The sequence below is a fragment of the Citrobacter sp. R-1.5.2 genome (assembly GCF_035064245.1).
Lineage (GTDB): Bacteria > Pseudomonadota > Gammaproteobacteria > Enterobacterales > Enterobacteriaceae > Citrobacter.
Genome location: NZ_JASEYC010000015.1, coordinates 1 through 57,671, shown reverse-complemented (window position 1 = coordinate 57,671; position 57,671 = coordinate 1). Strand labels below are relative to the sequence as shown.

Below are 57,671 nucleotides of genomic sequence, written 5' to 3'. Positions count from 1 at the left end.
TCATCAATACGACAACTCCCTGGTTTCTAACGCCTTTGGTTTTTTGCGTCTGCCGATGAACTTCATGCCATACGACAGTGATGCCGACTGGGTAATCACCGGCGTACCATTTGATATGGCAACATCTGGTCGTGCGGGCGGGCGTCATGGTCCGGCGGCGATCCGTCAGGTTTCCACTAACCTGGCCTGGGAACACAACCGTTTCCCGTGGAATTTCGATATGCGCGAACGTTTGAACGTCGTGGACTGCGGCGATCTGGTTTACGCGTTTGGCGATGCCCGTGAAATGAGTGAAAAGCTGCAGGCGCATGCTGAGAAGCTGCTTGCTGCTGGTAAGCGCATGCTCTCTTTTGGTGGTGACCACTTCGTCACGCTACCGCTGCTGCGCGCTCACGCGAAGCACTTTGGCAAAATGGCGCTGGTGCACTTTGATGCGCATACCGACACCTACGCCAACGGCTGTGAATTTGACCATGGCACGATGTTCTACACTGCGCCAAACGAAGGTCTGATCGATCCAAATCACTCTGTGCAGATTGGCATTCGTACTGAATTCGATAAAGACAACGGCTTTACCGTACTGGATGCCTGCCAGGTGAACGATCGCAGTGTGGATGACATCATTGCGCAGGTTAAGCAGGTAGTTGGCGATATGCCGGTATACCTGACTTTTGATATCGACTGCCTGGATCCTGCGTTTGCACCAGGTACCGGTACGCCAGTAATCGGCGGTCTGACTTCCGATCGTGCAATCAAACTGGTACGTGGTATGAAAGATCTGAACATCGTCGGCATGGACGTTGTAGAAGTCGCGCCTGCTTACGATCAATCAGAGATCACCGCACTGGCAGCGGCTACGCTGGCTCTGGAAATGCTGTATATTCAGGCGGCGAAGAAAGGCGAATAATAGTCGGACTATTTTACTCGTCATTTTGGGTCCGGGCAGTGCTCGCCATCCTCACGTACTACGTGTACGCTCCGGTGGCTGTGCGCTGGCCGGGCCCAAACTGACTTCGCCAATTACGTCCGATAATGGGATGAAATCTGTAGGCCGGATAAGGCATTCACGCCGCCGTCCGGCACGATTAACGGTTATTTGATCCCGTCCGCGCTCATGCGATCGCGAATATGTTGCGCACGTTCTGCGGATGCCGGGTGATCGTCAAACATTGAGCTTTGACGTCCTGCCTCCAGTTTTGCCAGTTTCTCAAAGCTGGTGGCTAAACCCGCCGGGTTGATGCCGCGTTTGCGCAACAAATCATACGAGTAATCATCTGCTTCGGATTCCTGGCGTTGAGAGAACTGTGAATTCACCAGTTTCTCACCAAGATCGCCCAGTTGTGATTGCGACAGGCTGCCGACGATGCCGCCCGCAGATGCCGCTGCAGCACGCACGGCGTTGGTGCCTAGCGCAACCTGCATACCTTTTTTCACGTGACCCAGCGCAACGTGGCCCATTTCGTGGCCGATGACTGCTTCAACTTCGTTATCCGTCATCATATCCATCAGGCCGCTGTACACGCGGATACAGCCGTTTGCCATGGCAAAGGCATTCACATCTTTCGCCATATAGACTTTGTAGTTCACTGGCTGACCGTTAATGTTGTCGCCAAGCGCAGTGGCGATTTTGCTAAGACGCGTCGCATATTCGCTGCCAGTTGGGGCGATGGTAGCTTTGCTGTCCATATCCTTACAGGCCTGATCGCTGAGCGCTTTCACCTGAGCATCGCTCAGGCTGTAGGCCTGAAACGCCTCTGCGCCAGAAGAAAGCAGTCCATTGGAGTCCATATTCTGGCAACCGGTCAATGCCGTCGCCATGCTCATAGCAAGCAGTAAAGCGCGAATTTTCATGTTTTCTCTTCCGCACAAAGTCAGGATTATTCTAAAAATTGCGTCGTTTGCAGGTAAACCGACGCTCAGCCTAAGTATAAAGAAAAGAACAATAAGCGGGCGAGTAGATTGCGCAACATGCGCGCATGATCCAGAGATTTCTGAAGCAGTAAAAGGATGCTCCATGTACATGACACGCGGCTTGGGTTACATTGTTGGCACTTTTTTCCGGCGTAGCCCAAAACGCTCTGTCGTCAAGTCGTTAAGGGCACGGCCTTCATTATCCGATCTGGAGTCAAAATGTCCTCACGTAAAGAGCTTGCCAATGCTATTCGTGCGCTGAGCATGGACGCAGTACAGAAAGCCAAATCCGGTCACCCGGGTGCCCCGATGGGTATGGCTGACATTGCCGAAGTCCTGTGGCGTGATTTCCTGAACCACAACCCGACTAACCCGTCCTGGGCTGACCGTGACCGCTTCGTGCTGTCCAACGGCCACGGCTCCATGCTGATTTATAGTCTGCTGCACCTCACCGGCTACGATCTGCCGATGTCCGAGCTGCAGAACTTCCGTCAGCTGCACTCCAAAACTCCGGGTCACCCGGAAGTGGGTTACACCGCAGGTGTGGAAACCACGACGGGTCCTCTGGGTCAGGGTATTGCGAACGCAGTCGGTATGGCTATTGCTGAAAAAACACTGGCGGCGCAGTTTAACCGTCCAGGTCACGACATCGTTGACCACTTCACCTATGCGTTCATGGGCGACGGCTGCATGATGGAAGGTATCTCTCACGAGGTATGCTCCCTGGCTGGTACGCTGAAGCTGGGCAAACTGGTGGCGTTCTACGATGACAACGGTATCTCCATCGATGGTCACGTTGAAGGCTGGTTCACCGATGACACCGCGAAGCGTTTTGAAGCTTACGGCTGGCATGTGGTTCGTGGCGTTGATGGTCACGATGCTGACGCGATTAAGCGCGCAGTTGAAGAAGCCCGTGCGGTCACCGATAAACCGTCCCTGCTGATGTGCAAAACCATCATCGGTTTCGGTTCTCCGAACAAAGCGGGTACTCACGACTCTCACGGTGCACCGCTGGGCGATGCAGAAATCGCACTGACCCGTGAACAGCTGGGCTGGAAATACGCGCCGTTCGAAATCCCGTCTGAAATCTACGCGCAGTGGGATGCGAAAGAAGCCGGTCAGGCAAAAGAAGCGGCATGGAACGAGAAGTTCGCTGCTTATGCCAAAGCCTTCCCGCAGGAAGCCGCTGAATTCACCCGTCGTATGAAAGGCGAAATGCCGTCTGATTTCGACGCAAAAGCGAACGAATTCATTGCTAAACTGCAGGCGAACCCGTCCAAAATCGCCAGCCGTAAAGCATCCCAGAACGCGATTGAAGCGTTTGGTCCGTTGCTGCCTGAATTCCTTGGTGGCTCTGCCGACCTGGCGCCATCAAACCTGACTATCTGGTCTGGCTCTAAAGCGATTAACGAAGATGCTGCCGGTAACTACATCCATTACGGTGTACGTGAATTCGGTATGACCGCTATCGCCAACGGTATCTCTTTGCACGGTGGTTTCCTGCCGTACACCTCCACCTTCCTGATGTTCGTGGAATATGCCCGTAACGCGGTGCGTATGGCTGCGCTGATGAAACAGCGTCAGGTCATGGTCTACACCCACGACTCCATCGGTCTGGGCGAAGATGGCCCGACTCACCAGCCGGTAGAGCAGGTCGCTTCTCTGCGTGTGACCCCGAACATGAGCACATGGCGTCCGTGTGACCAGGTTGAATCCGCTGTGGCGTGGAAATACGGTGTTGAGCGTCAGGACGGCCCGACCGCGCTGATCCTCTCCCGTCAGAACCTGGCGCAGCAGGAACGTACTGCAGAACAGCTGGCGAATATCGCCCGTGGTGGTTACGTGCTGAAAGACTGTGCCGGCCAGCCGGAGCTGATCTTCATCGCGACCGGCTCAGAAGTTGAACTGGCGGTTGCCGCGTGGGACAAACTGACTGCCGAAGGCGTGAAGGCGCGTGTGGTCTCCATGCCGTCTACCGACGCGTTTGACAAGCAGGATGCCGCGTACCGTGAATCCGTACTGCCGAAAGCGGTCTCTGCGCGTGTGGCAATTGAAGCCGGTATCGCTGACTACTGGTTTAAATACGTGGGCCTGAATGGCGCAATCGTCGGGATGACCACCTTCGGTGAATCTGCTCCGGCAGAGCTGCTGTTTGAAGAGTTCGGCTTTACCGTCGACAACGTCGTCGCGAAAGCGAAAGAACTGCTGTAATTTCGATTACAGATGAAAACGGGTCGCTCAGGCGGCCCGTTTTTTTTGCTTATCAGAGCCGTTCCGGGTGCAACTGCCCGGACTCAAGCCGCACCATGCGGGAAAAGTGGCGCTGCGTAAACGCCGGATCATGACTTATCGCGACGACGCTGGTTCCTCGTGCGCGACACACCGCAAGCCAATTTTCGAATACGCCCAGCCAGCGTGCGTCAAAATCCCGGCTGGGCTCATCAAGCAGCAAAATGGCGGGTGCAATAGCCTCCAGACTGGCAACAGCGACCATGCGACGCTGCGCGGTATGCAAATCCAGTGGATGGGCATCGGCAACGTCTTCTAACTGGCAGAGTTGCAGTGCGGCTGCAGTGCGTTGCGCAATTTCTGTTGCAGGGCGCTTCTGCAATCGCAATCCGAAAGCCACTTCCTCTGCCACCTTGCTATGAAAGAGTTGATTTTCAGCTTCCTGAAACAGGACGCCGAGCGATTTAGCACGCTCCCGGTTTTTTAGTTGCGCAATCGGATGGCTCTGCAGGGTGATTGTGCCGGACGAAGGGGACAGTAGTCCGGCCATGACGCGCAGCAATGTGGATTTTCCGGCACCATTATCGCCTGTTAAGGCCAGCCATTCCCCTTCTCTAAGTTCAAGCGAGATAGTGCGCAAGCAGTCATCGGCGGCGTTCGGCCAGCGATAGCTGACCTGGTTAAGCGTTAGCATATTGGCGAGAGTGCTCCGTCATGCAGTCGCCACGCCTGCTGGCAGTAGCTGAGAAAAGGGGAATGATTGCGCTCGAACAACACAATCAATGCTTGATGTTCCTGTGCCCATTGTTGCAGTCGCTCCAGTAGCATCGTTGTTGCCTGTGCCGTCAGGCGGCTGAACGCTTCATCCAGAATCAATATCTTCGGCTGCATGGCGAGTGCACTGGCAATCACCACCCGTTGGGTTTCGCCACCGGAAAGCGATCCTGGATGGCGATGACGTAGTGGCTGACATGCTGTCAGTGTGAGGGCTGCGTCAATTCGACGCATAATTTCAGCCCCGTCCAGACAGAGGTTTTCCGGGCCAAATGCCACTTCTTCCTCAACGCTAAAAGTACAACCGGACAGTTGCAGATAAGGTGATTGTTGTACAAGTTGGATGGTGCATGATTGTTCAACAAGCGACAATTGTCCGACAGGATTGCCCAGCAGTGTTCCTTTACCTTCGATCTTCCCGGGAAGAAAATCGGGGTACCAGCCTGCTATCAGTTGCGCCAGTGTACTTTTTCCGCTGCCATTATCGCCAAAGATAGCCACCATACCGGGGTTAGCGTAGTGGAAATTGAAGAGGGCGGGCGGACGTGTGGCGTGCGCCGGAAGATAGCAAAACTGTTCTAACGTAACCATATCCAGACTCCTGTTTCGACTACCATCAGTACGACCATGGCGTAGCGTGCCAGGCGTTGGACGGTACTGTCTGGCGGTGCCCATAGTGTGGTTCGTGTACGATGCAGGCGAAACCCCCGCATATCCAACGCCGCACCACGTACAACCAGATCGTTGAGCGCATTATGGGTAAGAGGCACAATCAATGCAGGTATGGCACGAAAACGTTGATACCAGCTCTCATCCAGCGGCACGCCGCGTGCACGCTGGGCTTCATGAATAATCGCTAACTGATGTTTTAGCTGTTCGACGACCAGTAATGGCCCTGCAAACAGGTAGGCGATGCCTGGTGGCAGACGGGAAGCAAACAGGGCGCGCATAAATCGTGAGACCGGAACGTACTGCATCCATAGTTGTGACGTGGATACGATGGCCAGGATCCGTAGCCAGAGCGTAATGGCATTTGTCCAACGCTCGGGTTCGCGTGGTCGCCCACTGATCCATTCGGTAAGCCATCCGCCATGTACCAGCCACAGCCCCAGGCCGAAGGGGATCACCAGCCAGACGACATACTTCGCCCGCGGTCGTGTCGCCTTCATACACAGCAAGCAGAGAAAGGTTGCTGTGCTGTACAGGCTAAGTGGTACTCCTGCTGGTAACAGGAGTGTGGTGCAGGCGGCGAGCGCCCACAGCGCTAATGACGTAAACGGGTGCATTTAGCGCACAGCAGACATCGTTGGGAAATGGCGAGTCGTGCGTAGCGGAAGCTGACGCAGCAGTACCCAGACGATCACCGCCGTCAGAATTTTATCGACCAGATTCGCGCCGAGAACCGTGATAGCAACAGATTCAACCAGGTTCTGGCCGACAGAATGCATCCAGGCGACAAATAAATCAGCACCGCTGCCGGTGACGCCACCAAACAACGTGGTGCGGATAGGCACGGCAACAAGCGTGACGGCCAGGGTGATGATCACTCCGCTGACGACCACTTTGGGTAAGGTGCGAAACCAGCCAGCCCGCGCCAGCCAGCCAGCAACCAGGCCGATAACCATCGCTACGGGAGCGAAGGCGGCTGCAATTGGATCGGTCAGCAGTCCCCACAGCAGGTTCGTGAGCAAGCCGGTCAACATCCCCACAACCGGGCCTAATAGTACCGCGCTAATTAAGGTGCCAATGGAGTCGAGAAAAATGGGCAATTTCAACATACTGATAAGCTGCCCCCCGACCATGTTGATAGCGATAGCAATGACAATCAGTACCAGAGACTGGCTGGAAAATTGGCGACGCGCCATAGAAGACCTCTTTTAAGTGAAGCGTTAGCGGGATGAAATAACCAGTTCGTCATAACCGGAAACGGCGCAGGGTTGACGACTAAATGCCAGACTTGTTAGCTCGCCAATGACCAGTTCCAGTGTGGTTCGCACAGTACAGCCTGCCATCATGTGGCCCCCCAGCATGGCGCCTTGTGGATCGGACACCGCAAGATGGAGGTGTTCGCCAGTAAGTTCCAGTGTGCCGTTCAGGGAGATGACTTCCCAGGTACCGGTGAGTAATGTGGTTTCTTCGCGCCCGGCGTAGCGTAACGCGACGTTGGTCAGGCTTCCGGTACAACCTGCTATCCATGCCGCCTGCAACTGGTGTTGTTGGACAAAGGCATGTAGCTGAGAAAAGACTTCCTGACCGGGTAACAAACGCAGCGCATGAAAGCGAGCTTCAGATGATTGAGGATTGAATGTAGCCATTATTGAGGGACTCCGAGACTCGGACGTAGCGCTGATAATATAGACGCAGGTTAGGGAGCTTTCTGATATAAATCAGGATTTGTGACACGGCAACGAAATAATCTTGCTACGCTTATTCGCAATTCTGGAATATGGAATAAATTTAGCACTGAAGGGCTTTAAAATGTGACGCAAGTCAGATAACTGTGTTCTGTTGCTGGACAATCATTCCTTTTATTCCTTGTTTCGCTTATTCTAGCTGAAGCGTTTCAGTCGATTAAATGTTCGACAATTAATCAATTAGTCGCAGTTTGCGACAGGTAAGGTTTCCCTGAGCGGTTTGCTGCATTACTCTGTCAGCCACATCGTTTCTGAGAAATCCTTGCAGGAGACCTATGACCGTACGCGTAGCGATTAATGGTTTCGGTCGCATCGGACGTAACGTGGTTCGTGCTTTGTATGAATCCGGGCGTCGGGCGGAAATCACCGTGGTGGCTATCAACGAACTGGCGGATGCCGCAGGCATGGCGCATTTGTTGAAATATGACACCAGCCATGGGCGTTTTGCCTGGGATGTTCGTCAGGAACGTGACCAGCTCATCGTTGGCGATGACGCGATTCGCATTCTGCATGAGCGAACCCTTGATGCGCTTCCGTGGCGTGAATTGGGCGTCGACGTTGTGCTGGACTGCACAGGTGTCTTCGGCAACCGCGAACACGGCGAGGCGCACATTGCCGCTGGTGCTAAAAAAGTGCTCTTTTCACATCCTGGCAGTCACGACATCGACGCAACCGTTGTGTTTGGCGTTAACCAGGATCAACTGCGCGCTGAGCACCGGATCGTCTCCAACGCCTCCTGCACCACGAATTGTATAATTCCCGTCATTAAATTGCTGGATGATGCTTACGGCATCGAGTCTGGTACCGTCACGACGATCCACTCCGCGATGCACGATCAGCAGGTTATTGATGCTTATCATCCTGACCTGCGCCGCACGCGAGCGGCTAGCCAGTCGATCATCCCGGTTGATACCAAACTGGCGGCGGGTATCACACGAATTTTTCCGCAATTTAACGATCGTTTTGAAGCGATTGCGGTACGTGTACCGACCATTAATGTGACGGCGATCGACTTAAGCGTGACGGTGAAAAAACCGGTAAAAGCCAGTGAAGTCAACCAGTTGCTGCAAAAAGCAGCACAAGGTGCATTTCATGGTATAGTTGACTATACGGAATTACCGTTGGTCTCTGTAGATTTTAACCACGACCCGCACAGCGCCATCGTTGATGGTACGCAAACGCGCGTGAGTGGCGCTCACCTGATCAAGACCCTGGTCTGGTGCGATAATGAATGGGGCTTTGCTAACCGTATGCTCGACACAACGTTAGCGATGGCTGCTATTGGTTTCAGGTAAGGCGCGTGAGCGCTTGCAAAACTTTAAGAATCAACGAGAGGATTCACCATGTCTGTAATTAAGATGACCGATCTGGATCTTGCTGGTAAACGTGTTTTTATCCGTGCGGATCTGAACGTACCAGTTAAAGAAGGGAAAGTAACCAGCGATGCGCGTATTCGTGCCTCTCTGCCAACCATCGAGCTGGCACTGAAGCAGGGCGCAAAAGTGATGGTAACTTCCCACCTGGGTCGTCCTACCGAAGGCGAGTACAACGAAGAATTCTCTCTGCTGCCGGTTGTTAACTACCTGAAAGACAAACTGTCTGCTCCGGTTCGCCTGGTTAAAGATTACCTGGACGGCGTTGAAGTCGCTGCCGGTGAACTGGTTGTTCTGGAAAACGTTCGCTTCAACAAAGGCGAGAAGAAAGACGACGAAGCGCTGTCCAAAAAATATGCCGCACTGTGCGATGTATTCGTAATGGACGCTTTCGGCACGGCTCACCGTGCACAGGCTTCCACTCACGGTATCGGTAAATTCGCTGATGTAGCGTGTGCGGGTCCGCTGCTGGCAGCTGAGCTGGATGCACTGGGTAAAGCACTGAAAGAACCTGCTCGTCCGATGGTGGCTATTGTTGGTGGTTCTAAAGTCTCTACCAAACTGACTGTTCTGGACTCCCTGTCTAAAATCGCCGACCAGTTGATCGTAGGCGGTGGTATCGCGAACACCTTCGTTGCCGCTCAAGGCCACAACGTGGGTAAATCCCTGTACGAAGCTGACCTGGTTGATGAAGCTAAGCGTCTGCTGACCACTTGTGACATCCCGGTTCCGACTGACGTTCGCGTAGCGACTGAATTCTCTGAAACTGCACCGGCTACGCTGAAATCCGTTAGCGATGTGAAAGAAGACGAGCAAATTCTGGATATCGGCGACGCTTCTGCACAGCAACTGGCTGACATCCTGAAGAATGCGAAAACCATTCTGTGGAACGGCCCGGTTGGTGTGTTTGAATTCCCGAACTTCCGCAAAGGTACTGAAATCGTTGCTAACGCGATCGCAGACAGCGAAGCGTTCTCTATCGCAGGCGGCGGTGACACCCTGGCAGCAATCGACCTGTTCGGTATTGCTGACAAAATCTCCTACATCTCTACTGGCGGCGGCGCATTCCTCGAATTCGTGGAAGGCAAAGTCCTGCCAGCAGTAGCGATGCTCGAAGAGCGCGCTAAGAAGTAATTCAGTTCAGGCGGGGTGACCCGCCTGTTTTTCAGCGCGCTTAAACGCTCGCGAACCTTCTTCAACGGTCGAAGATACAGATACAGGACTACGTAACATGTCTAAAATTTTTGATTTCGTAAAACCGGGCGTCATCACTGGCGACGACGTTCAGAAAGTTTTCCAGGTAGCTAAAGAAAACAACTTTGCTCTGCCAGCTGTTAACTGCGTTGGTACCGACTCCATTAACGCCGTTCTGGAAACCGCTGCAAAAGTTAAAGCGCCGGTAATCGTACAGTTCTCCAACGGTGGTGCTTCTTTCATCGCGGGTAAAGGCGTGAAGTCCGACGTTCCTCAGGGCGCTGCAATCCTGGGTGCTATCTCTGGCGCACATCACGTTCACCAGATGGCTGAACACTACGGTGTTCCGGTTATCCTGCACACTGACCACTGCGCGAAGAAACTGCTGCCGTGGATCGACGGTCTGCTGGACGCGGGTGAAAAACACTTTGCTGCAACGGGCAAACCGCTGTTCTCTTCTCACATGATCGACCTGTCTGAAGAGTCTCTGGAAGAGAACATCGAAATCTGCTCCAAATATCTGGCGCGTATGTCCAAAATGGGCATGACTCTGGAAATCGAACTGGGTTGCACCGGTGGTGAAGAAGACGGCGTGGACAACAGCCACATGGACGCTTCTGCCCTGTACACCCAGCCGGAAGACGTTGATTATGCGTACACCGAGCTGAGCAAAATCAGCCCGCGTTTCACCATCGCTGCTTCCTTCGGTAACGTACACGGTGTGTACAAGCCAGGCAACGTGGTTCTGACTCCGACCATCCTGCGCGATTCTCAGGACTATGTTTCTAAGAAACATAACCTGCCGCACAACAGCCTGAACTTCGTGTTCCACGGCGGTTCCGGTTCTACTGCTCAGGAAATCAAAGACTCCGTAAGCTACGGTGTAGTGAAAATGAACATCGATACCGATACCCAATGGGCTACCTGGGAAGGCGTTCTGAACTACTACAAAGCCAACGAAGCTTACCTGCAGGGTCAGCTGGGCAACCCGAAAGGCGAAGATCAGCCGAACAAGAAATACTACGATCCGCGCGTATGGCTGCGTGCTGGTCAGGCAACCATGATCACCCGTCTGGAACAGGCTTTCAAAGAACTGAACGCGGTTGACGTTCTGTAATTTACGCCGTTCTACGTGACATGAGGCCCGCATATGCGGGCCTTTTTTATTGCCATTTCAATGTGCTGCTGACAGAGAATTCTGTGATCTGTTTGGCAAAATTCGGGTTTATTGTTTACCCTTGTCAGGTTGCCCGCCCCGGTGGGGTGGCTTTATTTCTCCCGTTTGGGTAAGCAAAAAAGGAATAGTAAATGGAAGATTTGAATGTTGTCGACAGCATAAACGGTGCGGGCACCTGGCTGGTCCGCAACCAGGAACTGCTGCTGAGCTATGCCGTCAACATCGTTGCGGCCATCGCCATTGTTATTATCGGTATGATTGTGGCGCGAATCGTTTCGAACACGGTTAACCGCCTGATGGTAGCGCGTAAGATTGATGCGACCGTAGCCGACTTCCTCTCTGCGCTGGTGCGCTACGGGATCATTGCGTTCACGCTGATTGCCGCCCTCGGACGCGTTGGGGTGCAGACGGCTTCGGTGATTGCCGTTCTCGGTGCGGCAGGTTTAGCCGTTGGTCTGGCATTACAAGGTTCGTTGTCGAACCTTGCCGCTGGCGTACTGCTGGTGATGTTCCGCCCGTTCCGTGCGAGTGAGTATGTTGACCTCGGCGGCGTAGCCGGAACCGTGCTTAACGTGCAGATATTCTCCACTACCATGCGTACCGTGGATGGCAAGATTGTTGTGATCCCAAACGGCAAAATCATCGCCGGGAATATCATCAACTTCTCTCGTGAACCGGTTCGCCGTAACGAATTTATTATCGGTGTAGCCTACGATTCCGATATCGATCAGGTGAAGAAAATCCTTACCGATATCATCCAGTCTGACGAGCGTATCCTGAAAGATCGTGAAATGACGGTGCGCCTGAATGAGCTGGGGGCTTCCTCCATTAACTTTGTGGTACGTGTCTGGAGTAACAGCGGCGACCTGCAAAGTGTTTACTGGGATGTGCTGGAGCGTATTAAACGTGAGTTCGATGCCAACGGTATCAGCTTCCCATATCCGCAGATGGATGTGAATTTTAAGCGCGTGAAAGAGCGCGCGGCCGAGTAATCTTTTCCGTACTACGGTGCCGGATGGCGCTTCGCTTATCCGGCCTACTCAGATTTCTATACTGTAGGCCGGATCAGGCACAAGCCGCCATCCGGCATTTTCCCTCCAGCTATTAATTCCTCTTATCCCTGATTAATATTATCAATTTCCGCTAATGATTTTCCCGCGCTATAGTCTGCGCTTAAGAGAAATAGCTCGGGATAAATAACGTGATATCTTATTATTTTCAAGGTCTTGCGCTTGGCGCGGCCATGATCCTTCCACTTGGACCGCAGAACGCTTTTGTGATGAATCAGGGTATTCGTCGCCAGTATCACATCATGATTGCCTTACTTTGCGCCATCAGTGACTTAGTGCTTATCTGTGCCGGTATCTTTGGTGGTAGTGCCTTGTTGATGCAGTCGCTGTGGTTGATGGCGCTGGTGACCTGGGGCGGGGTGGCGTTTTTACTCTGGTATGGCTTTGGTGCGTTAAAAACGGCGATGAGCAGCAACCTGGAGCTGGCCAGTGCCGAGGTGATGAAGCAGGGCCGCTGGAAAATCATCGCCACCATGCTAGCGGTAACCTGGCTAAACCCACATGTCTATTTGGATACTTTTGTCGTGCTGGGCAGCCTTGGCGGCCAACTGGATGTGGAACCTAAGCGCTGGTTTGCACTGGGAACCGTCAGCGCGTCGTTCCTGTGGTTCTTTGGTCTGGCACTGCTGGCGGCCTGGCTGGCCCCGCGTCTGCGTACTGCTAAAGCCCAGCGCATTATCAACACGCTGGTAGGATTAGTGATGTGGTTTATCGCTTTTCAGCTGGCAAAAGAAGGTGTTGCGCACGTTCATGCGCTGTTCAACTAAGTGTTGTCTGATGGACAATGCGGCGAGATCGGCTAAGCTTGCCTGCATGCGCCCTGAGTTTAGGGGTATATGTAACATGGAGGAACGACAGTGAAGTTCAAAGTCATCGCCCTGGCGGCATTAGTCGGATTCAGCGCACTATCGGTACAGGCAAACGAATTGCCCAATGGACCACACATCGTGACTTCCGGAACGGCAAGCGTCGATGCGACACCTGATATTGCCACTCTGGCAATTGAAGTGAACGTAGCGGCGAAGGATGCAGCATCTGCGAAAAAGCAAGCCGACGAGCGTGTGGCGCAGTATCTTTCCTTCCTTGAGCAAAACCAGATAGCGAAGAAAGATATTAGCTCCGCCAATCTGCGTACACAGCCGGACTACGACTACCAGAATGGTAAAAGCGTACTGAAAGGCTACCGTGCGGTACGTACTGTTGAGGTTACGCTGCGTCAGTTGGATAAGCTGAACGCCCTGCTGGATGGCGCGCTGAAAGCGGGTCTGAATGAGATCCGCTCGGTATCGCTGGGTGTGGCTCAGCCAGATGCCTACAAAGACAAGGCGCGTAAAGCCGCAATTGATGATGCCATTCATCAGGCTGAACAGCTGGCGGCGGGCTTCAATAGCAAACTTGGCCCGGTGTACAGTGTGCGCTACCACGTTTCCAATTATCAGCCGAGCCCGATGGTACGGATGATGAAGGCAGACGCGGCACCTGCTGCATCGGCTCAGGAAACCTACGAACAGCCGGTCATTCAGTTTGACGATCAGGTTGATGTGGTCTTCCAGATCGAACCCGCGGCGGGTCAGCCAGCAGCAGCGCCTGCCAAAACGCAGTAATCTTTTCAGACCCGGCTTATCCGCCGGGTTTTTTCTGTGAACAACTGTAAAAATGCGACTGCATCGCGAGTCTTTTTTTTGTCTTGATGAGGATATGCCGTAGTGATTTTATGAGGTGACTATGGATATTTTTATCTCGAAAAAGATGCGTAATTTCATTCTGCTGGCGCAAACGAATAACATCGCCAGAGCGGCAGAAAAAATACACATGACCGCATCGCCGTTTGGCAAAAGCATTGCTGCACTGGAAGATCAAATCGGCTATACGCTGTTTACCCGTAAAGATAACAACATCAGTCTGAACAAAGCCGGTCAGGAGCTGTATCAGAAATTATTTCCCGTCTATCAGCGGCTATCTGCTATTGATAACGAAATCCATAATGCCTCTCGTCGCTCGCGGGAAATCGTCATCGGCATCGACAACACCTACCCAACCATTATTTTTGACCAGCTGATTAGCCTTGGCGATAAGTACGATGGTATCAGCGCCCAGGCTGTCGAGTTCAGTGAAAATGGGGTGATTGATAATCTGTTCGACCGACAACTTGATTTTATTATCTCGCCGCAACATGTGTCTCCCCGGGTGCAAGAGCTGGATAATCTGGCAGTAAGTGAATTACCGCCGTTACGCCTGGGGTTTCTGGTATCCCGGCGTTACGAAGAAAAACAGCCACAGGATTTGCTGCGTGAGCTGCCCTGGTTGCAGATGCGCTTCCAGAATCGCGCCAACTTTGAGGCGATGCTGGATGCTTACATGCGTCCCTGTGGGATCAACCCGACGATAATCTATCGTCCGTACAGCTTTATGGCCAAGATTAGCGCGGTGGAGCGCGGGCAGTTTTTGACAGTGATCCCTCACTTCGCCTGGCGGCTGGTGAACCCGTCGACGCTGAAATATTTCGATGCGCCCGGCAGTCCCATGTATATGCAGGAGTTTCTGTATTCGCTGAAAAACCATCGCTACACCGCCACAATGCTGCAGCATATTGCTGAGGATCGTGACGGTACGGCAACTTAACCCAGCATGGAACCGGTCTCGATCAAATTTCTATGCAGATCAAAGGCATGACTGAGATCGTGATGAATATGCCCGCCGGGCGCTTTTTCCAGATAGTGGTGCAGGTAGTCCTGGTACAGGGGATGAGCACAGTTGTCGATGATGGTATGTGCCCGTTGCAGAGGAGATAACCCGCGCAGATCGGCAATACCCTGTTCAGTGATGATCACTTTCACACTATGCTCGCTGTGATCGACATGGCTGCACATCGGCACAATAGTGGATATTTTCCCGCCTTTGGCGATCGACGGAGCCATAAAGATCGACAGATAGGCGTTACGTTCGAAATCGCCGCTGCCGCCAATACCGTTCATCAGATTGACCCCCGCGACATGCGTGGAGTTAGCATGACCATAAATATCAAACTCCAGGCCGACATTAAGCGCAATAACCCCCAGACGACGGATGATCTCCGGATTGTTGGAGATCTCCTGCGGGCGTAACACTATCCTGCTGGTGAAGAAATCCATGTTGTCGTAGATCTTCTGCAGCGATGGGGCGGAAATCGTCAGGCTTGAGGCGCTGGCACCGGTTACCTTCCCTGTTTCCAGCAGATACACCACCGATTCCTGCAACACCTCTGAATACATCATAAAGGGCGGGATATCCGGGTTCTCACCCAGTCGCGCCATCACTGCGTTATTGATATTGCCAACGCCACTCTGAAGGGGCAAAAACTCAGGTGGAATTCGCTTGTGCGCCATTTCTGCCAGCAGAAAGGTGACCACGTTATCGGCTATTTGTTGGCTGACCGGGTTGGTTTTATCTGACGCATTACCGGCATCTGGCAGTTCGGTATCCACTATCGCAACGACCTTTTTCGGGTCTATCTGCACGCACTGTGTCCCGACACGATCCATGGTATGAAAAATGGGCACGCTGTTCCGCCGTGGTGGTGCGCCTGGAATAACAATGTCGGCAAGCTCTGCTACGCGCGGGTTATGGTAGTGGTTCAGTTCGATTACCACTTTTTTTGCCCGCAGCAGCCAGGTTGGCGCATTGCCTATCCCGCTTGTGAGCCAAATCCGTCCATCTGGCGCGATGGCTGAAGCTTCAATAACGGCAATATCGATCTCGCCAAAAAAGCCGTAATTGACCATCTGCGCAACCTCACTCAGATGGAGATCGACAAACCTCACCTGGCCCTGGTTAATTTTCTCGCGCAGGCCGGAGGAGGTTTGATAAGGCGCACGCCAGGAAACGGCATCTGCCTCTGATAATGCATCGTCAGCGGCAGCGCCGATTGACGCCCCAGTCAGCAAGCGAATCTGAAAGGGTTGCCCGGCCTGATGCTGTTCGCAGGCGCGTCGGGCAAGCGCTGTCGGCAATGCTTTTGGTGAGCCTGCTGGTGTGAATCCGCTAAATGCCACCATATCATCGTGTTGGATAATTTCTGCCGCTTCTTCAGCGCTCATCCGTTTCATGGCTCTCTCCTTTCTCTGACCGCAATTAGTGGCCGACAAAATTCGGTTTACGTTTTTCCATAAACGCATTCATCCCTTCCTGATAGTCCTCGCTGTCGTACACCGCGCGACGCATACCCTGAATACGCTCGAACTCGTCGGAATTCATGGTGTGTGCTTCACCCAGCACGCGTAGCTCTTCTTTGATAACGGCGATCGCCAGTGGCGCTTTTTCTGAGATGTGGTGCGCCATTTGCAAAGTGAAATCTTCCAGTTCGTCGACGGGGACGACATGGTTAAGGATCCCGACGGCCATGGCGCGTTGTGCTGTAATGGGCGAGGCGGTAAAAATCAGCTCTTTCACGATGTGAAAGCCTGCATCACGGGTCAGGTTGTGGATGCCCACCAGGTTATAGGGCACACCAAGGTTGACTGGCGTCATCGAAAAGGTGGACGTTTCAGCGGAGATAATCAGATCGGAGCTCATGATCATTTCAAATGCACCACCCCAGACGCTGCCTTCAACCATGGAAATCACGGGTTTCGGGTATTTTTGGATCATGCGGGTTATCTGACGCAGCGGATCGTCATAGGAGAGGGGATCGCGACGTCCGGTTGGGAGTTCATGAATGTCATGCCCGGCAGAGAACACTTTTGCCCCGCTTGGTGCGCGCAGAATAATGCAGCGAATTTCCGGACGATTGAGATCGCTCAGCGCCTGTATCAGATCGTCGATAAATACTTTGCTCAGGGCATTGAGCTTGCGGGCATAGTTGAATTCAATGACCGCGACTTTCTGGATGATGACAACGTTGACGTATTGATAAGACATAATGTTCTCTTTATTCAAAGTAATGATGCTGGATAAATTCGCTGATGTGTCGCAGCCCGGTGCGCGGCGAAAGATCATTGTTTTTCACGGACTGTAGCGTTTGCTGGAAGTAGTGGTCGAAGTCCGCACAGGCAAACAGCAGATGCAGCGCTTCTTCTTCAGCTTGTTTCTGTATCCACTCAACTGCCTGTTTTTGACGCACTTTTTCCAGCCGACCGCTGGTGGTAAGACGCGTTTTGAAGTCGGTTATCGTCTGCCAGATTTCCTCGATGCCTCGCTTTTCGAGCGCACTACAGGTCAGAACCTGCGGCTGCCACTCGTCATACTTGCGGCGCAGAATATGCAGGGCGGATTCGTACATATGGCGTGCGATGGCAACCTGGTTACGGTTATCACCGTCGTCCTTGTTGATGACGATCAGATCCGCCACCTCCATCAGGCCTTTTTTGATGCCCTGCAAATCGTCACCGCCACCGGCAATCTGCAACGAGATAAAACAATCAACCATCCGGGCCACTTCGGTTTCGGACTGCCCGACGCCGACGGTTTCCACAATCACCACGTCAAAGCCCGCCGCTTCGCACAGCAGCATTAACTCACGCGCGCGCTGGCTGGCGCCGCCTAAATGCCCGCCGGAAGGCACCGGGCGAATGAACGCCGATTCTGCGCGTGCCAGCTCGGTCATCCTGGTTTTATCGCCAAGAATGCTGCCGCCGCTAACCGGGCTGCTGGGATCGACTGCAATAACTGCCACCCGTAATCCGTGGCGGATGAGCAGCATACCGAACGCTTCCAGAAAGGTACTTTTGCCCGCGCCTGGCGTACCGGTAATCCCCAGACGCAGGGCATGACCGGTGAACGGCATGATGGCGTCCAGTAATTGCGTACTCAGGGACTGGTGGCGCGGGTGGCTACTTTCGACCAGCGTCATCGCCTGCGCGAGCGTGGCGCGCTCACCCAGGCGCAGGCGCCGGACGGTATCCTCAAGCGTGGCGGCGTTAATCATGATGTTGGCTAATGCGGGTTAACACATCGCGGACGCTGTCGAGCATCGGCGTACCTGGGCCATAAATGGCAGCGACGCCACGCTCATGCAGGAAGGCGTAATCCTGCGGCGGGATAACCCCTCCCGCGACCACGCAAATATCTTCGCGCCCCCAGTTTTTGAGCGCGGTTACCAGTTCCGGGATTAGCGTTTTATGACCTGCTGCCAGTGATGATGCACCAATCACATGCACATCGTTTTCTACGGCCAGGCGGGCGATCTCTTCCGGTGTGGAGAACATCGGGCTGAGATCAACATCGAATCCGAGATCGGAGTAGGCGCTGGCGATCACCTTCGCGCCGCGATCGTGGCCGTCCTGGCCCATCTTGGCGATTAGAATGCGCGGGCGACGGCCATGCTCAGCCAGAAATTGCTCAGTTTGCGCAACGATAGCGTCAAACTCATCGGCGGATTTATCAGACTGGTGATAGCTTTGCGCAATCACGCCGGTAACGCACTGGCTGGGAACCAGATAGCGGTCAAAGGCAACCTCCAGTGCGTCGGAGATTTCGCCCAGCGTGGCGCGAACACGGGCGGCGTTAATCGCTGCGGCCAACAGGTTTTCATTGTGCTGTGCGGCGTGGGTCAGCGCTGACAGTGCAGTTTTGACGGCATCATTGTCACGCGTTGCGCGGATATGCTGCAACGAAGCAATCTGCTCGTTACGCACCTTCACGTTGTCGATCTCCAGCACCGACGTCTCGTCTTCTTTATCCAGCTTGTACTTGTTCACGCCAACGATGACGCGCTTGCCCTGGTCGATCAGCGATTGTTCACGTGCCGAGGCTTCTTCGATCATCCGTTTCGGCAACCCGGCTTCGATCGCTTTCGCCATGCCGCCGACTTCATCGATCTGTTTGATGATCGTGCGTGCCTGCTTAACGATGTGATCGGTGAGCGACTCGACGTAATACGATCCGGCCAGCGGATCGACGGTGCGGCAGATCTCCGATTCTTCCTGAATGATGATCTGCGTATTACGCGCAATGCGCGCGGAGAAATCTGTCGGCAGACCGAGCGCTTCATCAAAGGCGTTGGTATGCAAAGACTGTGTACCGCCGAGTGTGGCGCCGAGTGCTTCGATGGTGGTGCGAATGACGTTGTTGTACGGATCCTGCTCGGTCAGGCTCCAGCCGGATGTCTGACAGTGGGTGCGCAGGGCTAAGGATTTCGGGTTGGTCGCGCCAAAACTGCTGACCGCTTCGCTCCACAAATAACGCGCTGCGCGCAACATGGCGACGTTCATGAACAGATCCATGCCGATACCGAAGAAGAATGACAGGCGCGGGGCAAAGTCATCAATTTTCAATCCTGCAGAGAGTGCGGCTTTGATGTATTCAATACCGTCAGCCAGCGTAAATGCCACCTGCTGCACGCAGTTCGCGCCAGCTTCGCCCATGTGGTAGCCGCTGATGCTGATGGTATTAAAGCGTGGCATGTTGCCAGAACACCAGGCGATGATGTCGGCGATAATGCGCATCGAAGGTTTTGGCGGATAAATGTAGGTGTTGCGACACAGGTATTCTTTCAGAATATCGTTCTGAATGGTCCCGGTGAGCTGTTCCGGTGTTACGCCTTGTTCTTCTGCAGCGACGATATAAAACGCCAGTACCGGCAGCACTGCGCCGTTCATGGTCATTGATACCGACATCTTATCCAGCGGAATCTGGTCGAATAGTATCTTCATATCTTCGACGGTATCGATCGCTACGCCCGCTTTGCCGACGTCACCCGCCACGCGCGGGTTGTCAGAGTCATAGCCACGATGAGTGGCAAGATCAAACGCGACGGAGAGCCCCTTTTGTCCGGCAGCGAGGTTGCGGCGATAAAACGCATTCGACTCTTTAGCAGTTGAGAAACCGGCGTACTGGCGAATGGTCCACGGCTGCGCGGTATACATGGTGGCGCGTGGGCCGCGCACGTAAGGCGGCAGGCCGGGGAGAGTACCTGTTACTTCCAGATTATCGAGATCGGCCTCGGTATACAGCGGCTTGATGGCAATCCCTTCCGCCGTTTGTCTTTCCAGAGATTCGACGGTTTTTTCCCGGCGACTGAGTTCTTTATTGGCGAGTGTTTGCCACTCCTGTACGTTTGCCATTTTTTGCTCCGTATTACGCAATAAGTTGAATCTTTACGAATACGGTGAGCTTTTTCCGTCAGCTTGTCGCCAGCAAAAAATAGCCAACAGGGCGTCGTTTTTTGCCGCATGGTGTGTTTGATTTTGTGATGTATTTCAAAGACGTGGCATGAATAACATGAAAAAGCGGTAAGAGGAGGGGAGGCCGGATAAGGCGTTACGCCGCCATCCGGCACTCAGAGGCTATAAACAGTTTAATCCTGGCGCAGCACGTTGTGACCGTAAGCCAGCAGAGCGTCGGTGACGTTGCGCATCATGCGGCTTTCCGGTGCAAAGCGATGCCAGTAGAGCATCCGGCGCTGGAACAGTCCTGGCGTTAAGTCGATAAGCTCACCGCTTTCTAGCTCTTTTTCAATTTGCAGGTGAGGGATCATACAACAGGTCGTGCCCTGACGCGCCAGCTGAACGAAGGCTTCGGATGAGTTAACGATGTGGCATGGCACACTACCCGGCGGCAAATCGAAGTTCTGCTGCAGGAAGGCCTGGTGCATATCATCAAGATGGTCGAACGCTACCGCCGGGGCTTTCAGTAGGGCAGAGCGAGTGACGCCGTTCGGGAAATAGCGCTCGGCAAACGCTTTGGAGCCAACAAAAAGATAGTCGAGCGCACCGAGCTTATCCACCAGGCAGCTTGGCAGCGCCTGATGCTGAATACTCACTGCACCCACTACTTCACCCCGGCGCAGACGTTCCTGGGTCCGGGTTTCATCTTCAACCTGCAGGTTCAGACGAATCGGTGAATTGGCCAGTACCGGCGCCAGCGCCGGAAGTAACCAGGTTGCCAGGCTGTCGGCGTTCACTGCCAGAGAGAGCAGCAGTGGCGTGGATCCGGTTTGTTCATCACCCAGCCACTCATCTTCCAGCAGTTCAACCTGGCGCAACAGGGCCAGAAGTTTTTGTCCTTGTTCGGTAGGGCGCGGGGGGACGGTACGCACCAGCAGCGGTTGTCCGAACATATTCTCAAGCTGTTTTATGCGCTGTGAAACCGCGGATTGCGTGATGCACAGCTTTTGCGCTGCGCGCTCAAATCCTCGTTCACGAATAACCGCATCCAGTGCTTGTAGTGTTCTGTAGTCCGGACGTTTCATTGCTCTGACGCACTCCTGAAATTTTTGCTTGTTCTGCACTATGACACAATTTTAGGTTGGGTAAAGACGAAATCCGCCGCCAGCTTGCGGGTGTGGGAACATTTTTCTGCACAATGTTCTATAATGCGCGTGAATTTTCCCACCATATTCACACCACAGGCGAAACGATCATGACGCAGGATGAACTGAAAAAAGCAGTAGGATGGGCGGCACTTCAGTATGTACAGCCCGGCACCATTGTGGGCGTAGGTACCGGTTCAACAGCCGCACACTTTATTGATGCGCTGGGCACAATGAAAGGTCAGATTGAAGGCGCAGTGTCCAGCTCGGACGCCTCGACTGAAAAACTGAAAAGCCTTGGTATCCACGTATTCGATCTTAACGAAGTGGACAGCCTCGGCGTATACGTTGATGGCGCGGATGAAATCAACGGCCATATGCAGATGATCAAAGGCGGCGGCGCAGCGCTGACGCGTGAAAAAATCATTGCTTCCGTGGCGAAGAAATTTATCTGCATCGCGGACGCGTCCAAAGAAGTCGATATTCTTGGCAACTTCCCGCTGCCGGTGGAAGTGATCCCAATGGCGCGTAGCGCAGTCGCACGTCAGCTGGTGAAGTTGGGCGGTCGTCCTGAATATCGTCAGGGCGTGGTCACTGACAATGGTAACGTTATCCTTGATGTGCACGGCCTGGAGATCCTTGACGCCGTGGCCATGGAAAACGCCATCAATGCGATTCCGGGCGTTGTAACCGTGGGTCTGTTCGCCAATCGTGGTGCCGATGTGGCGCTGATTGGCACACCGGACGGCGTGAAAACTATCGTAAAATGATCTGACGGGAGAGTCTTCTCCTGTTAAAAAAATTTTGGCAGGGCAAATTTGGTGACTTGTGTCACGTTTATAATATTGTCCTGCCGATCCCTCCAAAGAAAAAGTTATCGCCAGTATTTTCCTCTGACAATTCCCGCTGAATGACATTTCCTCAGCATGACGACGCAAACGTTCATATTGCCGCAATATTATTTTTTGATATGTTGAAGAGGAGGATGAAAATCCCACACACAACACATCAGTTTGAACAAAAAAAGACAGGGTCGGGAAATGGCAAAGGTATCACTGGAGAAAGATAAGATTAAATTTCTGCTGGTTGAAGGTGTGCACCAAAAAGCACTCGAAAACCTTCGTGCAGCAGGTTATACCAACATTGAGTTTCATAAAGGCGCTCTGGACACTGAACAGCTGAAAGAGTCCATCCGTGATGCCCACTTCATTGGCCTGCGATCCCGAACCCATCTGACTGAAGATGTGATTGACGCCGCAGAGAAACTGGTCGCGATTGGCTGCTTCTGCATTGGCACCAATCAGGTTGATCTGAGCGCGGCGGCAAAACGCGGGATCCCCGTGTTTAACGCGCCATTCTCTAACACGCGTTCCGTTGCCGAACTGGTGATTGGCGAACTTCTGCTACTGCTACGCGGCGTGCCGGAAGCGAACGCCAAAGCGCACCGCGGCGTGTGGAATAAACTGGCTACCGGCTCTTTTGAAGCGCGTGGCAAAAAACTGGGGATTATCGGCTACGGCCACATTGGTACTCAGCTGGGCATTCTGGCGGAATCGCTGGGGATGCACGTTTATTTCTATGATATTGAAAATAAACTGCCGCTGGGCAACGCCACGCAGGTACAGCATCTTTCCGACCTGCTGAATATGAGCGATGTGGTCAGCCTCCACGTGCCGGAAAACGCCTCCACCAAAAATCTGATGGGCGCGCATGAGATTGCGCTGATGAAACCAGGCGCACTGCTGATCAACGCTGCACGTGGAACGGTTGTCGATATTCCTGCGCTGTGTGATGCGCTGGCAACGAAACATCTGGCGGGAGCGGCCATCGACGTCTTCCCAACGGAGCCTGCATCTAACAGCGATCCGTTCACCTCGCCACTGTGTGATTTCGATAACGTGATCCTGACGCCGCATATCGGTGGTTCCACGCTGGAAGCGCAGGAAAACATCGGCCTGGAAGTGGCGGGTAAACTGACGAAGTATTCCGACAATGGCTCTACGCTGTCTGCCGTTAACTTCCCGGAAGTTTCGCTGCCGCTGCACGGTGGTCGTCGTCTGATGCACATTCACGAAAACCGCCCAGGCGTACTGACCGCGCTAAACCAGATTTTTGCCGAGCAGGGTGTCAACATTGCCGCGCAGTATCTGCAGACGTCCGCGCAGGTAGGTTACGTGGTTATCGATATTGAAGCGGATGAAGATGTAGCGGAGAAAGCGCTGCTGGCGATGAAAGCCCTGCCGGGAACCATTCGTGCTCGTCTGCTGTACTGATTTCCTCTATATGGGCAGGCGGTTGACCTGCCCATCATTCCTCTGATTTCCCTGCCTCAAAATTTCTTTCTGTAACGCATACATTCTGTTTTCGAGCCTTGCCGCAATTGGCAACTAAAGGCAGTGCTGCGTGTTGTACAGCACTAAAAGGAATTTACGATAGAGGCTCAGCATCGCGCTGAAACGGGAAAGCCCCTACCGAAGCAGGGGCTCTAAAAAGGAAAGGGACGATGATGAGATACGTCATCATGCTGCTGATCCTGTTAATCATCGCTTGCCCAGCATATTAACAGAGAGTATGCAGGAGGGAGGTTCGCCTCCCTCACCCTTCACCGAGGAATTTAGGTCAAAAAAGCGACGCTGTCAATCGGCAAAAAACGGCTACCACTCCCAGATTTTGGACGGCGTCACCACGGCAGGCAGCGGGATATCCCACTCTTCGACAGGCAATTTTTTCACTCGCTGACAATCGTGCGCGTAGCCTACGGGCTGGATCTGATGCTGCTGCCAGTTTTGTAGCGTCCGATCGTAAAATCCGCCCCCCATGCCCAGGCGTTGCCCGTCTTCATCAAACGCGACTAGCGGCGTAATCAGCACATCCAGCTGCGACAGCGGCAATACGTCGCGTACATCAAGGCGTGGTTCCTGGATTTTTAAGCGATTGGTGACCAGCTCACTCTGAGGATGATAGTGCAGGAACAGTAAATTACCGGGGCTGAAGGGATGAAGAACCGGGAGATAGACGCGCTTGCCCGCTCGCCAAAGCTGATCTATTAGCGGCTGGGTATCGAGTTCGCCATCGAACGAGAGGAATACCGCCACGGTATGAGCGAGTACAACAGGGGGAAAACTCAGCATTCTGGTCGCGGCTTGCTGGCCGAAATGTCTTTGTTGATCAGGCGTTAATGCACGGCGGCGTTGCCGAATGAGTTGACGTATTTCTTGTCGGGATAAAGGAAGTTCAGAAAGTAGTGTCATGGCTGTTGCCAGGTAGAAGGGAATCTCCGAGATGCCGCCGCAGGCTGTAACCCTTGAACCCTTGGTTCAAGGTGAATGCGTCGTCACAGTTTTAAGGCTTCTCGGACGGGCCGAGCATGCTCACCAACCGTGGAGCGCCACATTCTTGTGGTATGAAATATCGGCTCAGGGGACTGGCCCGCTTGCAAACATCTCAGAGAAATTTTGTCTTCACGGTCACTCTACCACAGTAAACCGAAAAGTGTTATTCAAAGTTTTGGCCCGTTTTTTCGGTTATGCGACCCTGATCAAGCAACGCTTGTTCGATGGTCTGTTGTAGCATCCGAATACGTTGTTCCATGCTCGCCGCGTAATCACGCGTCTTCGCTTTTTCCTGAGTTAATTCATAGCTGATGTTCAACGCGGCGATGAAAACCAGCTGCTCAGTATTTGTGACTCTAGTGCGAACTTTCAGATCTTGCAATCGCTGATTCAGATCGTCCGCAGCCTGATTCAACGCATCCCTTTGTTCAGGCGGGCAATTCACTCGCAGTGAACGGCCAAATATTTGGATATCGACGGGTTGTGCAGACATGCCACCTTCCTGCTGATTGACTGCGCTGCCTTCGTCTCCAGACCGTGGGTCCGCGAAGGGGCGACACTATAGCTACCCTGGTATCAAGATACAAGCCCTTTTCTGGTCCACCAGGGTCCAAAGTGGTAGCATATCATGAATATCCTCCCTTTGATGACGAATGCTTATGTCTATACAGAACGAAATGCCTGGTTACAACGAAGTTAGCCAGTTTTTGAACCAACAAGGGGCCGGATTGACCCCCGCTGAAATGCACGGTTTGATCAGCGGGATGATTTGCGGTGGCAACAACGACAGCTCATGGCAGCCGCTGTTGCACGACCTGACGAACGAAGGTCTGGCTTTCGGTCACGAGCTGGCTCAGGCTCTGCTGAAAATGCACTCTGCCACCAGCGATGCGCTGGAAGATGATGGCTTCCTTTTTCAGCTTTATCTGCCTGAAGGCGATGACGTTAGCGTGTTCGATCGCGCCGATGCACTGGCTGGCTGGGTAAACCACTTTTTGCTGGGCCTCGGTGTGACACAACCGAAGCTCGATAAAGTGACAGGTGAAACCGGCGAAGCGATCGATGATCTGCGTAATATCGCCCAGTTGGGCTATGACGAAGACGAAGATCAGGAAGAGCTGGAAATGTCACTCGAAGAGATCATCGAATACGTGCGTGTTGCCGCGTTGCTGTGCCATGACACATTCACGCGTCAGCAACCGACCGCACCGGAAGTCCGTAAACCGACTCTGCACTAAGAACGAAACGCAAAGGAGAGTGTGATGAGCGAGATATCTCAGCAAGAATTCCAGCGTCGTCGCCAGGCATTATTGGCGCAAATGCAGCCTGGCAGCGCCGCGCTAATTTTCGCGGCACCCGAAGCGACACGCAGCGCGGACAGTGAATACCCGTACCGCCAAAGCAGTGATTTCTGGTACTTCACCGGTTTTAACGAACCTGAAGCCGTGCTGGTGCTGATTAAAAGTGATGACACTCATAACCACAGCGTTTTGTTCAACCGGGTTCGCGACCTGACTGCAGAGATCTGGTTTGGCCGCCGTCTGGGCCAGGATGCAGCCCCGGCAAAACTGGGCGTTGACCGGGCGCTGGCCTTCAGTGAAATCAACCAACAGCTGCACCTGTTGCTCAATGGCCTGGACGCGGTGTATCACGCGCAGGGTGAATATGCCTGGGCCGACGAGATAGTCAGTACGGCGCTGGATAAGCTGCGTAAAGGTTCCCGGCAAAATCTGCACGCGCCTGCAGCAATTATCGACTGGCGTCCGATGGTGCATGAGATGCGCCTGTTTAAATCGGCAGAAGAGATTGCTGTTATGCGCCGGGCTGGGGAAATTACCGCACTGGCGCATACCCGGGCGATGGAAAAATGCCGTCCGGGGATGTTTGAGTACCACCTGGAAGGGGAAATTCATCACGAATTCACCCGTCATGGTGCTCGTTACCCATCCTATAACACCATCGTTGGCAGCGGCGCAAACGGCTGTATCCTGCATTACACCGAAAACGAAAGTGAAATGCGTGATGGTGACCTGGTGCTGATTGACGCTGGATGTGAATACAAAGGCTACGCGGGTGATATCACGCGTACCTTCCCGGTTAACGGCAAATTTACACCTGCCCAGCGTGAGGTCTACGACATCGTACTGGAGTCGTTAGAAACCAGCCTGCGTCTGTATCGCCCGGGGACTTCCATTCAGGAGGTGACTGGCGAAGTGGTGCGCATCATGATTACCGGCCTGGTGAAGCTTGGTATCCTGCACGGTGAAGTCGATCAGTTGATTACCGAGAATGCGCACCGACCTTTCTTTATGCATGGTCTCAGCCACTGGCTGGGTCTGGATGTCCATGACGTCGGTGTTTATGGTCAGGACCGTTCGCGTGTCCTGGAGCCGGGAATGGTACTCACGGTTGAGCCAGGGTTGTATATCGCTCCGGATGCCGATGTCCCTCCTGCTTACCGCGGTATCGGCATTCGTATTGAAGATGACATCCTTATTACCGAAGACGGTAATGAAAATCTGACCGCCGGAGTGGTCAAGAATGCGGATGACATTGAAGCCCTGATGGCTGCGGCGCGACTGCAATGAGCGTGATTATCGTCGGTGGCGGCATGGTCGGCGCGACGCTGGCGCTGGCCATTTCAGCGCTGAGCCATGGGACGCTGCCTGTTCATCTGATAGAAGCGAGCGAACCTGAAACCGATCGCCACCCGGGATTTGACGCCCGGGCAATTGCGCTGGCGGCAGGAACCTGCCAACAGCTGGCGCGAATTGGCGTGTGGCAGGCAATTGCTGATTGCGCAACGGCAATCAAAACGGTACACGTCAGTGACCGTGGGCATGCCGGATTCGTAACACTGGATGCACAGGAATACCATATTTCAGCGCTCGGTCAGGTGGTAGAACTGCACGATGTGGGGCTACGTCTGTTTGCGCTGCTGCGTAAAGCGCCGGGTGTCACATTGCACTGTCCCGCTCGTGTTGCCAGCGTGTCGCGCACGCAAGAACGTGTTGATGTTACACTGGAAAATGGCGAAATGATTACGGGGCATCTGCTGGTGGCTGCAGATGGCACGCGCTCTGCGTTGGCGACAGCCTGTGGGGTTGACTGGCAGCAACAGCCGTATGAACAACTGGCCGTCATTGCTAACGTCACGACTTCCGTTCCTCACGACGGACGTGCCTACGAGCGTTTCACGCCGCATGGTCCGCTGGCCATGCTGCCAATGGCGGAGGGGCGATGCTCGCTGGTGTGGTGCCATCCGCTGGAGAAGCGTGAAGAGATCATGTCCTGGTCAGATGAACAGTTTTGCCGCGAACTGCAACGCGCATTTGGCTGGCGGCTGGGGCGTATTACTCAGGCAGGTAAACGCAACGCTTACCCGCTGTCTTTAACAACCGCGCTGAAAGCGATTACCCATCGTACGGTGCTGGTGGGTAATGCGGCACAGACGCTGCATCCTATTGCCGGACAAGGTTTTAACCTTGGACTTCGTGATGCCATGAGTCTTGCCGAAACGTTGACTCAGGCCCAGGATGACGCAGAAGATGTGGGCGATTATGCGGTGCTGTCGCGTTATCAACAGCGCCGTCAGCGCGATCGCGAGGTAACGATTGGTGTCACCAACAGTCTGGTGTATCTGTTTGCCAATCGCTGGGCTCCGTTGGTCGTTGGGCGTAATGCCGGACTGATAGCAATGGAATTATTTACACCCGCGCGCGATGCGTTGGCGGAGCGGACCCTCGGTTGGGTTGCGCGATAAATATGACCTGTAGGCCGAATTAAAGAAGTAGGCCTGATAAGCGCAGCGCCATCAGGCAATGTCGCGGAATTGATGCCGGATGGCGGCTTTGCCTTATCCGGCCTACGGTTTTTGATTGTCCTATTTTCAGGAGCAAACAGTGCAAAGTGTTGATGTAGCAATTGTTGGTGGCGGCATGGTGGGACTGGCGGTTGCCTGCGGCCTGCAGGGCAGCGGATTACGCGTTGCTGTGTTAGAACAACATGTTCCACAGCCTTTGGCGGCGGATGCACCCCCTCAGCTTCGCGTGTCGGCAATTAACGCGGCCAGTGAAAAACTGCTGACGCGCCTTGGCGTATGGTCGGATATTGTTGCCCGTCGCGCTTGCTGCTACCACGGCATGGAAGTCTGGGATAAAGACAGCTTTGGACGCATTGAATTTGATGACCAGAGTATGGGTTACAGCCATTTGGGGCATATCGTTGAAAACTCGGTGATTCACTACGCACTGTGGCAAAAAGCACAGCGTTCAGCAGATATCTCGCTGATGGCACCGGCTGAGTTACAGCAGGTGGCCTGGGGAGAGAATGAGGCGTTCCTGACGCTGAAAGATGGCTCCATGCTGACCGCCCGTCTGGTGATTGGTGCTGACGGTGCAAACTCGTGGCTGCGCAACAAAGCGGATATTCCGCTGACGTTCTGGGATTACCGTCATCATGCGCTGGTGGCGACGATCCGCACGCAAGAAGCCCATGGCGCGGTTGCGCGTCAGGCGTTTCATGGCGAAGGTATCCTGGCGTTCCTGCCGCTTAGCGACCCACATTTGTGCTCTATTGTCTGGTCTCTCTCGCCGCAGGACGCTGAACGTATGCAGCAGGCAAGCGCAGAGGATTTCAATCAGGCTCTGAATATCGCTTTCGATAATCGTCTGGGGTTATGCCAGCTTGAAAGCGAACGCCAGACGTTTCCGCTGACGGGACGCTATGCCCGCCAGTTTGCCGCCCATCGTATGGCCCTGGTAGGGGATGCGGCGCATACCATCCATCCGCTGGCAGGGCAGGGGGTGAACCTCGGTTTTATGGATGCAGCGGAGTTGATTGATGAACTTAAGCGCCTGCAACGTCAGGGGAAAGACATCGGCCAGTACCTCTATCTGCGCCGTTATGAGCGTAGCCGCAAGCACAGTGCTGCGCTGATGCTGGCTGGAATGCAGGGGTTCCGTGAACTGTTTGCCGGGGAAAATCCGGCGAAGAAATTACTGCGTGATATTGGTCTGAAACTGGCCGATACCCTCCCGGGCGTAAAACCACAACTCATCCGCCAGGCGATGGGTCTGAACGATCTTCCTGAGTGGCTACGCGAGTGTCCGTAAGGACAATCTTAAGAGTTTGAAACCCGTCACACTTTCCTCTCCCGGCGTACGCGCCGGGATGACTCTCTCATTTGAAATAATCTAATTCCACGCCTTTTTTCGCATTAGTTTTTTTAATATTACGTTTTTTTCATAACGCCATTTTTGACATTTTTTCCACATTTAATATGGAATGATGCGGCTCAGCTTCACTTATCTTCGCCTGTTGTTCTGACATAATGGCATTTAAATGGTTTTTTATGCTGTCGGCGATCTGGTCGTTTTTAGTCATAAGCTAATGTGATGGTTAATTTTGCCTTATGGTTTAGCGTCTGTTTCGGTGGTAAGTTCAGGACAAAGAGAACGTTTGCGTCGCAGCCCCTGGAGCGGCTGTGGTGCTGGGTTTCGTGGCGAAGATTTCACCACGAAAGAGTTGATAGCCCCGCTTATTCAACGAGGAAAAGATGGCTCAACAGACTCCTTTGTACGAACAACACACGCTATGTGGCGCGCGCATGGTTGATTTCCATGGCTGGATGATGCCACTGCATTACGGTTCTCAGCTCGATGAGCACCATGCTGTCCGCACCGATGCCGGTATGTTTGATGTGTCGCACATGACCATCGTCGACCTGCGCGGCAGCCGCACCCGGGAGTTCTTGCGTTATCTGCTGGCAAACGACGTCGCGAAGCTAACGAAGACAGGTAAAGCCCTTTACTCCGGTATGCTCAATGCGTCGGGCGGCGTGATAGATGACCTGATTGTCTACTACTTCACTGAAGATTTCTTCCGCCTCGTTGTAAACTCCGCCACCCGCGAAAAAGACCTCTCCTGGATTACCCAACACGCTGAACCTTACGCCATCGACATCACTGTTCGTGATGACCTGTCGCTGATCGCGGTGCAGGGACCAAACGCGCAGGCAAAAGCTGCCACGTTGTTTACTGACGAACAACGCCATGCTGTTGAAGGTATGAAACCGTTCTTCGGCGTGCAGGCGGGTGATTTGTTTATCGCGACCACGGGTTATACCGGTGAAGCGGGATATGAAATTGCCATGCCGAATGAAAAGGCTGCGGATTTCTGGCGTGCGCTGGTCGAAGCCGGTGTTCAGCCTTGCGGTCTGGGCGCGCGTGATACGCTTCGTTTAGAAGCCGGTATGAACCTGTATGGTCAGGAGATGGATGAGGGTATCTCCCCGCTGGCAGCCAATATGGGCTGGACTATCGCGTGGGAACCGACCGATCGCGACTTTATTGGTCGTGAAGCGCTGGAAATGCAGCGCGAAAAAGGCCACGAGCAACTGGTCGGCCTGGTCATGACGGAGAAAGGTGTGCTGCGCAATGAACTGCCAGTGCGTTTTACTGATGCGTCGGGCAACCAGCATGAAGGCATCATCACCAGCGGAACCTTCTCCCCAACGTTGGGCTACAGCATCGCGCTGGCACGCGTTCCGGCAGGTATCGGCGAAACGGCGATTGTGCAAATTCGTAACCGCGAAATGCCAGTTAAAGTCACTAAACCTATTTTTGTGCGTAACGGCAAAGCCGTCGCGTAATTCATCCTTTTTTGGAGATTGATTGATGAGCAACGTACCTGCAGAACTGAAATACAGCAAAGAACACGAATGGCTGCGCAAAGAAGCTGACGGTTCTTACACCGTTGGTATCACCGAACACGCTCAGGAGCTGCTGGGCGACATGGTTTTCGTTGATCTGCCCGACGTTGGCACGACCGTTAGCGCGGGTGATGACTGCGCCGTTGCGGAATCCGTAAAAGCGGCATCTGATATTTATGCGCCAGTCGGCGGTGAGATTGTTGCGGTTAATGATGCACTCAGCGACTCTCCGGAGCTGGTTAACAGCGAGCCGTATACCGGCGGCTGGATCTTCAAAATCAAAGCCAGCGATGAAAGTGAGATTGAATCACTGCTGGATGCGACCGCATATGAAGCTTTGTTAGAAGACGAGTAAATACGCTTTTGCCGGATGGCGCTGCGCTTATCCGGCCTACAAAGCATGCGTAGGCCCGGTAAGCGCTAGCGCCACCGGGCACGTAGACAGAGACAATCACGATTCACTGCACGTTTCAGGAACCATCGCCCATGACACAGACGTTAAGCCAGCTTGAAAACAGCGGCGCTTTCATTGAACGCCACATCGGACCGGACGCCGCGCAGCAGCAAGAGATGCTGAATGCGGTAGGCGCCGAGTCGTTAAACGCGCTGATCGGCCAGATTGTGCCGAAAGACATTCAGCTCGCAACCCCGCCGCAGGTAGGCGAGGCGGCGACCGAATACGCTGCGCTGGCTGAATTAAAAGCCATCGCCGGGCGTAACAAGCGCTTCACGTCCTACATTGGCATGGGCTACACCGCCGTGCAGTTGCCGCCGGTTATCCTGCGCAACATGCTGGAAAACCCGGGCTGGTACACCGCGTACACGCCGTATCAGCCAGAAGTTTCTCAGGGCCGTCTGGAAGCGCTGCTGAACTTCCAGCAGGTGACGCTGGACCTGACGGGGCTGGACATGGCATCCGCATCTCTGCTGGATGAAGCCACCGCTGCAGCTGAAGCTATGGCGATGGCAAAACGCATCAGTAAGCTGAAAAACGCCAACCGTTTCTTTGTCGCTGCTGATGTTCATCCGCAAACCCTGGATGTCGTGCGTACCCGTGCACAAACCTTCGGTTTTGACGTTATCGTCGATGATGCGGAAAAAGCACTGGATCACCAGGATGTGTTCGGCGTGCTGTTACAGCAGGTTGGTACTACCGGTGAAGTGCACGACTACAGCAAACTGATTGCTGAGTTGAAATCCCGTAAGGTCGTGGTCAGCGTTGCTGCCGATTTTATGGCGCTGGTTCTGCTGACCGCCCCGGGTAAACAGGGCGCAGACATTGTGTTCGGCTCTGCACAGCGTTTCGGCGTACCGATGGGATACGGTGGTCCGCACGCAGCGTTCTTTGCTGCTAAAGACGAATTCAAACGCTCCATGCCAGGCCGTATTATCGGCGTATCGAAAGATGCGGCGGGTAATACCGCACTGCGTATGGCGATGCAGACTCGTGAACAGCATATCCGTCGCGAGAAAGCGAACTCCAACATTTGTACCTCGCAGGTACTGCTGGCCAACATCGCCAGCTTGTATGCCGTTTATCATGGTCCGGTAGGCCTGAAACGCATCGCAAACCGCATCCACCGCCTGGCCGATATTCTGGCGGCAGGTCTGCAACAGAAAGGACTGAAGCTGCGGCATGCGCATTACTTCGACACCTTGTGTGTAGAAGTGGCTGATAAAGCGGCCGTACTGGCGCGTGCTGAAGCGGCTGAAATCAACCTGCGCAGCGATATTCATAACGCAGTAGGTATCACGCTCGATGAAACCACCACCCGTGAAAACGTGGTGCAGCTGTTCAATGTTCTGCTGGGCGACAGCCACGGCCTGAACATCGACACCCTGGATAAAGACGTGGCGCTCGACAGCCGTTCTATTCAGGACAGCATGCTGCGTGATGACGCAATCCTCAGCCATCCGGTATTTAATCGCTACCATAGCGAAACCGAAATGATGCGCTACATGCACTCGCTGGAGCGTAAAGATCTGGCGCTGAACCAGGCGATGATTCCGCTGGGTTCCTGCACCATGAAGCTAAATGCGGCAGCTGAGATGATTCCAATCACCTGGCCGGAATTTGCCGAACTGCACCCGTTCTGTCCGCCAGAACAGGCAGAAGGTTATCACCAGATGATAGGTCAACTGTCTGACTGGCTGGTTAAACTGACCGGTTATGATGCCGTTTGCATGCAGCCGAACTCCGGCGCACAGGGTGAATATGCTGGCCTGCTGGCAATTCGTCATTATCACGAAAGCCGTAATGAAGGTCATCGTGATATCTGCCTGATCCCGGCTTCTGCGCATGGTACCAACCCGGCCTCTGCTCAAATGGCAGGTATGCAGGTCGTCGTTGTTGCGTGTGATAAGAACGGTAACATCGATCTTGGCGATCTGCGCGAAAAAGCGGCACAGGCGGGTGAAAACCTCTCTTGCATCATGGTCACCTATCCGTCTACGCACGGCGTATATGAAGAAACCATCCGTGAAGTATGCGAAATTGTGCATCAGTTTGGCGGTCAGGTTTACCTTGATGGTGCGAACATGAACGCCCAGGTTGGTATCACTTCGCCAGGCTTTATCGGCGCAGATGTATCGCACCTCAACCTGCATAAAACGTTCTGCATTCCGCACGGCGGCGGTGGCCCAGGTATGGGACCGATCGGCGTTAAATCGCATCTGGCACCGTTCGTGCCGGGCCACAGTGTGGTACAGATTGAAGGGATGCTCACCCGTCAGGGCGCAGTTTCTGCTGCGCCGTTCGGTAGCGCATCTATTCTGCCAATCAGCTGGATGTACATCCGCATGATGGGTGCTGAAGGACTGAAGCAGGCAAGCCAGGTGGCTATTCTTAATGCCAACTACATTGCCAGCCGTCTGAAGGATGCATATCCGGTGCTGTATACCGGTCGTGATGGCCGTGTGGCTCATGAATGTATTCTCGATATTCGCCCACTGAAAGAAGAGACCGGCATCAGCGAACTGGATATTGCCAAGCGCCTGATCGACTACGGTTTCCATGCGCCGACCATGTCATTCCCGGTTGCGGGTACGCTGATGGTCGAACCAACGGAATCCGAAAGCAAAGTAGAATTGGATCGCTTTATCAATGCGATGCTGGCTATCCGCGCTGAGATCGAGCGCGTGAAAGTCGGTGAGTGGCCGCTGGAAGATAATCCGCTGGTTAACTCTCCGCATACCCAGAATGAACTGGTGTCTGAGTGGACTCACGGTTATAGCCGCGAAATCGCTGTCTTCCCGGCGGGTGTCGCGAACAAATACTGGCCGACCGTGAAGCGTCTCGATGACGTTTACGGTGACCGTAACCTGTTCTGCTCTTGCGTACCGATGAGTGAATATCAGTAACTTTTTCGCGTAGTAAAGCCGTTTCCTGGCCGGGTAAGGCGAAGCCGCCTCCCGGCCTTTTCATATCTGGAGGAAAGCATGGGAATCGCACTGGTTACTGGCGGCAGTCGTGGTATTGGACGGGCAACAGCGTTGCAGTTGGCAGAAGAGGGCTACACGGTTGCGGTTAACTTTCATCATAATATTCGCGCAGCAACGGAGGTGGTCAATCGCATCATCGCTGCTGGAGGGCGCGCGTTTATTCTGCGTGCGGATATCAGTGATGAGAGCCAGGTGGTGGCGATGTTCGATGCTATTGACCGCGAAGGCGAACCATTGGCTGCACTGGTCAATAATGCTAGGATCTTGTTTGAGCAGAGCACGGTGGAGAATCTAACGGCTGAGCGAATCAATCGTGTCCTGGCAACCAATGTGACTGGCTATTTTCTGTGTTGTCGGGAAGCGGTAAAACGGATGTCGTTAAAACACGGTGGTCAGGGTGGGGCGATTGTGAATGTTTCTTCAGCAGCATCAAGACTTGGTGCGCCTTTCGAATATGTTGATTATGCCGCATCGAAAGGCGCTGTGGATTCGTTAACGACCGGACTGGCGCTGGAAGTGGCGGCACAGGGGATTCGTGTAAACTGCGTACGACCGGGTCTTATCTACACTGAGATGCATGCGTCAGGTGGAGAGCCAGGAAGGGTTGAACGCGTGAAATCCATGTTGCCGATGCAGCGAGGCGGACAGCCGGAAGAGGTCGCGCAGGCGATAGTTTGGTTGTTGAGCGAAAAGGCCTCTTACGTGACGGGCAGTTTTCTGGAGCTGGCGGGCGGGAAGTAGGCATTTAATTGCCGGATGGCGCTGCGCTTATCCGGCCTACGGGAGCATAACCTGTAGGCCGGATAAGATGTTTACGCCGCCATCCGGCAAAAATCAACGTTTCTCGCCGTTGCTGGCAATCACTTCTTTGTACCAGTTAAAACTTTTCTTGCGCGAACGCGACATATCGCCGGTGCCATCGTCGTGTTTATTCACATAGATAAAGCCATATCGTTTGCTGTACTGGCCGGTGGTGAATGATACGCAGTCGATGCAGCCCCACGGTGTGTAACCCATCAGATCCACGCCATCATACGTTACTGCTTTCATCATCTCTTCGACATGAGCACGCAGATAGTCGATACGATAGTCATCGTTGATGCTACCGTCTTCTTCTACTTTATCGTAGGCGCCAAAACCGTTTTCGACGATAAACAGCGGTTTCTGATAACGCTCGTACAGTTCGCATAATGCATAGCGCAGCCCAACTGGATCTACCTGCCAGCCCCAGTCGGAGGCCTTTACGTGTGGGTTTGGCACACTGCCTTCAAAACCCGAGATTGCATCGCCGCTACCACCTTCTGCTTTTACTGCGTTAGTCATGTAATAGCTAAAGCCGAGATAATCGCAGGTCCCTTCACGCAGGATTTGCTCATCTCCTGCTTCCATTCGGATGTTGAATTCGCGGCGTTCCCACTCGTTCAGTACATATGATGGATAGTAGCCGCGCAGTTGAACGTCGGTGAAAACATAGCGCTCACGCATAGATTCCTGCGCGAACATGACATCCTCAGGCTTACAGGAGAACGGATACAGCGGTACCATCGCCAGCATGCAACCGACCTTCATTTCAGGGTTGATGCGACGTGCTGCCTTTACCGCCAACGCACTGGCAATAAACTGGTGATGCAGCACCTGGTACATGGTTTCTTCCGGGTTTTCATGTTCGGTATACACTACACCGGAACAGCAATAACCAAACAGCGGTGCACGCCAGTTGCGCTGGTTGTTGATCTCATTGAAGGTCATCCAATATTTGACCTTGTGCTTGTAGCGCTCAAAGACAACTTCAGCAAAACGAACAAAGAAATCGACGACTTTGCGATTGGTCCAGCTTCCGTACTGTTGAACCAGATGCAGCGGCATTTCGAAGTGGGAAAGCGTGATAACCGGCTCGATGTTGTATTTGAGCAATTCATCGAACATATCATCGTAGAACTTCAGACCTTCTTCGTTCGGTTGTGATTCGTCACCTTGCGGGAAGATACGAGTCCATGCGATAGAGGTACGGAAGCACTTGAATCCCATTTCAGCAAACAGCTTGATGTCTTCTTTGTAATGACTGTAAAAATCGACAGCTTCATGGTTGGGATAGTACTTGCCGGGCACAATGTCTTGAGTGATCTCACGGGGAACACCATGTGCGCCTCCGGTCAGTACGTCGCAAATACTGGGACCTTTGCCACCTTTGTTCCAGCCGCCTTCAACCTGATGCGCCGCTACTGCGCCGCCCCATAAAAAATCTTTTGGTAAGGTAAGTTTTTTCATCTGCGCTCAGTCTCAAATTAATACAATCTGATTTTGAGTCTAACAAAGGAAAGATAAATGTCACGATATAACAAAATAGCGGAAATGTGATTTGTTACATCAAAAAAACATATTGTTTTTTTACGCTAATCTTTTCGCCAGCTTGCGGCCGAGTGATTCCAGAATATAAATAACAGGAATTTGCGTGGTAATATCATAGACCCCCGCAATGCGGGTTTGCGGTACGTGCCAGGAGAGGTTAAAGTCGGCGAGTTTCGCCAGTCGTGAGTGCTCATGGCAGGTAATCGACAGGACTTTACAGTTATGTAGGCTGAACTGGCTGGCGAAACGCAGGATTTCCTCTGTTTCGCCAGAGACGGACAGGACAATCGCCAGCGCGTTTCTGGCCATATCATTGGTTACCGGAAAATAAGGATCGTCGATATGGTTACTGAATTTACCCACATTGGAGAAAAAACGTGCGCCATATTTTGCAAGCGCCCCTGATGTTCCCGCACCGACGAATATGATACGCTCGGAAGATAATATAATATCAACAGCCTGTTCGAGCAGTTTATCAAACTCGTCATTGTTTACGCCTTTAAAAAAGCTAATTATCTCGCTGGCGCCAAAATTAGCCTGTTGCGGTTCATTCTGCTCTAAATATAATTTAAAGCGTACGCGAAATTCTGAGTAGCCCTCACATTTAAGCTTGCGGCAAAAGCGCAACACGGTAGTTGTGGATACGCCCACGGCATCGGCCAGTTCGCGAATGGTCATGTACATGACTTTGTCACGGTTTTTGATGACATAGTTATAGACCAGCATCTCAAGATTGTTGAGACTGGCGATGGCAGCGTGGGAGAACATACTCACAATGGCAAAACTCACTCATCAGACTTCATCTACAGGGAATAATAACATGCAGCCAAATGACATCACTTTTTTTCATCGCTTCCAGGATGACATTCTGGCCGGACGTAAGACCATCACCATTCGTGATGAGTCTGAATCACACTTCAAAGCCGGCGATATTCTGCGCGTTGGGCGCTTCGAGGATGATGGTTACTTCTGCACGATTGAAGTTGTCGGCACTTCAACCGTTACACTGGATACGCTAACGGAAAAACATGCCCAGCAGGAAAACATGACGCTTGAAGAACTTAAACAGGTGATTGCCGAGATTTACCCGGATCAAACGCAATTTTATGTGATTGATTTTAAATGTCTTTAACTTAACTGGTACAGTTGTTAGCTGAAATATAAAATATAATTATATGATTTTTATTGATTATTTATTATTTGATAAATATTTTAGCTAACAGGTGTTCACTGGAACTATTCTCAGTTACGCTAGAGACGCAATCACGAAAGTGTTCGTTTTACCGGAGTAACGTATGGTTCAGAAGCCATTAATCGCGCAGGGATATTCGCTGGCTGAGGAAATAGCCAATAGCATCAGTCACGGTATCGGGCTGGTGTTTGGGATTGTCGGACTGGTGCTGTTGCTGGTTCAGGCAGTGGATACCAATGCCAGTGCTATGGCGATTACCAGCTATAGCCTGTATGGCGGCAGCATGATCCTGCTATTCCTTGCTTCAACCTTGTATCACGCCATCCCTCATCAGAAAGCGAAAATCTGGCTGAAAAAATTCGACCACTGCGCTATTTATCTGCTGATTGCCGGGACTTACACGCCGTTTCTGTTGGTGGGACTGGATTCGCCACTGGCGCGTGGATTGATGATCGTTATCTGGAGTCTGGCGCTGCTTGGTATTTTATTCAAACTGACTATTGCTCACCGCTTTAAGGTCTTGTCGCTGGTGACCTATCTGACGATGGGGTGGTTATCGCTGATTGTGGTGTATCAACTGGCGATTAAGCTGGCGGCGGGCGGTGTGACGTTGTTGGCTGTGGGTGGCGTGGTCTATTCGTTGGGCGTGATTTTCTACGTCTGCAAACGTATTCCTTACAACCATGCTATCTGGCATGGGTTTGTGCTGGGTGGCAGTGTTTGTCACTTTCTGGCGATTTATTTGTATGTTGGGTAACACGCATAGATCCAGTGCAACCCCAGGGGCGGCGTAAACGCCTCGCCCTGGATATGTTTTGTAGGCCGGATAAGGCAACGCCGCCATCCGGCGGCATGCCCTGAATTGCCTGATGGCGCTGCGCTTATCAGGCCTACTAATTACTCTTCGTTTAACGAATACGGCAGCGGCACAATATGCAGCGTTTTCGCATCATCACGCACGCGGAACACGCTGTCTGCTTCCATATCGTTATTCATCACGACCTGTACTAACACCTGACCATCGGCCAGTTGCACGGCAGCAAGAACGGTACCGGTACGACGCCAGTTCTCACCCATTTTTAGCTCCAGATCTTCACCCGCTTCTGGTACCCGGCTGGCAGTACCCGCCAGGGTCCACATTGCGCGCTTATTGGCGCCGCGGAATTTTGCGCGGGCAACCATTTCCTGGCCGGTGTAACAGCCTTTTTTGAAGCTAATACCACCCAGAGCCTGAAGGTTAGTGGCCTGTGGAATAAACTGACCGCTGTTGGCGGTGTCGATCACCGGGATACCCGCTTCGATATCCAGCGCCAGCCATTGCTGGCTGTTATTCAATTCTGCTTCGCCGCGCAGTTTCTCTGCAATCATCTCAGCGGTTGCGACATCAACGATCAGCAGGAAGCGTTCAGACGGATGCTCGAACCACAGCAGGGTGGAAGCGCCGTGGGTAACGACCTGCTTATCGCTGGTTGGCAGTTCGCTAAAGAGATTGGCCAGCGCTGCACGCGCCTGGAAGCCCGCTACACCCAGCAGGACGCGCTCATCATCCGGGGCAATCACGACCTTCGAGAAGACGGCGTATTTTTTCAGTTCGGTTAATTGGGCATCACGCAGGCTACGGCGTTCAAGCCAGGCAAAGCCATCAGCCTGACGGAAGAGACGCAGGTTGCTCCACATTTTGCCTTTGGCGTCGCAGTGAGCTGCCAGCAGGTGTTGCTGTTCGGTCATCTGGCTGACATCTGCGGTGACCTGACCCTGGATGTATTTTTCACTGTCGACACCGGTAATGGTGGCGAGAGCCCAATCGTCGAGCGTCATTAGCGTCAGAGGCAAACGTGCCGACGCAAACGGCTGGCGAGGAGGAAACGATGTAAAAGCCATAATAATGTCCTGATTTGCTTAACGCGGTAATAATGACTAATGGTAAAAGAGCTATGGGCTATTGCAAGCGGTTTAAACATCCTGTTTGTGCCTTATATTAAGCTTTGCGAGGAGACATCCAAAAAAAGTGAACCCTTTGACTTAATGTGGTTTTATTTAGCGATCGCGCTTCCGTTTACTGATATTCCCGTAAAAGAGCGTGAAAAACACGTTACAATAGCCGGATACTTCGTTTTCGCGAGACAGGGAAAAGAACATGGATATTAACAACAAAGCACGTATTCATTGGGCATGCCGCCGCGGTATGCGTGAACTGGACATCTCTATCATGCCGTTTTTCGAACATGAGTATGACAACTTAAGTGACGAAGAAAAACGCATCTTTATCCGTCTGCTGGAATGCGATGATCCAGACTTATTTAACTGGTTGATGAATCATGGGAAACCGGCTGATGAGCAGTTGGAGCAGATGGTGCGACTCATCCAGACACGGAATCGGGAACGTGGTCCAGTGGCAATCTGATTTACGCGTTTCATGGCGCGCACAGTGGCTCTCTCTGCTCATTCATGGGCTGGTTGCGGTATTCATTTTATTGATGCCCTGGCCTTTGAGTTACACCCCATTATGGTTGGTTCTGCTCTCTCTGGTGGTGTTTGATAGCGTACGCAGTCAGCGTCGCATTAACGCTTGTCAGGGAGAGATTAGACTGTTAATGGACGGTCGCCTGCGCTGGCAGGGGCAGGAGTGGTCTATCGTTTGTGCACCCTGGATGATTAAAACGGGCATGATGCTGCGTTTGCGTTCAGATGCAGGAAAACGTCAGCATTTGTGGCTGGCAGCGGACAGCATGGATGACGCAGAGTGGCGGGATTTGCGACGGTTAATGCTGCAACAGGCGAAGCAGGGTTAACGCCGGCGAATGACCGATGGCGAGCAGCTACAGTTTAGTGCGCTATGTAGGCCGGAGAAGGCATTCACGCCGTCATCCGGCAACATGGTTATCAGGACCAGTGTTCGGCCATTTCACCGAGAATTTGCTCACACCAGGTCTGGATACGTTCATCGCTGAGGTCGTATTGGTTAGTTTCATCCAGAGCTAAACCGACAAACAGCTGCCCATCGGCAATCACGGGTTTATCGCTGGTGAATTCATAACCTTCTGTTGGCCAGTAACCGACAAACTTAACACCTTTGGTGACCAGTTTATCATGCAGCATACCCAGAGCATCAAGGAACCACTCACCGTACCCCAGTTGATCACCCATGCCGTAAAGCGCGACAATCTTGCCTTCCAGGTTGAGGTTGTCCAGTTGCTCCCAGACCGCTTCCCAGTCTTCCTGAATTTCACCGAAATCCCAGGTTGGAATACCCAAAATGAGCACGTCATACTGCTCCATTAGGGCGGGGGAATCATCCTTGAGATTGTGCAGTGTCACCAGTTCGGGACCAAGGATATCGCGGATTTTTTCTGCTGCCATTTCGGTGTAGCACGTGCTGGAACCGTAAAAAAGACCCATGTTCATGACGTAAACATCTCAATTCTGCTGTAGCGTTGCGGCTAGTGTAACAGAATCGCCGCAATCTCGGCACAATGAGGCATAATGCATCAAAAATGAGAGTGAATTAAGGGGCGCGAGTGGAACAAGATCTGGCACGCATTGAGCAATTTCTTGATGCCCTGTGGCTGGAGCGAAATCTGGCGGAGAACACGTTAAGTGCGTATCGTCGCGATCTGACAATGCTTGTTGAATGGTTGCACCATCGTGGCATTTCACTGGCGACCGCGCAGAGCGATGATTTGCAGGCATTGCTGGCTGAGCGAATGGATGGCGGGTATAAAGCCACCAGTTCAGCACGTTTGCTCAGTGCCATGCGGCGTTTTTTTCAGCATCTTTATGGCGAAAAATTTCGCGAAGACGATCCAAGCGCCTCGCTTGCTTCACCTAAACTTCCGCAGCGTTTGCCAAAAGATCTTAGCGAAGCGCAGGTAGAACGGCTGCTACAGGCCCCGCTTATCGACCAACCGCTTGAGCTACGCGACAAAGCGATGCTGGAGGTTTTGTACGCCACGGGGCTGCGCGTATCAGAGTTGGTGGGGCTGACGATGAGCGATATTAGTCTGCGGCAGGGCGTTGTGCGGGTGATTGGTAAAGGCAACAAAGAGCGGCTCGTGCCGCTGGGCGAAGAAGCCGTGTACTGGCTGGAAACATACCTGGAACACGGTCGTCCGTGGTTGCTCAACGGCGTATCGATTGACGTACTGTTTCCCAGCCAGCGTGCGCAGCAGATGACCCGTCAGACTTTCTGGCATCGTATTAAACACTATGCTGTGTTAGCAGGGATCGACAGCGAGAAACTGTCGCCGCACGTATTGCGGCACGCTTTTGCCACGCATCTGCTCAATCACGGCGCTGACCTGCGCGTGGTGCAGATGCTGCTGGGGCATAGCGATCTCTCGACTACACAGATTTATACACATGTCGCAACGGAGCGCTTGCGTCAACTACATCAACAGCATCACCCACGAGCGTGAGTGCTGACAGTAAAGGATAGGTTATGAAGAAACGTTTTATGATGCTCACCCTGCTGGCTACTGCGTTTTCAGGCATGGTGCATGCAGACGATGCGGCTATTCGCCAGTCATTAGCGAAGCTGGGCGTGCAGAGCACCGAAATTCAACCTGCTCCGGTTGCGGGCATGAAAACCGTACTGACCAATAGCGGTGTGCTGTACGTTACTGAAGACGGCAAGCATATTATTCAGGGGCCGATGTATGACGTAAGTGGCGCAAGCCCGGTGAATGTCACTAACCAACTGCTGATGAAGCATCTGAATGCGCTGGAAAAAGAGATGATCGTCTACAAGGCGCCGCAAGAAAAACATGTCATCACCGTTTTCACCGACATCACTTGTGGCTACTGCCACAAGTTGCATGAAGAAATGAAAGACTACAACGCGCTGGGCATCACAGTCCGTTATCTGGCCTTCCCTCGACAGGGGCTGGAAAGCCAGGCCGAGCAGGACATGAAGTCAATCTGGTGTGCAAAAGACAAAAACAAAGCCTTTGACGATGCGATGGCGGGTAAGGGCGTGAAAGCGGCGACCTGTGATGTAGATATCGCGAATCACTACGCACTGGGCGTGCAGTTTGGCGTCAGTGGCACACCGGCGATTGTCCTGAGCAACGGCTATGTTGTTCCGGGCTATCAGGGGCCGAAAGAGATGAAAGAATTCCTCGACGCACACGAAAAACAGACCAGCGGTAAATAATTCGCGTGAAACAACAGATACAACTCCGTCGGCGTGAGGCCGACGAGACTGCCGAACTGCCTGCGGATTTACCTCCCTTGTTGCGTCGTTTGTACGCCAGTCGTGGCGTGCGTAGTGCGCAGGAGCTTGAACGCAGCGTGAAAGGGATGTTGCCGTGGCAGCATTTGAACGGCGTCGAAAAAGCGGTTGAGATCCTCTATAACGCCTTTCGCGAAGGAACCCGCATCATTGTGGTGGGGGATTTCGATGCCGATGGTGCGACCAGCACGGCACTGAGCATCCTGGCGATGCGTGCGTTGGGTTGTAGTAATGTTGACTACCTGGTGCCCAACCGTTTTGAAGACGGATATGGCTTAAGCCCGGAAGTCGTGGATCAGGCGCATGCCCGGGGCGCTCAACTGATCGTTACTGTGGATAACGGCATCTCTTCTCATGCGGGGGTTGAGCATGCCAGAACGCTGAATATTCCGGTGGTGGTGACCGATCACCACCTACCCGGTGATACGCTGCCGGGCGCGGAAGCAATCATCAATCCTAACCTGCACGACTGTGAATTCCCGTCGAAATCGCTGGCAGGCGTGGGGGTAGCCTTCTACCTGATGTTGGCGCTGCGCACCTTCCTGCGTGACAAAGGCTGGTTTGATGAACGTGGTATCGCACCGCCTAATCTGGCCGATTTGCTCGATCTGGTTGCTTTGGGCACGGTAGCAGACGTGGTGCCGCTGGATGCCAATAACCGTATCCTGACGTGGCAAGGTTTAAGCAGAATTCGTGCGGGAAAGTGCCGCCCTGGCATTAAGGCGCTACTGGAGATTTCCAATCGCGACCCGCTTAAACTGGCCGCCAGTGATTTAGGTTTTGCGCTTGGCCCTCGGCTGAACGCGGCAGGTCGTCTGGATGATATGTCCGTCGGCGTTGCGCTGTTGCTGTGCGACAACATTGGTGAGGCGCGTATGCTGGCCAATGAGCTGGATGCACTCAACCAGACGCGAAAAGAGATTGAACAGGGTATGCAGGCAGAAGCTCTGACCCTGTGTGAAAAACTGGAGCGCAGTAGTGACACTCTCCCGGGGGGCCTGGCGATGTATCATCCCGAATGGCACCAGGGGGTGGTCGGCATTCTGGCATCGCGTATTAAAGAGCGTTTCCATCGTCCGGTAATCGCTTTTGCTCCTGCGGGGGATGGCACCTTAAAAGGTTCCGGACGTTCGATCCAGGGACTGCATATGCGTGATGTGCTGGAGCGTCTGGATACGCTTTATCCCGGCATGATCATCAAGTTTGGCGGACATGCGATGGCAGCAGGCCTGTCGCTGGAAGAAGCGCAGTTCGAGCATTTCCAGCAGCGTTTTGGCGAGCTGGTAACAGAATGGCTAGACCCTGCTTTATTACAGGGTGAGGTAGTCTCTGATGGTCCGCTGAGTGCGGCAGAGATGACCATGGAAGTCGCGCAAATGCTGCGTGATGCCGGTCCGTGGGGGCAAATGTTCCCGGAGCCGCTGTTTGATGGACATTTTCGCCTGCTCCAGCAACGCCTGGTTGGTGAGCGTCACCTGAAAGTGATGGTGGAACCGGTTGGCGGCGGGCCGCTGCTGGACGGTATTGCGTTTAACGTCGACACCCGTTGCTGGCCGGATAACGGTGTTCGCGAAGTTCAGCTTGCCTACAAACTGGATATTAATGAGTTTCGCGGCAACCGCTCATTGCAAATTATTATCGATAATATCTGGCCACTTTAGCGTCACTATATCTATAAAAAAGAGCGTGAATTGGTTACAATCCCGCTCTTATAACCGCATTTTGACTCGTTCAATAAAAGAAATCAGACCATGTTTGAAATTAATCCGGTAAATAACCGCATTCAGGACCTCACGGAACGCTCTGACGTTCTTAGGGGGTATCTTTGACTATGATGCTAAGAAAGAGCGTCTGGAAGAAGTAAACGCCGAGCTTGAACAGCCTGACGTCTGGAATGAACCCGAACGCGCGCAGGCGCTGGGTAAAGAGCGTTCATCCCTTGAGGCCATTGTCGACACGCTCGACCAGATGAGCCAGGGCCTGGAAGATGTTTCCGGCCTGCTGGAACTGGCTGTAGAAGCCGACGACGAAGAAACCTTTAACGAAGCCGTAGCAGAACTCGATACGCTGGAAGATAAACTGGCACAGCTGGAATTCCGTCGTATGTTCTCCGGTGAATATGACAGCGCAGATTGCTATCTTGATATTCAGGCCGGCTCCGGCGGTACCGAAGCGCAGGATTGGGCCAGCATGCTGATGCGTATGTATCTGCGTTGGGCTGAAGCTCGCGGCTTTAAGACGGAAATTATTGAAGAGTCTGAAGGCGAAGTGGCGGGTATTAAATCCGTGACCATCAGAATCGCTGGAGAATATGCTTACGGTTGGCTGCGCACGGAAACTGGTGTACATCGTCTGGTACGTAAGAGCCCGTTCGATTCCGGTGGCCGTCGCCATACGTCGTTTAGTTCTGCGTTTGTTTATCCGGAAGTTGACGATGATATTGATATCGATATCAACCCGGCAGACCTGCGTATCGATGTTTACCGCGCCTCGGGTGCGGGCGGTCAGCACGTTAACCGTACGGAATCTGCGGTGCGTATCACTCACATCCCGACCGGGATTGTAACGCAGTGCCAGAACGACCGTTCCCAGCACAAGAACAAAGACCAGGCCATGAAGCAGATGAAAGCAAAGCTTTATGAACTGGAAATGCAGAAGAAGAATGCCGAGAAACAGGCGATGGAAGACACCAAGTCCGACATCGGCTGGGGTAGCCAGATTCGTTCTTATGTCCTTGATGACTCCCGCATTAAAGATCTGCGTACCGGGGTTGAAACCCGCAACACGCAGGCAGTGCTGGATGGCAGCCTGGATCAATTTATCGAAGCAAGTTTGAAAGCAGGGTTATGAGGAACCAACATGTCTGAACAACACGCACAGGGCGCTGACGCGGTAGCCGACCTTAACAATGAACTGAAAACGCGTCGTGAGAAGCTGGCTAGCCTGCGTGAGCAGGGGATCCCGTTCCCGAACGATTTCCGTCGCGATCATACCTCAGACCAACTGCACGCTGACTTCGACGCGAAAGAAAACGAAGAGCTGGAAGCGCTGAACATTGAGGTATCCGTTGCTGGCCGCATGATGACCCGTCGTATTATGGGTAAAGCATCATTCGTTACGCTGCAGGATGTTGGCGGCCGTATTCAGCTGTACGTTGCGCGCGACGATCTGCCGGAAGGCGTCTACAACGAGCAGTTCAAAAAATGGGATCTGGGCGATATCCTCGGCGCGAAAGGTAAGTTGTTTAAGACCAAAACCGGCGAACTGTCCATCCATTGCACCGAGCTGCGTCTGCTGACCAAAGCCCTGCGTCCACTGCCGGATAAATTCCATGGTCTGCAGGATCAGGAAGCGCGTTACCGCCAGCGTTACCTGGATCTCATCTCTAACGATGAATCCCGCAACACCTTTAAAGTGCGTTCACAGATCATGGCGGGTATTCGTCAGTTCATGGTGGGCCGCGGCTTTATGGAAGTTGAAACCCCAATGATGCAGGTGATCCCCGGCGGTGCGGCAGCACGTCCGTTCATCACCCACCATAACGCGCTGGATCTGGACATGTACCTGCGTATTGCGCCGGAACTGTACCTCAAGCGTCTGGTGGTTGGTGGTTTCGAACGCGTATTCGAAATTAACCGTAACTTCCGTAATGAAGGCATCTCTGTTCGCCATAACCCTGAGTTCACCATGATGGAACTCTACATGGCTTATGCGGACTACAAAGATCTGATCGAACTGACCGAATCGTTGTTCCGTACTCTGGCACAGAACGTTCTTGGAACGACCGAAGTGCCCTACGGTGAAGAAGTCTTCGACTTTGGCAAACCGTTCGAAAAACTGACCATGCGCGAAGCGATTCAGAAATACCGTCCGGAAACCAATATGGCGGATCTGGACAACTTCGACTCAGCGAAAGCGATTGCTGAATCTATCGGCATCAAAGTTGAGAAGAGCTGGGGTCTGGGCCGTATCGTGACGGAGATCTTTGAAGAAGTGGCGGAAGCGCACCTGATTCAGCCGACCTTCATCACCGAATATCCGGCAGAGGTTTCTCCGTTGGCGCGTCGTAATGATGAAAACCCGGAAATCACCGACCGCTTTGAATTCTTTATTGGCGGTCGCGAAATCGGTAACGGTTTCAGCGAGTTGAACGATGCTGAAGATCAGGCACAGCGTTTCCAGGATCAGGTTAACGCTAAAGATGCAGGCGATGACGAAGCGATGTTCTACGACGAAGACTACGTCACCGCTCTGGAACATGGTCTGCCGCCGACTGCTGGTTTGGGTATTGGTATCGACCGTATGGTTATGCTGTTCACTAACAGTCACACCATCCGCGACGTGATCCTGTTCCCGGCAATGCGCCCGGTTAAGTAAGATGTGAACTGCCGGATGGCGGCTGATGCCTTATCCGGCCTACGCGAGACGATTCGTAGGCCGGATAAAACGCTTTTGCGTTGTCATCCGGCAATTAATGACCGTTGGAAAATGCGCGCAATAATTTACGCGCCTTATCGTCTGAAACCTGCATTACCATCCACGGGCTGAAGGCCCACGGTGTAGCGTCAATCCCGCATAACACATCCTCAAGATTGCTCCACCGAGAATCCATCACTTCCTCTGCATTAGGCTGTAGCGTGCTGATTAGCTGTGCGGCATATACCGGGCAAACTTCATTTTCCACAATTCCACTGGGATCTGCGGCACAATAGCGAAAATCAGTGTATACGGGCGTGAGTGCGCGAATGTCAGCTCCCAACTCGAAGCGGGCGCGACGGATAATGGCGTCTTCAGTTGTTTCCCCTGATTGTGGATGACCGCACACCGAATTTGTCCAGACACCCGGCCAGGCTTTTTTGTGCAGTGAACGACGGGTAACTAACAGTTGTCCCTGGTCGTTAAAAATCCAACAGGAAAACGCGAGATGTAGAGGGGTATTGTGGGTGTGGGCGGCATACTTCTCGAGTATACCTGAAGGTATATCTTGCTCATCCAGCAAAACGACATGTTCCCCGGCCATGACAACTCCTGAAAAGAAAAAATAACCCGGCACAAACCCGCCGGGTCATGTACTCAGGCCACTAGGGTAGCCCATAAATGGGACAAAGGCATTACCAAAACAAGCCCTGGAAGCATGTTGGCGACCGGAAATAGTTTAATGTTGCAGATGCGCAATCCGGTCGCGACCATTAGCAATCCGCCAGCACAGGAAAAATCCGCCATCATGTCCGGGGTGATCATCGGCAGAATAACCACTGCCAGCATCGCCAGCGCGACCTGGATAATGATTTGTGGGATAGCAATGGTCATCACCGCGTAACCTAACAGCGTCGCGAAGATCCCAGCGGTAAATAGATCCAGAATCGTTTTGATGTACAGAATCGACGGATCGCCACTCATACCTTCGGTCATCGCACCGAAAATGCCGGTGCCACTGGCGCAAAAGAGCACCAGAATCGCGACGAATTTCTCGGTGAATTCATCATGGCCAAGCCCGTTGACCGGCGGCAGAACTTTATTGATCAATCCACGCGTGGAGCCAGCGGCTTTGCCAATGCCCTTTTCCAGATGCAGTAGCTCACCAAGAATTGCACCAATCACCATGGCGAGGACCACGGCGGGCATATATTTTACTTTTAGCACCAGGGTGATGCCTAAACCAACGGAGCACAGACCGAAGGTCATTGGCAGCGCTGTTTTGACGCGTTCGGGGAGCTTACCGCCCGCCATTGCGCCAACTAGTCCACCAATTATGACGGCGGAGCCATTTACATATGGGCCGATTAGCATTGCAGAATATCCTGTTAATTAAAACGTAGTTCGCCTTCACCCCAGCGAGGGATGTTGTTGATCTCAAGGTCAAACAAATCGAGCGCGCGATTAACGCTATGAGTAATGATGTCGTCTGCCGTTTGCGGACGCTGGTAAAGCGCCGGCACTGGCGGAAAGATAATTCCACCCATCTCGGTGACGGCGGCCATGTTGCGAATATGACCGAGGTTCAGCGGCGTTTCTCTGGCTAGCAGCACCAGACGACGTCGCTCTTTCAGTACCACGTCCGCTGCCCGGGTGAGCAAGTTGTCCGTCAGGCTGTGGGCGATTGCGCCCAGTGAGCGCATTGAACAAGGCGCAATCAGCATACCCAGCGTTTTAAATGAACCGCTGGAGATAGCTGCCCCAAGATTAGCGATGGGATGCACCACGTCAGCCAGTGCCATAACTTCATCCAGGCGGTAATCCGTCTCCAGTTCGCAGGTTTTTTCTGCGCCTTTCGAGACAACCAGATGGACCTCAACGGGAAGCGGGCGAAGCAGCTCCAGCGCTTTTACACCGTACTGAAATCCGGATGCTCCGCTGATACCTATGATGATGCGTGCTGTCATGGTGCGATCCTTTATTCGAAATCCGGCAGGAAGCGCTTCACATCCACATCTTTAAATGCAGAACGCTGGAAGTTGTGCTTTAGGTGGAATGGCACCGTACAGTCGAAAATCGTTTTACAGGACATCCCTTGTTGCAGAATGCTCGGGCTGTATTCTGGTACTTGTGACGGATCGAGAGGGTGGCAGCGGACACCGGGGATCGTAATCGTATCGACATCGCCCTGATAGCGGGTCTGCATAGCCCATAGCACGTCGTCGCTGTCGAAAATATCAACATCTTCATCTACCAGGATGACATGTTTCAGTTCCGGGAACGCAGAGAAAGCCAGCAAAGCCGCCTGACGTTGACGGCCTTCATCCGCCGGGGATGATTTTTTAAACTGCAGAACTGCCAGCAGCTTACCGCCGCCTGCAGAGTGGGCGAAAACGTTGAGCAGTTTTCCCGGCATGGCACGTTCAACCATATCCAGAATGCTGGCTTCGGTAGGGATCCCGGCCATATTGACGTGTTCTTCGCCTGGACCTACGGTGGTGCGCCAGATAGGGTTGATGCGGTGTGTCACGGCTTTCACTTTGATGACTGGGATAGACTCTTTGGCTTCGCCGGTATAGCCGGGAAACTCGGGCATAGCACGACCGGTATTGGTGTTCTGGTCTTCCCGTACACGTGCGTTTGGCAGCAGCTCGCCTTCAATCACGATCTCGGCATGCGCGATGGCTTTTTCGTTGATGGTTTTACACTGAACCATCTCAACCGCCTTCCCGCGCAGTGCGCCTGCGATGCTCAGTTCGTTAAAGCCCAGTGGGGTAGTGGGGGGTTCAAAACAGGCGGCAATTTCAATCGCGGGGTCCACCCCGATGCTGATAGAGATCGGTAGTGGCCGTCCGGCAGCCTCTGCTTTCATACGAAACGCATCAATATGGCGGCCCGGTGTCAGCCACATCGAGAGCTCGTCACGGCTCTGTACGCACAGACGGTGAATGGTGATGTCGGATTCGTGGGTTTCCGGGTCCGAGGCATAGCACAGGCCCATAGTGATATAGGGACCAGCGTCCTCTTCGGTATTAGTTGGTGCAGGCAGTAATTTACGCAGGTCAAAATCGGCATCGCTCGCCAGATGCACGACGTCCTGGCATACGGCACTCCCCTGGGCTATTACCGGTGCGATTGCGTTTTCCACAGAATCCTTCAGCAGATGCCCCAGTTTTTCAGGTTCACACTGAAGAAAATGACTGACACGTTGACGTGAGCCGTTCAGGCCAATTGCTACGCTGATATCTGCAAATCCTTTGATTTTATTGAAGACCATTACTGGACCGTTCTTGCGTGTTGGACGCTGGCAGGTGCCGCCTGCGCCAACATAGCGATAAACACCGGAGAGTTCAGCGTGTGGGTCAACTTCGGTATTGGTCTCAACGTATTCGCCGGGCAGTGTTTTAAGAAGTTCGAGTGCGGAGCGTAAATCATGCACCGTTGAGGGTGTTTTGTAATCAGCATTTGCCATGGGATGTTCCTTTGGAAAAGAAGTTTCGCTGCCGGCACAATATTTCCCATGGCGCTTTTAAACAAATACCGTTTACCGGATGGTCAGTAGATCAAAAAAGTTTATTTTAATGACGTGTTAAATAGTGATTAACCAATATGATGTGTAATGGGCTGGCTTTTTATTTTCCCAGGTAAGTGTGATACTGGAGATAAATGAAACTACAGGTGATCATGATGGATTTGAAGCGCTTACGGTATTTTTGTCGGGTGGTGGAGCAAGGTTCCGTCAGCCAGGCGGCGAAATCGCTGAACATGGCGCAACCGCCACTCAGTAAACGAATTCAGGAACTGGAGGAAGAACTTCAGGTATCGCTTTTTATGCGCCGCGGAAACCGTATTGAACCCACGGAAGCCGGATTTTTCCTCTATCGAAAAGGCTGTGAAATATTACGTCAGGTTGAGGACACGGCTCGCGAAACGGCAGACATTGCGCAGAAAAACCGAACTGAATTAAGAATTGGATTAACGCATCTCTATCAGAATTATTTTAAAGCGTTATTGATGGAGGTTCATCGACGTAATCCAGAAACCACGATAAATATTTCAGTTACTGACTCTAGCCATCTTGAAACGTTATTAACGGAAGGTGGAATTGACCTGGCGCTAATACAACGGCCCTATCGTAGTGAAGGTTTTGATTATGTTTCTTTTGACCCGATTAAGCTGGTGGCGGTTATCAATAAAAAATGTCTGTCGGGTCCACCATCGAATCCCTATAACTACACATCACTGGCGGCACTGCCGTTGGTGTTGTTGCACAGAGCGAAGGATTCAGGGACTTACGAAATGCTCATGGATTTGTTTCGTAAATCTGGTGTGAACGCCAGGGTGATCATGCATATCACACAGCCGGGAGTGATCCTCGACTGGCTGGAGTCCGGCCTTGAAGCCGCGACATTGCTACCCTCTTCAGAAGTCGACGCGGAGAAACTCAGCCAGTGCTACGTGGTGGATGTATTCCCCTCGCCACAAATATTTTATCCGGCGCTGGTGAAATTACCGTCCATGCCTTACTTGCCCGCGCTGATGGATATTATTGCACAGGGATATCCGTTTAATACATCAGGTTGAGCCGAAGCGATTGGGGATCGTCCGGCTGGCTGGTATGATAATTACCTCTGGTTTGGAGGTGAACGTTCGTGTTTAGTGCAGAATGTCTGATGAGTAAACGCTTTTATATCTTGATAATGTTGGTAGGCAGCCTGATCGTTGCAGGATGTTCCAGTTCATCTGATTCCGGCTCTACGTATACCGTGAAGCGTGGCGATACGCTGTACGCGATTTCGCGCTCTACCGGTACCAGCGTCAGGGATCTCGCCCGTCTCAACAACATATCTCCTCCCTATACCATCGAAGTAGGGCAAAGGCTGAAGCTTAGCGGTAGCACGAAAACCAGCCCGACTACCGGCAAGAGCACCACAAAATCTTCTACAAAAACAGCGGCAGTCAGACCGTCGTCCTCCGTACCGCAGTCATCCTGGCCGCCTGTGGGACAACGCTGCTGGCTGTGGCCTGCCAGCGGAAAAGTGATCCTGCCTTATTCAACGGCGGATGGCGGCAACAAGGGTATTGATATCTCAGCTGCGCGCGGCACACCGGTTTATGCGGCGGGGGCAGGGAAGGTAGTTTATGTCGGCAACCAGCTGCGGGGCTATGGCAACCTCATCATGATTAAACACAGTGAGGATTACATTACCGCTTATGCGCATAATGATACGCTACTGGTGAACAACGGGCAGAGCGTGAAGGCCGGGCAGAAAATTGCCACCATGGGTAGCACTGATGCGGCATCTGTACGCCTGCATTTCCAGATTCGCTATCGCGCAACGGCGATTGATCCTCTGCGTTATTTACCGCCGCAGGGGAGTAAACCTAAGTGCTAACAGGCTATTTTATCAGCAGTTAGCATAGTTTGGGCTTGTCAGAGGGTGCGTAAGGTCTATAATGGCCCACGCACCTCTTCGCGGGCGTAGTTCAATGGTAGAACGAGAGCTTCCCAAGCTCTATACGAGGGTTCGATTCCCTTCGCCCGCTCCAAACTCAAGTCTTCTGAAGTCTACCAAACTCAATTTTCCCTTGATAAATCAGCAGTTATAGCATTCTATTAGTCTATTGAACTCAATTGTACTCCCCCAGGGTCAAGCTCAATGTGGGGGTATGGATGGGGGTATAATTGTACCCCCTGCTGAGAGGTACCCCCAATGAAGCTGACAGCTCGTCAGGTTGAAACTGCAAAACCTAAAGATAAGCCCTACAAACTCGCTGATGGTGGTGGTCTTTACCTGCTGGTTAATCCCAACGGTAAAAGATACTGGCGTCTCAAATACCGTTCGCTAGGTAAAGAGAAGCTGCTCGCTATTGGCGTTTACCCCGATGTTTCTTTAGCTGAAGCCAGAAATAAGCGTGAGGATGCAAAAAGGACATTAGCGGCTGGCAACGATCCTTCTCTTGAACGGAAAATTGAGAAACTTAGTCGTCAACAAGATGCAGAAAACTCTTTTGAGGCTATCACGCGGGAGTGGTATCAGCGTCGCTATGACCGCTGGTCTGTCTCCTACCGCGAAGAAATGTTGAGAACCTTTGAAAAGGATGTGTTCCCTTATATCGGTCACCGGCCAATCAAAGATATCAAACCGATGGAGTTGCTTGCTGTTCTTTCAAAGATAGAAGTTCGAGGAGCAACTGAGAAGGTCCGTAAGGTTCGCCAGCGTTGTGGAGAGGTCTGGAAGTATGCCGTTGTGACTGGCAGGGCTGAGTACAATCCAGCTCCTGATCTAGCCAGCGCAGTAGCTCCCCATGAGAAAGAGCACTATGCTTTTTTGACCCAGGATGAATTGCCAGAGTTTCTTCAAACTCTGAACACCTACGCAGGTAGTGTACTTGTTAAAATAGCGATGCAATTACTTATTTTGACTGGAGTAAGGCCTGGGGAATTGAGGCAAGCGGAGTGGCAGGAGTTTGATTTTGAGCGGAAGGTTTGGAACGTGCCAGCAGAGCGCATGAAAATGCGCCGCCCTCATCTGGTTCCGTTATCAAGCCAGGTAATTGACTTGCTTAATCAGCTTAAACCCATGACGGGAGCGGGAACGTTGCTGTTCCCAGGACGTAATAATCCAAAGAAACCGATGAGTGATATGGCATTGACTGTGCTGGTCAGGCGTATCGGCTATGCCGGGCGTGTTACGGGGCATGGATTCCGCCACACGATGAGTACTATTTTGCATGAGCAGGGATTTAACTCAGCTTGGATCGAGCTACAACTGGCTCACGTCGATAAGAACTCAATTCGTGGAACGTATAACCATGCTCAGTATCTAGAGGGAAGGAGGGAGATGATGCAGTGGTATGGCAATCTAATCATTGATTTGAATTCAGCAGTACGGTCAGGCTGACCTGCCCCCACGATTAGATACAACACTCAGTTAGTAACGTCGGAATCTTCATTCTCAGAATGACCCTTTCTCCAGCCCGCTGCAAATTCAGACGGTGTCTGATAATTCAGCGTGGAGTGCGGGCGGCATTCGTTATAATCCTGCCGCCAGTCATTAATAATTTTCCTGGCATGAACGATATCGCTGAACCAGTGCTCATTCAAACATTCATCGCGAAATCGTCCGTTAAAGCTCTCAATAAATCCGTTCTGCGTTGGCTTGCCCGGCTGGATTAAGCGCAACTCAACACCATGCTCAAAGGCCCATTGATCCAGTGCACGGCAAGTGAACTCCGGCCCCTGGTCAGTTCTTATCGTCGCCGGATAGCCTCGAAACAGTGCAATGCTGTCCAGAATACGCGTGACCTGAACGCCTGAAATCCCAAAGGCAACAGTGACCGTCAGGCATTCCTTTGTGAAATCATCGACGCAGGTAAGACACTTGATCCTGCGACCGGTGGAAAGTGCGTCCATGACGAAATCCATCGACCAGGTCAGATTGGGCGCCGCCGGACGGAGCAGCGGCAGACGTTCTGTTGCCAGCCCTTTACGACGTCTTCTGCGTTTTACGCCCAGGCCACTGAGGTGATAAAGCCGGTACACGCGCTTATGATTAACATGAAGCCCTTCACGGCGCAGCAACTGCCAAATACGACGGTAGCCAAAACGCCTGCGCTCCAGTGCCAGCTCAGTGATGCGCCCTGATAAATGCGCATCAGCAGCCGGACGGTGAGCCTCATAGCGGCAGGTCGACAGGGATAAACCTGTAAGCCTGCAGGCACGACGTTGCGACAGACCGGTCGCATCACACATCAACATCACGGCTTCCCGCTTCTGGTCTGTCGTCAGTACTTTCGCCCAAGAGCCACCTGAAGCGCCTCTTTATCCAGCATGGCTTCGGCAAGCAGCTTCTTGAGTCTGGTGTTCTCTTCCTCAAGCGACTTCAGGCGCTTAACTTCAGGCACCTCCATACCGCCATACTTCTTACGCCAGGTGTAAAACGTGGCATCGGAAATGGCATGCTTGCGGCAGAGTTCACGGGCGGGTACCCCAGCTTCGGCTTCGCGGAGAATACTGATGATCTGTTCGTCGGAAAAACGCTTCTTCATGGGGATGTCCTCATGTGGCTTATGAAGACATTACTAACATCGGGGTGTACTAATCAACGGGGAGCAGGTCAATCACAGAAGGAAAGCAGACAGAGCTGCGCGGCAAAGCAACAAAGGGAGGATATACTGTATGGAAAATGAAATCTGGGCATCCTACCCCAATTTATGTGGCGGATTTAGACAAAGCTGTTAGGGAATGTCTAAAATAGCGAAGCCATAGCATAGAATTTTTAATGGCATTATGATCAGGACATAAAGGACTTCATGCAGGGAAAAAATATCCCAAAAGAAACTGGTCATGTCAGCACACCAAAGGATCCTCGCCGGATCCTTTGGTTTTTCTCAGCCACAATCGCTTAACGTGAGTTTTCGTTCCACTGAGCGTCAGACCCCTATAATAATTCCTTTCAGACAGGTACCGGTTAAGTGTAGCTGAGTCAGACAAAAAAGCCCCCTGACGGGGGGCAAAAATGTAGCAACGTTGTTTCAGGAAAATCTATCAGGGAAAAGGTAACAGCACGGATACTACCGTCGCATTCAGCCTGCATTGATCATGCGGCGGTGCGCTTCGGCCATGGCCTGATGTGGGCCGGATTGCCCGTTATTCATGAATTCATGGGCAACCGCTGCTCTTTCATGCTCATTCATCGCCGCGTAAGACGTTGACGGGACGGTCGTGGATACCGTGTTATTTCCCATCATCTTCTGATGACTTTCCACCATTTTCTGGTGCGCATCCGCCGAGCCGTTCGTCATGGTTTCATGAGCAATAATGGCCTGTTCATGCTGGTCCATACCGGTCATACGAGGAGCAGTCCCCTGGATCCCGACAGGAGCCGCAGCAGACTGCATCTGGTGAGCAGGAGCCTGTGCATTGTTGACGCGATCATGGATATTCACGGTTTCAGTGGCCCAGGCCGATGAAATTAAACCAAAGCCCAGCAAAGATGCTAATACGATATTTTTCATGATAACTCTCCATTTCTGAATTAGTGATGTCCGGGGAAGTACAACCGGTGTTTTCAGTTCCATAACTGAAACAAGTTCGGCAGCGTTTATTTCTCCGGAAGAGGGCTGGATATTCATTTCCTGGCGTACTCTGACGCCGGGTATTGATGAAGCAATCCAGCCTTCCTGATAAGTTGCACTAATTATATCGAATGGCTTCTGTTTGCTGCATGACAGGCTAATGACATCTTTGTCATTTACATCTTTATTTTCAGCATTGGGTTTCCGGGATCATTTTCTCCAGTCTGGGCACGGATAAGATAAAACGCGTGGAGCGTACGTCTGATTCCACCTGCACTCTTCCGTGATGTGCTTCCACGATTGACTTCACAATCGCAAGGCCGATGCCGCTGCCTTCTCCTTTTCGTTGTCTGGATGGATCCACCCGATAAAAACGGTCAAACAGCCTTGATAAATGTTCTTCAGGGATCGGTTTCCCTGGATTTTCAATCACAAGGTCAAAAAAGCTCTCCTGCTTTCTTATTGAGACGGTTATGGCCTGTCCCTCCGGGGTATAACGCAGGGCATTGGATAACAGATTATTGATCGCTCTTCTGAACATTTGTGGATC

General features: G+C 52.7%; 56 protein-coding genes, 1 tRNA gene and 1 other RNA gene (1 of these 58 running past the window's edge). 33 read left to right on the top strand and 25 right to left on the bottom strand.

Annotation, left to right across the window (positions count from 1 at the left end):
* Positions 1-907, top strand: the 3' portion of a protein-coding gene (gene speB, locus QMN38_RS21235) for an agmatinase (protein ID WP_202037801.1). It extends 14 nt beyond the left edge of the window; the window shows 907 of its 921 coding nt (coding positions 15-921); the start codon falls outside the window, past its left edge; it ends in the stop codon at positions 905-907.
* A gap of 185 nt (positions 908-1,092) precedes the next feature.
* Here speB and loiP read toward each other — a convergent pair whose 3' ends face one another.
* The gene (gene loiP, locus QMN38_RS21230; RefSeq protein ID WP_271456180.1) at positions 1,093-1,851 is read right to left on the bottom strand and encodes a metalloprotease LoiP; all 759 of its coding nucleotides are present in this window, start codon (positions 1,849-1,851) and stop codon (positions 1,093-1,095) included.
* A gap of 279 nt (positions 1,852-2,130) precedes the next feature.
* Between loiP and tkt the strand changes: the two genes are divergently transcribed.
* Positions 2,131-4,122, top strand: a complete 1,992-nt coding sequence (gene tkt, locus QMN38_RS21225) for a transketolase (protein WP_323605943.1) — start codon at positions 2,131-2,133, stop codon at positions 4,120-4,122.
* 52 nt (positions 4,123-4,174) lie between these two features.
* Here tkt and QMN38_RS21220 read toward each other — a convergent pair whose 3' ends face one another.
* Genes QMN38_RS21220 through QMN38_RS21200 form a run of 5 tightly spaced genes read right to left on the bottom strand, consistent with a single transcriptional unit; the run spans position 4,175 to position 7,229 of the window.
* Positions 4,175-4,834, bottom strand: a complete 660-nt coding sequence (locus QMN38_RS21220) for an ABC transporter ATP-binding protein (protein WP_323605941.1) — start codon at positions 4,832-4,834, stop codon at positions 4,175-4,177.
* The gene (locus QMN38_RS21215) at positions 4,828-5,505 is read right to left on the bottom strand and encodes an ABC transporter ATP-binding protein (protein ID WP_323605939.1); all 678 of its coding nucleotides are present in this window, start codon (positions 5,503-5,505) and stop codon (positions 4,828-4,830) included. Before QMN38_RS21215 ends, QMN38_RS21220 begins: the two co-directional genes overlap by 7 nt.
* Positions 5,493-6,200 carry an energy-coupling factor transporter transmembrane component T gene (locus tag QMN38_RS21210; RefSeq protein WP_323605937.1) on the bottom strand — a complete coding sequence of 236 codons (708 nt, stop codon included), beginning with the start codon at positions 6,198-6,200 and terminating at the stop codon, positions 5,493-5,495. Before QMN38_RS21210 ends, QMN38_RS21215 begins: the two co-directional genes overlap by 13 nt.
* Complete coding sequence (locus QMN38_RS21205) at positions 6,201-6,779, bottom strand: ECF transporter S component (RefSeq protein WP_137382632.1); 579 nt, start codon at positions 6,777-6,779, stop codon at positions 6,201-6,203.
* A 24-nt stretch (positions 6,780-6,803) separates the two neighbouring features.
* Positions 6,804-7,229, bottom strand: a complete 426-nt coding sequence (locus QMN38_RS21200; RefSeq protein WP_137382633.1) for a PPC domain-containing DNA-binding protein — start codon at positions 7,227-7,229, stop codon at positions 6,804-6,806.
* Positions 7,230-7,603: 374 nt separating this feature from the next.
* On the opposite strand from QMN38_RS21200, the gene epd reads away from it, so the two are divergent.
* The 7 genes from epd (at position 7,604) to srsR (ending at position 14,764) form a co-directional block, all read left to right on the top strand.
* Positions 7,604-8,623 (top strand): erythrose-4-phosphate dehydrogenase, encoded by a 1,020-nt coding sequence (gene epd / locus QMN38_RS21195; protein WP_271441207.1) that lies wholly within the window; start codon positions 7,604-7,606, stop codon positions 8,621-8,623.
* Between the two features lie 48 nt (positions 8,624-8,671).
* Complete coding sequence (pgk, locus tag QMN38_RS21190) at positions 8,672-9,835, top strand: phosphoglycerate kinase (RefSeq protein WP_003027032.1); 1,164 nt, start codon at positions 8,672-8,674, stop codon at positions 9,833-9,835.
* A 97-nt stretch (positions 9,836-9,932) separates the two neighbouring features.
* A complete protein-coding gene (fbaA, locus tag QMN38_RS21185; RefSeq protein WP_003027029.1) occupies positions 9,933-11,012 on the top strand; it encodes a class II fructose-bisphosphate aldolase in 1,080 nt (359 codons plus the stop codon).
* A gap of 191 nt (positions 11,013-11,203) precedes the next feature.
* Complete coding sequence (locus QMN38_RS21180) at positions 11,204-12,064, top strand: small-conductance mechanosensitive channel MscS (protein WP_137382635.1); 861 nt, start codon at positions 11,204-11,206, stop codon at positions 12,062-12,064.
* A gap of 209 nt (positions 12,065-12,273) precedes the next feature.
* On the top strand, positions 12,274-12,909 hold the full coding sequence (gene argO, locus QMN38_RS21175; protein WP_323605934.1) for an arginine exporter ArgO: 636 nt from the start codon (positions 12,274-12,276) through the stop codon (positions 12,907-12,909).
* 90 nt (positions 12,910-12,999) lie between these two features.
* Complete coding sequence (locus tag QMN38_RS21170; protein WP_137382637.1) at positions 13,000-13,746, top strand: oxidative stress defense protein; 747 nt, start codon at positions 13,000-13,002, stop codon at positions 13,744-13,746.
* 121 nt (positions 13,747-13,867) lie between these two features.
* Complete coding sequence (srsR, locus tag QMN38_RS21165; RefSeq protein ID WP_137382638.1) at positions 13,868-14,764, top strand: LysR family transcriptional regulator SrsR; 897 nt, start codon at positions 13,868-13,870, stop codon at positions 14,762-14,764.
* Here the strand turns inward: srsR and QMN38_RS21160 are convergent.
* From QMN38_RS21160 to argP, 5 genes are all read right to left on the bottom strand, one after another.
* Positions 14,761-16,227 carry an acetyl-CoA hydrolase/transferase family protein gene (locus tag QMN38_RS21160; protein WP_323605931.1) on the bottom strand — a complete coding sequence of 489 codons (1,467 nt, stop codon included), beginning with the start codon at positions 16,225-16,227 and terminating at the stop codon, positions 14,761-14,763. The two genes, srsR and QMN38_RS21160, sit on opposite strands and share 4 nt — an antisense overlap.
* 25 nt (positions 16,228-16,252) lie before the next feature.
* On the bottom strand, positions 16,253-17,038 hold the full coding sequence (gene scpB, locus QMN38_RS21155; protein WP_137382640.1) for a methylmalonyl-CoA decarboxylase: 786 nt from the start codon (positions 17,036-17,038) through the stop codon (positions 16,253-16,255).
* A gap of 10 nt (positions 17,039-17,048) precedes the next feature.
* Complete coding sequence (gene meaB / locus QMN38_RS21150) at positions 17,049-18,044, bottom strand: methylmalonyl Co-A mutase-associated GTPase MeaB (RefSeq protein WP_323605929.1); 996 nt, start codon at positions 18,042-18,044, stop codon at positions 17,049-17,051.
* Positions 18,037-20,181: a methylmalonyl-CoA mutase gene (scpA, locus tag QMN38_RS21145; protein ID WP_323605928.1), complete on the bottom strand. Its 2,145-nt coding sequence runs from the start codon at positions 20,179-20,181 to the stop codon at positions 18,037-18,039. The genes meaB and scpA overlap by 8 nt, the downstream gene beginning before the upstream one ends.
* A gap of 233 nt (positions 20,182-20,414) precedes the next feature.
* Positions 20,415-21,308, bottom strand: coding sequence for a DNA-binding transcriptional regulator ArgP (gene argP / locus QMN38_RS21140; protein WP_032940465.1), 894 nt, complete (start codon positions 21,306-21,308; stop codon positions 20,415-20,417).
* 170 nt (positions 21,309-21,478) lie between these two features.
* Here argP and rpiA point away from each other — a divergent pair, with 170 nt between their 5' ends.
* Positions 21,479-22,138 carry a ribose-5-phosphate isomerase RpiA gene (rpiA, locus tag QMN38_RS21135; protein ID WP_003026986.1) on the top strand — a complete coding sequence of 220 codons (660 nt, stop codon included), beginning with the start codon at positions 21,479-21,481 and terminating at the stop codon, positions 22,136-22,138.
* Positions 22,139-22,408: 270 nt separating this feature from the next.
* A complete protein-coding gene (serA, locus tag QMN38_RS21130; protein ID WP_137382644.1) occupies positions 22,409-23,641 on the top strand; it encodes a phosphoglycerate dehydrogenase in 1,233 nt (410 codons plus the stop codon).
* 381 nt (positions 23,642-24,022) lie between these two features.
* Here the strand turns inward: serA and QMN38_RS21125 are convergent, their stop codons facing one another.
* From QMN38_RS21125 to zapA, 3 genes are all read right to left on the bottom strand, one after another.
* On the bottom strand, positions 24,023-24,619 hold the full coding sequence (locus QMN38_RS21125; protein ID WP_323605926.1) for a 5-formyltetrahydrofolate cyclo-ligase: 597 nt from the start codon (positions 24,617-24,619) through the stop codon (positions 24,023-24,025).
* 19 nt (positions 24,620-24,638) lie between these two features.
* Positions 24,639-24,822, bottom strand: a non-coding RNA gene (gene ssrS / locus QMN38_RS21120) — 6S RNA.
* A gap of 41 nt (positions 24,823-24,863) precedes the next feature.
* Positions 24,864-25,193 (bottom strand): cell division protein ZapA, encoded by a 330-nt coding sequence (gene zapA / locus QMN38_RS21115; protein WP_006686880.1) that lies wholly within the window; start codon positions 25,191-25,193, stop codon positions 24,864-24,866.
* Between the two features lie 166 nt (positions 25,194-25,359).
* Here zapA and QMN38_RS21110 point away from each other — a divergent pair, with 166 nt between their 5' ends.
* The 8 genes from QMN38_RS21110 to QMN38_RS21075 all read left to right on the top strand — a co-directional run bounded on the left by QMN38_RS21110 (position 25,360) and on the right by QMN38_RS21075 (position 35,594).
* Positions 25,360-25,938 (top strand): YecA/YgfB family protein, encoded by a 579-nt coding sequence (locus QMN38_RS21110; RefSeq protein WP_003026978.1) that lies wholly within the window; start codon positions 25,360-25,362, stop codon positions 25,936-25,938.
* 24 nt (positions 25,939-25,962) lie between these two features.
* Positions 25,963-27,288, top strand: a complete 1,326-nt coding sequence (gene pepP / locus QMN38_RS21105; protein ID WP_323605923.1) for a Xaa-Pro aminopeptidase — start codon at positions 25,963-25,965, stop codon at positions 27,286-27,288.
* Positions 27,285-28,463, top strand: a complete 1,179-nt coding sequence (ubiH, locus tag QMN38_RS21100) for a 2-octaprenyl-6-methoxyphenyl hydroxylase (protein ID WP_323605921.1) — start codon at positions 27,285-27,287, stop codon at positions 28,461-28,463. The genes pepP and ubiH overlap by 4 nt, the downstream gene beginning before the upstream one ends.
* Before the next feature lie 139 nt (positions 28,464-28,602).
* Complete coding sequence (ubiI, locus tag QMN38_RS21095; protein ID WP_271456166.1) at positions 28,603-29,814, top strand: FAD-dependent 2-octaprenylphenol hydroxylase; 1,212 nt, start codon at positions 28,603-28,605, stop codon at positions 29,812-29,814.
* 443 nt (positions 29,815-30,257) lie between these two features.
* On the top strand, positions 30,258-31,352 hold the full coding sequence (gcvT, locus tag QMN38_RS21090; RefSeq protein WP_271441217.1) for a glycine cleavage system aminomethyltransferase GcvT: 1,095 nt from the start codon (positions 30,258-30,260) through the stop codon (positions 31,350-31,352).
* Between the two features lie 25 nt (positions 31,353-31,377).
* Positions 31,378-31,767 (top strand): glycine cleavage system protein GcvH, encoded by a 390-nt coding sequence (gene gcvH, locus QMN38_RS21085; RefSeq protein ID WP_271441218.1) that lies wholly within the window; start codon positions 31,378-31,380, stop codon positions 31,765-31,767.
* Between the two features lie 131 nt (positions 31,768-31,898).
* Positions 31,899-34,772, top strand: coding sequence for an aminomethyl-transferring glycine dehydrogenase (gcvP, locus tag QMN38_RS21080; protein WP_323605920.1), 2,874 nt, complete (start codon positions 31,899-31,901; stop codon positions 34,770-34,772).
* A 78-nt stretch (positions 34,773-34,850) separates the two neighbouring features.
* Positions 34,851-35,594 carry an SDR family oxidoreductase gene (locus QMN38_RS21075; RefSeq protein ID WP_323605919.1) on the top strand — a complete coding sequence of 248 codons (744 nt, stop codon included), beginning with the start codon at positions 34,851-34,853 and terminating at the stop codon, positions 35,592-35,594.
* Positions 35,595-35,687: 93 nt separating this feature from the next.
* Here the strand turns inward: QMN38_RS21075 and bglA are convergent, their stop codons facing one another.
* The gene (bglA, locus tag QMN38_RS21070; protein WP_271456162.1) at positions 35,688-37,121 is read right to left on the bottom strand and encodes a 6-phospho-beta-glucosidase BglA; all 1,434 of its coding nucleotides are present in this window, start codon (positions 37,119-37,121) and stop codon (positions 35,688-35,690) included.
* A gap of 120 nt (positions 37,122-37,241) precedes the next feature.
* Positions 37,242-37,970: a MurR/RpiR family transcriptional regulator gene (locus QMN38_RS21065; RefSeq protein ID WP_271449909.1), complete on the bottom strand. Its 729-nt coding sequence runs from the start codon at positions 37,968-37,970 to the stop codon at positions 37,242-37,244.
* Between the two features lie 52 nt (positions 37,971-38,022).
* Between QMN38_RS21065 and yqfB the strand changes: the two genes are divergently transcribed.
* Together yqfB and trhA are read left to right on the top strand one after the other, a co-directional pair.
* On the top strand, positions 38,023-38,334 hold the full coding sequence (gene yqfB / locus QMN38_RS21060; RefSeq protein ID WP_323605918.1) for a N(4)-acetylcytidine aminohydrolase: 312 nt from the start codon (positions 38,023-38,025) through the stop codon (positions 38,332-38,334).
* 163 nt (positions 38,335-38,497) lie between these two features.
* Entirely contained in the window at positions 38,498-39,151 is a 654-nt protein-coding gene (trhA, locus tag QMN38_RS21055) for a PAQR family membrane homeostasis protein TrhA (protein WP_271442484.1), read from the top strand.
* Between the two features lie 140 nt (positions 39,152-39,291).
* On the opposite strand, the gene ygfZ is transcribed toward trhA, so the two are convergent.
* Positions 39,292-40,275: a tRNA-modifying protein YgfZ gene (ygfZ, locus tag QMN38_RS21050; protein WP_271442485.1), complete on the bottom strand. Its 984-nt coding sequence runs from the start codon at positions 40,273-40,275 to the stop codon at positions 39,292-39,294.
* Positions 40,276-40,314: 39 nt separating this feature from the next.
* Between ygfZ and QMN38_RS21045 the strand changes: the two genes are divergently transcribed.
* From QMN38_RS21045 to QMN38_RS21035, 3 genes are read left to right on the top strand one after another with little or no spacing between them, the layout of a single operon-like run.
* The gene (locus tag QMN38_RS21045) at positions 40,315-40,542 is read left to right on the top strand and encodes a hypothetical protein (RefSeq protein WP_323605915.1); all 228 of its coding nucleotides are present in this window, start codon (positions 40,315-40,317) and stop codon (positions 40,540-40,542) included.
* A complete protein-coding gene (gene sdhE / locus QMN38_RS21040) occupies positions 40,532-40,798 on the top strand; it encodes an FAD assembly factor SdhE (RefSeq protein WP_005123351.1) in 267 nt (88 codons plus the stop codon). The genes QMN38_RS21045 and sdhE overlap by 11 nt, the downstream gene beginning before the upstream one ends.
* Positions 40,779-41,186 (top strand): protein YgfX, encoded by a 408-nt coding sequence (locus QMN38_RS21035; RefSeq protein WP_137382657.1) that lies wholly within the window; start codon positions 40,779-40,781, stop codon positions 41,184-41,186. The genes sdhE and QMN38_RS21035 overlap by 20 nt, the downstream gene beginning before the upstream one ends.
* A gap of 91 nt (positions 41,187-41,277) precedes the next feature.
* Here QMN38_RS21035 and fldB read toward each other — a convergent pair whose 3' ends face one another.
* A complete protein-coding gene (gene fldB, locus QMN38_RS21030) occupies positions 41,278-41,799 on the bottom strand; it encodes a flavodoxin FldB (protein ID WP_271442487.1) in 522 nt (173 codons plus the stop codon).
* A gap of 113 nt (positions 41,800-41,912) precedes the next feature.
* Here fldB and xerD point away from each other — a divergent pair, with 113 nt between their 5' ends.
* From xerD to lysS, 5 genes are all read left to right on the top strand, one after another.
* Positions 41,913-42,809, top strand: coding sequence for a site-specific tyrosine recombinase XerD (gene xerD, locus QMN38_RS21025; protein WP_005123354.1), 897 nt, complete (start codon positions 41,913-41,915; stop codon positions 42,807-42,809).
* Positions 42,810-42,832: 23 nt separating this feature from the next.
* Positions 42,833-43,546, top strand: a complete 714-nt coding sequence (gene dsbC / locus QMN38_RS21020) for a bifunctional protein-disulfide isomerase/oxidoreductase DsbC (RefSeq protein WP_101742745.1) — start codon at positions 42,833-42,835, stop codon at positions 43,544-43,546.
* A 5-nt stretch (positions 43,547-43,551) separates the two neighbouring features.
* Positions 43,552-45,285 (top strand): single-stranded-DNA-specific exonuclease RecJ, encoded by a 1,734-nt coding sequence (recJ, locus tag QMN38_RS21015; protein ID WP_323605913.1) that lies wholly within the window; start codon positions 43,552-43,554, stop codon positions 45,283-45,285.
* Positions 45,286-45,375: 90 nt separating this feature from the next.
* A protein-coding gene (gene prfB, locus QMN38_RS21010; RefSeq protein WP_096878465.1) for a peptide chain release factor 2 occupies positions 45,376-46,474 on the top strand; the annotation gives its coding sequence in 2 pieces (ribosomal slippage) (positions 45,376-45,450 and positions 45,452-46,474; 1,098 coding nt in all).
* A gap of 9 nt (positions 46,475-46,483) precedes the next feature.
* On the top strand, positions 46,484-48,001 hold the full coding sequence (gene lysS, locus QMN38_RS21005; protein ID WP_115642921.1) for a lysine--tRNA ligase: 1,518 nt from the start codon (positions 46,484-46,486) through the stop codon (positions 47,999-48,001).
* 94 nt (positions 48,002-48,095) lie between these two features.
* Here lysS and idi read toward each other — a convergent pair whose 3' ends face one another.
* Genes idi through QMN38_RS20985 form a run of 4 tightly spaced genes read right to left on the bottom strand, consistent with a single transcriptional unit; the run spans position 48,096 to position 51,512 of the window.
* A complete protein-coding gene (gene idi / locus QMN38_RS21000) occupies positions 48,096-48,644 on the bottom strand; it encodes an isopentenyl-diphosphate Delta-isomerase (RefSeq protein WP_271442490.1) in 549 nt (182 codons plus the stop codon).
* A 53-nt stretch (positions 48,645-48,697) separates the two neighbouring features.
* A complete protein-coding gene (locus tag QMN38_RS20995; protein ID WP_271442491.1) occupies positions 48,698-49,414 on the bottom strand; it encodes a DUF554 domain-containing protein in 717 nt (238 codons plus the stop codon).
* A gap of 14 nt (positions 49,415-49,428) precedes the next feature.
* Positions 49,429-50,007 carry a UbiX family flavin prenyltransferase gene (locus QMN38_RS20990; RefSeq protein WP_271449890.1) on the bottom strand — a complete coding sequence of 193 codons (579 nt, stop codon included), beginning with the start codon at positions 50,005-50,007 and terminating at the stop codon, positions 49,429-49,431.
* A gap of 11 nt (positions 50,008-50,018) precedes the next feature.
* Positions 50,019-51,512 (bottom strand): UbiD family decarboxylase, encoded by a 1,494-nt coding sequence (locus QMN38_RS20985; RefSeq protein WP_271449891.1) that lies wholly within the window; start codon positions 51,510-51,512, stop codon positions 50,019-50,021.
* A gap of 215 nt (positions 51,513-51,727) precedes the next feature.
* On the opposite strand from QMN38_RS20985, the gene QMN38_RS20980 reads away from it, so the two are divergent.
* From QMN38_RS20980 to QMN38_RS20965, 4 genes are all read left to right on the top strand, one after another.
* The gene (locus QMN38_RS20980) at positions 51,728-52,624 is read left to right on the top strand and encodes a LysR family transcriptional regulator (protein ID WP_271456192.1); all 897 of its coding nucleotides are present in this window, start codon (positions 51,728-51,730) and stop codon (positions 52,622-52,624) included.
* Between the two features lie 89 nt (positions 52,625-52,713).
* The gene (gene actS, locus QMN38_RS20975) at positions 52,714-53,436 is read left to right on the top strand and encodes an amidase activator ActS (RefSeq protein WP_271442494.1); all 723 of its coding nucleotides are present in this window, start codon (positions 52,714-52,716) and stop codon (positions 53,434-53,436) included.
* A gap of 80 nt (positions 53,437-53,516) precedes the next feature.
* Positions 53,517-53,590 (top strand) — tRNA-Gly (locus QMN38_RS20970).
* Positions 53,591-53,754: 164 nt separating this feature from the next.
* Positions 53,755-54,945 (top strand): tyrosine-type recombinase/integrase, encoded by a 1,191-nt coding sequence (locus tag QMN38_RS20965; RefSeq protein ID WP_048998164.1) that lies wholly within the window; start codon positions 53,755-53,757, stop codon positions 54,943-54,945.
* A 26-nt stretch (positions 54,946-54,971) separates the two neighbouring features.
* On the opposite strand, the gene QMN38_RS20960 is transcribed toward QMN38_RS20965, so the two are convergent.
* The 3 genes from QMN38_RS20960 to QMN38_RS20950 all read right to left on the bottom strand — a co-directional run.
* A protein-coding gene (locus QMN38_RS20960) for an IS3-like element ISSen4 family transposase (RefSeq protein WP_085950818.1) occupies positions 54,972-56,092 on the bottom strand; the annotation gives its coding sequence in 2 pieces (ribosomal slippage) (positions 54,972-55,834 and positions 55,834-56,092; 1,122 coding nt in all).
* Positions 56,093-56,629: 537 nt separating this feature from the next.
* Entirely contained in the window at positions 56,630-57,061 is a 432-nt protein-coding gene (gene silE, locus QMN38_RS20955) for a silver-binding protein SilE (protein ID WP_000790483.1), read from the bottom strand.
* A gap of 250 nt (positions 57,062-57,311) precedes the next feature.
* Positions 57,312-57,671: ATP-binding protein (locus tag QMN38_RS20950; RefSeq protein WP_323605911.1), on the bottom strand; the 360-nt coding region annotated here is incomplete at its 5' end.

Bases quoted from the DNA above. Each gene is read 5' to 3' on its own strand.
- gcvT (WP_271441217.1), top strand. From the start codon at position 30,258: ATGGCTCAACAGACTCCTTTGTACGAACAACACACGCTATGTGGCGCG.
- rpiA (WP_003026986.1), top strand. From the start codon at position 21,479: ATGACGCAGGATGAACTGAAAAAAGCAGTAGGATGGGCGGCACTTCAG.
- pepP (WP_323605923.1), top strand. From the start codon at position 25,963: ATGAGCGAGATATCTCAGCAAGAATTCCAGCGTCGTCGCCAGGCATTA.
- fbaA (WP_003027029.1), top strand. From the start codon at position 9,933: ATGTCTAAAATTTTTGATTTCGTAAAACCGGGCGTCATCACTGGCGAC.
- gcvP (WP_323605920.1), top strand. From the start codon at position 31,899: ATGACACAGACGTTAAGCCAGCTTGAAAACAGCGGCGCTTTCATTGAA.
- trhA (WP_271442484.1), top strand. From the start codon at position 38,498: ATGGTTCAGAAGCCATTAATCGCGCAGGGATATTCGCTGGCTGAGGAA.
- QMN38_RS21180 (WP_137382635.1), top strand. From the start codon at position 11,204: ATGGAAGATTTGAATGTTGTCGACAGCATAAACGGTGCGGGCACCTGG.
- QMN38_RS21045 (WP_323605915.1), top strand. From the start codon at position 40,315: ATGGTAAAAGAGCTATGGGCTATTGCAAGCGGTTTAAACATCCTGTTT.
- QMN38_RS21220 (WP_323605941.1), bottom strand. From the start codon at position 4,834: ATGCTAACGCTTAACCAGGTCAGCTATCGCTGGCCGAACGCCGCCGAT.
- QMN38_RS21200 (WP_137382633.1), bottom strand. From the start codon at position 7,229: ATGGCTACATTCAATCCTCAATCATCTGAAGCTCGCTTTCATGCGCTG.
- ygfZ (WP_271442485.1), bottom strand. From the start codon at position 40,275: ATGGCTTTTACATCGTTTCCTCCTCGCCAGCCGTTTGCGTCGGCACGT.
- lysS (WP_115642921.1), top strand. From the start codon at position 46,484: ATGTCTGAACAACACGCACAGGGCGCTGACGCGGTAGCCGACCTTAAC.
- silE (WP_000790483.1), bottom strand. From the start codon at position 57,061: ATGAAAAATATCGTATTAGCATCTTTGCTGGGCTTTGGTTTAATTTCA.
- QMN38_RS21215 (WP_323605939.1), bottom strand. From the start codon at position 5,505: ATGGTTACGTTAGAACAGTTTTGCTATCTTCCGGCGCACGCCACACGT.
- QMN38_RS21205 (WP_137382632.1), bottom strand. From the start codon at position 6,779: ATGGCGCGTCGCCAATTTTCCAGCCAGTCTCTGGTACTGATTGTCATT.
- scpA (WP_323605928.1), bottom strand. From the start codon at position 20,181: ATGGCAAACGTACAGGAGTGGCAAACACTCGCCAATAAAGAACTCAGT.
- QMN38_RS20980 (WP_271456192.1), top strand. From the start codon at position 51,728: ATGGATTTGAAGCGCTTACGGTATTTTTGTCGGGTGGTGGAGCAAGGT.
- QMN38_RS21065 (WP_271449909.1), bottom strand. From the start codon at position 37,970: ATGTTCTCCCACGCTGCCATCGCCAGTCTCAACAATCTTGAGATGCTG.
- argP (WP_032940465.1), bottom strand. From the start codon at position 21,308: ATGAAACGTCCGGACTACAGAACACTACAAGCACTGGATGCGGTTATT.
- idi (WP_271442490.1), bottom strand. From the start codon at position 48,644: ATGGCCGGGGAACATGTCGTTTTGCTGGATGAGCAAGATATACCTTCA.
- QMN38_RS20965 (WP_048998164.1), top strand. From the start codon at position 53,755: ATGAAGCTGACAGCTCGTCAGGTTGAAACTGCAAAACCTAAAGATAAG.
- epd (WP_271441207.1), top strand. From the start codon at position 7,604: ATGACCGTACGCGTAGCGATTAATGGTTTCGGTCGCATCGGACGTAAC.
- ubiH (WP_323605921.1), top strand. From the start codon at position 27,285: ATGAGCGTGATTATCGTCGGTGGCGGCATGGTCGGCGCGACGCTGGCG.
- meaB (WP_323605929.1), bottom strand. From the start codon at position 18,044: ATGATTAACGCCGCCACGCTTGAGGATACCGTCCGGCGCCTGCGCCTG.
- serA (WP_137382644.1), top strand. From the start codon at position 22,409: ATGGCAAAGGTATCACTGGAGAAAGATAAGATTAAATTTCTGCTGGTT.
- sdhE (WP_005123351.1), top strand. From the start codon at position 40,532: ATGGATATTAACAACAAAGCACGTATTCATTGGGCATGCCGCCGCGGT.
- QMN38_RS21210 (WP_323605937.1), bottom strand. From the start codon at position 6,200: ATGCACCCGTTTACGTCATTAGCGCTGTGGGCGCTCGCCGCCTGCACC.
- actS (WP_271442494.1), top strand. From the start codon at position 52,714: ATGAGTAAACGCTTTTATATCTTGATAATGTTGGTAGGCAGCCTGATC.
- QMN38_RS20985 (WP_271449891.1), bottom strand. From the start codon at position 51,512: ATGGCAAATGCTGATTACAAAACACCCTCAACGGTGCATGATTTACGC.
- zapA (WP_006686880.1), bottom strand. From the start codon at position 25,193: ATGTCTGCACAACCCGTCGATATCCAAATATTTGGCCGTTCACTGCGA.
- QMN38_RS21075 (WP_323605919.1), top strand. From the start codon at position 34,851: ATGGGAATCGCACTGGTTACTGGCGGCAGTCGTGGTATTGGACGGGCA.
- tkt (WP_323605943.1), top strand. From the start codon at position 2,131: ATGTCCTCACGTAAAGAGCTTGCCAATGCTATTCGTGCGCTGAGCATG.
- gcvH (WP_271441218.1), top strand. From the start codon at position 31,378: ATGAGCAACGTACCTGCAGAACTGAAATACAGCAAAGAACACGAATGG.
- dsbC (WP_101742745.1), top strand. From the start codon at position 42,833: ATGAAGAAACGTTTTATGATGCTCACCCTGCTGGCTACTGCGTTTTCA.
- QMN38_RS21110 (WP_003026978.1), top strand. From the start codon at position 25,360: ATGTCTATACAGAACGAAATGCCTGGTTACAACGAAGTTAGCCAGTTT.
- srsR (WP_137382638.1), top strand. From the start codon at position 13,868: ATGGATATTTTTATCTCGAAAAAGATGCGTAATTTCATTCTGCTGGCG.
- yqfB (WP_323605918.1), top strand. From the start codon at position 38,023: ATGCAGCCAAATGACATCACTTTTTTTCATCGCTTCCAGGATGACATT.
- QMN38_RS20990 (WP_271449890.1), bottom strand. From the start codon at position 50,007: ATGACAGCACGCATCATCATAGGTATCAGCGGAGCATCCGGATTTCAG.
- pgk (WP_003027032.1), top strand. From the start codon at position 8,672: ATGTCTGTAATTAAGATGACCGATCTGGATCTTGCTGGTAAACGTGTT.
- QMN38_RS21160 (WP_323605931.1), bottom strand. From the start codon at position 16,227: ATGAAACGGATGAGCGCTGAAGAAGCGGCAGAAATTATCCAACACGAT.
- QMN38_RS21125 (WP_323605926.1), bottom strand. From the start codon at position 24,619: ATGACACTACTTTCTGAACTTCCTTTATCCCGACAAGAAATACGTCAA.
- fldB (WP_271442487.1), bottom strand. From the start codon at position 41,799: ATGAACATGGGTCTTTTTTACGGTTCCAGCACGTGCTACACCGAAATG.
- bglA (WP_271456162.1), bottom strand. From the start codon at position 37,121: ATGAAAAAACTTACCTTACCAAAAGATTTTTTATGGGGCGGCGCAGTA.
- loiP (WP_271456180.1), bottom strand. From the start codon at position 1,851: ATGAAAATTCGCGCTTTACTGCTTGCTATGAGCATGGCGACGGCATTG.
- QMN38_RS20995 (WP_271442491.1), bottom strand. From the start codon at position 49,414: ATGCTAATCGGCCCATATGTAAATGGCTCCGCCGTCATAATTGGTGGA.
- scpB (WP_137382640.1), bottom strand. From the start codon at position 17,038: ATGTCTTATCAATACGTCAACGTTGTCATCATCCAGAAAGTCGCGGTC.